Source organism: Brevibacterium rongguiense (genome assembly GCF_009857845.1).
In the GTDB taxonomy this organism is placed as follows: Bacteria; Actinomycetota; Actinomycetes; order Actinomycetales; family Brevibacteriaceae; genus Brevibacterium; species Brevibacterium rongguiense.
Genome location: NZ_WWEQ01000015.1, coordinates 1 through 54870, shown reverse-complemented (window position 1 = coordinate 54870; position 54870 = coordinate 1). Strand labels below are relative to the sequence as shown.

55 protein-coding genes, 1 pseudogene and 1 riboswitch are annotated in these 54870 nt (G+C 73.8%); of the genes and pseudogenes, 29 read left to right on the top strand and 27 right to left on the bottom strand.

Annotated features, from left to right (window positions below):
* Positions 1 to 263: 263 nt before the first annotated feature.
* A complete protein-coding gene (locus GSY69_RS05350; protein WP_160952843.1) occupies positions 264 to 1805 on the top strand; it encodes a carboxylesterase/lipase family protein in 1542 nt (513 codons plus the stop codon).
* A gap of 6 nt (positions 1806 to 1811) precedes the next feature.
* On the opposite strand, the gene GSY69_RS05345 is transcribed toward GSY69_RS05350, so the two are convergent.
* Positions 1812 to 2768 carry a zinc-binding dehydrogenase gene (locus GSY69_RS05345; protein WP_202410828.1) on the bottom strand — a complete coding sequence of 319 codons (957 nt, stop codon included), beginning with the start codon at positions 2766 to 2768 and terminating at the stop codon, positions 1812 to 1814.
* 40 nt (positions 2769 to 2808) lie between these two features.
* Here GSY69_RS05345 and GSY69_RS05340 point away from each other — a divergent pair, with 40 nt between their 5' ends.
* On the top strand, positions 2809 to 3588 hold the full coding sequence (locus GSY69_RS05340) for a DedA family protein (RefSeq protein ID WP_160952842.1): 780 nt from the start codon (positions 2809 to 2811) through the stop codon (positions 3586 to 3588).
* Between the two features lie 175 nt (positions 3589 to 3763).
* Positions 3764 to 5053: an MFS transporter gene (locus tag GSY69_RS05335; protein ID WP_202410827.1), complete on the top strand. Its 1290-nt coding sequence runs from the start codon at positions 3764 to 3766 to the stop codon at positions 5051 to 5053.
* Here the strand turns inward: GSY69_RS05335 and GSY69_RS05330 are convergent.
* The gene (locus GSY69_RS05330) at positions 5050 to 6411 is read right to left on the bottom strand and encodes an MFS transporter (RefSeq protein ID WP_160952841.1); all 1362 of its coding nucleotides are present in this window, start codon (positions 6409 to 6411) and stop codon (positions 5050 to 5052) included. The genes GSY69_RS05335 and GSY69_RS05330 overlap by 4 nt on opposite strands.
* 203 nt (positions 6412 to 6614) lie before the next feature.
* On the opposite strand from GSY69_RS05330, the gene GSY69_RS05325 reads away from it, so the two are divergent.
* Complete coding sequence (locus GSY69_RS05325) at positions 6615 to 7676, top strand: cation diffusion facilitator family transporter (RefSeq protein WP_160952840.1); 1062 nt, start codon at positions 6615 to 6617, stop codon at positions 7674 to 7676.
* A 107-nt stretch (positions 7677 to 7783) separates the two neighbouring features.
* Here GSY69_RS05325 and GSY69_RS05320 read toward each other — a convergent pair whose 3' ends face one another.
* A complete protein-coding gene (locus GSY69_RS05320; protein ID WP_160952839.1) occupies positions 7784 to 10018 on the bottom strand; it encodes a RecQ family ATP-dependent DNA helicase in 2235 nt (744 codons plus the stop codon).
* 268 nt (positions 10019 to 10286) lie between these two features.
* Here GSY69_RS05320 and GSY69_RS05315 point away from each other — a divergent pair, with 268 nt between their 5' ends.
* Together GSY69_RS05315 and GSY69_RS05310 are read left to right on the top strand one after the other, a co-directional pair.
* Positions 10287 to 11855 carry an HNH endonuclease signature motif containing protein gene (locus GSY69_RS05315; RefSeq protein ID WP_160952838.1) on the top strand — a complete coding sequence of 523 codons (1569 nt, stop codon included), beginning with the start codon at positions 10287 to 10289 and terminating at the stop codon, positions 11853 to 11855.
* Positions 11856 to 11945: 90 nt separating this feature from the next.
* On the top strand, positions 11946 to 13358 hold the full coding sequence (locus GSY69_RS05310; RefSeq protein WP_160952837.1) for a P1 family peptidase: 1413 nt from the start codon (positions 11946 to 11948) through the stop codon (positions 13356 to 13358).
* Between the two features lie 15 nt (positions 13359 to 13373).
* Here the strand turns inward: GSY69_RS05310 and GSY69_RS05305 are convergent, their stop codons facing one another.
* A complete protein-coding gene (locus GSY69_RS05305) occupies positions 13374 to 13982 on the bottom strand; it encodes a phosphatase PAP2 family protein (RefSeq protein WP_160952836.1) in 609 nt (202 codons plus the stop codon).
* A gap of 141 nt (positions 13983 to 14123) precedes the next feature.
* On the opposite strand from GSY69_RS05305, the gene GSY69_RS05300 reads away from it, so the two are divergent.
* Complete coding sequence (locus tag GSY69_RS05300) at positions 14124 to 15623, top strand: MFS transporter (protein WP_268525161.1); 1500 nt, start codon at positions 14124 to 14126, stop codon at positions 15621 to 15623.
* Between the two features lie 87 nt (positions 15624 to 15710).
* Here the strand turns inward: GSY69_RS05300 and GSY69_RS05295 are convergent, their stop codons facing one another.
* The gene (locus tag GSY69_RS05295; RefSeq protein ID WP_160952834.1) at positions 15711 to 16772 is read right to left on the bottom strand and encodes an ArgP/LysG family DNA-binding transcriptional regulator; all 1062 of its coding nucleotides are present in this window, start codon (positions 16770 to 16772) and stop codon (positions 15711 to 15713) included.
* A 132-nt stretch (positions 16773 to 16904) separates the two neighbouring features.
* Between GSY69_RS05295 and GSY69_RS05290 the strand changes: the two genes are divergently transcribed.
* Together GSY69_RS05290 and GSY69_RS05285 are read left to right on the top strand one after the other, a co-directional pair.
* Positions 16905 to 17504, top strand: coding sequence for a LysE/ArgO family amino acid transporter (locus GSY69_RS05290; protein ID WP_160952833.1), 600 nt, complete (start codon positions 16905 to 16907; stop codon positions 17502 to 17504).
* The gene (locus GSY69_RS05285) at positions 17501 to 17848 is read left to right on the top strand and encodes a DUF2218 domain-containing protein (RefSeq protein WP_160952832.1); all 348 of its coding nucleotides are present in this window, start codon (positions 17501 to 17503) and stop codon (positions 17846 to 17848) included. Before GSY69_RS05290 ends, GSY69_RS05285 begins: the two co-directional genes overlap by 4 nt.
* A gap of 20 nt (positions 17849 to 17868) precedes the next feature.
* On the opposite strand, the gene GSY69_RS05280 is transcribed toward GSY69_RS05285, so the two are convergent.
* The 5 genes and pseudogenes from GSY69_RS05280 to map all read right to left on the bottom strand — a co-directional run bounded on the left by GSY69_RS05280 (position 17869) and on the right by map (position 23634).
* Positions 17869 to 20058 (bottom strand): YhgE/Pip domain-containing protein, encoded by a 2190-nt coding sequence (locus GSY69_RS05280; RefSeq protein ID WP_160952831.1) that lies wholly within the window; start codon positions 20056 to 20058, stop codon positions 17869 to 17871.
* Positions 20059 to 20068: 10 nt separating this feature from the next.
* Positions 20069 to 20899: an ABC transporter ATP-binding protein gene (locus GSY69_RS05275; RefSeq protein ID WP_160952830.1), complete on the bottom strand. Its 831-nt coding sequence runs from the start codon at positions 20897 to 20899 to the stop codon at positions 20069 to 20071.
* 51 nt (positions 20900 to 20950) lie between these two features.
* Positions 20951 to 22140 (bottom strand): annotated as a pseudogene (locus GSY69_RS05270) (MFS transporter).
* A gap of 168 nt (positions 22141 to 22308) precedes the next feature.
* Entirely contained in the window at positions 22309 to 22767 is a 459-nt protein-coding gene (locus tag GSY69_RS05265; protein ID WP_160952829.1) for a MarR family winged helix-turn-helix transcriptional regulator, read from the bottom strand.
* Between the two features lie 66 nt (positions 22768 to 22833).
* Positions 22834 to 23634, bottom strand: a complete 801-nt coding sequence (map, locus tag GSY69_RS05260; protein ID WP_160952828.1) for a type I methionyl aminopeptidase — start codon at positions 23632 to 23634, stop codon at positions 22834 to 22836.
* 101 nt (positions 23635 to 23735) lie between these two features.
* Between map and GSY69_RS05255 the strand changes: the two genes are divergently transcribed.
* Complete coding sequence (locus GSY69_RS05255) at positions 23736 to 24176, top strand: hypothetical protein (protein ID WP_160952827.1); 441 nt, start codon at positions 23736 to 23738, stop codon at positions 24174 to 24176.
* 28 nt (positions 24177 to 24204) lie between these two features.
* Positions 24205 to 25188, top strand: coding sequence for an aldo/keto reductase (locus GSY69_RS05250; protein WP_160952826.1), 984 nt, complete (start codon positions 24205 to 24207; stop codon positions 25186 to 25188).
* A 70-nt stretch (positions 25189 to 25258) separates the two neighbouring features.
* On the opposite strand, the gene GSY69_RS05245 is transcribed toward GSY69_RS05250, so the two are convergent.
* Positions 25259 to 25474, bottom strand: a complete 216-nt coding sequence (locus GSY69_RS05245; protein WP_160952825.1) for a hypothetical protein — start codon at positions 25472 to 25474, stop codon at positions 25259 to 25261.
* A gap of 78 nt (positions 25475 to 25552) precedes the next feature.
* Positions 25553 to 25695: riboswitch (FMN riboswitch) on the top strand.
* A gap of 103 nt (positions 25696 to 25798) precedes the next feature.
* Between GSY69_RS05245 and ribD the strand changes: the two genes are divergently transcribed.
* The 4 genes from ribD to ribH are packed head-to-tail and all read left to right on the top strand — an operon-like array spanning position 25799 to position 29451.
* Positions 25799 to 26941 (top strand): bifunctional diaminohydroxyphosphoribosylaminopyrimidine deaminase/5-amino-6-(5-phosphoribosylamino)uracil reductase RibD, encoded by a 1143-nt coding sequence (ribD, locus tag GSY69_RS05240; protein WP_160952824.1) that lies wholly within the window; start codon positions 25799 to 25801, stop codon positions 26939 to 26941.
* Between the two features lies 1 nt (position 26942).
* Positions 26943 to 27593 (top strand): riboflavin synthase, encoded by a 651-nt coding sequence (locus GSY69_RS05235; RefSeq protein WP_160952823.1) that lies wholly within the window; start codon positions 26943 to 26945, stop codon positions 27591 to 27593.
* Positions 27590 to 28960, top strand: coding sequence for a 3,4-dihydroxy-2-butanone-4-phosphate synthase (gene ribB / locus GSY69_RS05230; RefSeq protein WP_160952822.1), 1371 nt, complete (start codon positions 27590 to 27592; stop codon positions 28958 to 28960). The genes GSY69_RS05235 and ribB overlap by 4 nt, the downstream gene beginning before the upstream one ends.
* Positions 28960 to 29451, top strand: coding sequence for a 6,7-dimethyl-8-ribityllumazine synthase (ribH, locus tag GSY69_RS05225; protein ID WP_160952821.1), 492 nt, complete (start codon positions 28960 to 28962; stop codon positions 29449 to 29451). Before ribB ends, ribH begins: the two co-directional genes overlap by 1 nt.
* A gap of 229 nt (positions 29452 to 29680) precedes the next feature.
* On the opposite strand, the gene GSY69_RS14920 is transcribed toward ribH, so the two are convergent.
* On the bottom strand, positions 29681 to 29806 hold the full coding sequence (locus GSY69_RS14920; RefSeq protein ID WP_268892164.1) for a hypothetical protein: 126 nt from the start codon (positions 29804 to 29806) through the stop codon (positions 29681 to 29683).
* A 225-nt stretch (positions 29807 to 30031) separates the two neighbouring features.
* Complete coding sequence (locus GSY69_RS05220; RefSeq protein ID WP_160952820.1) at positions 30032 to 30283, bottom strand: hypothetical protein; 252 nt, start codon at positions 30281 to 30283, stop codon at positions 30032 to 30034.
* A 141-nt stretch (positions 30284 to 30424) separates the two neighbouring features.
* On the opposite strand from GSY69_RS05220, the gene GSY69_RS05215 reads away from it, so the two are divergent.
* The 6 genes from GSY69_RS05215 to GSY69_RS05190 are packed head-to-tail and all read left to right on the top strand — an operon-like array spanning position 30425 to position 35379.
* Positions 30425 to 31309, top strand: a complete 885-nt coding sequence (locus GSY69_RS05215) for a phytoene/squalene synthase family protein (protein WP_160952819.1) — start codon at positions 30425 to 30427, stop codon at positions 31307 to 31309.
* The gene (gene crtI, locus GSY69_RS05210) at positions 31306 to 32838 is read left to right on the top strand and encodes a phytoene desaturase family protein (RefSeq protein WP_160952818.1); all 1533 of its coding nucleotides are present in this window, start codon (positions 31306 to 31308) and stop codon (positions 32836 to 32838) included. The genes GSY69_RS05215 and crtI overlap by 4 nt, the downstream gene beginning before the upstream one ends.
* Positions 32835 to 33176 carry a lycopene cyclase domain-containing protein gene (locus GSY69_RS05205; protein ID WP_160952817.1) on the top strand — a complete coding sequence of 114 codons (342 nt, stop codon included), beginning with the start codon at positions 32835 to 32837 and terminating at the stop codon, positions 33174 to 33176. Before crtI ends, GSY69_RS05205 begins: the two co-directional genes overlap by 4 nt.
* Positions 33173 to 33481, top strand: coding sequence for a lycopene cyclase domain-containing protein (locus GSY69_RS05200; protein WP_160952816.1), 309 nt, complete (start codon positions 33173 to 33175; stop codon positions 33479 to 33481). The genes GSY69_RS05205 and GSY69_RS05200 overlap by 4 nt, the downstream gene beginning before the upstream one ends.
* A complete protein-coding gene (locus GSY69_RS05195; RefSeq protein WP_326956690.1) occupies positions 33475 to 34329 on the top strand; it encodes a prenyltransferase in 855 nt (284 codons plus the stop codon). The genes GSY69_RS05200 and GSY69_RS05195 overlap by 7 nt, the downstream gene beginning before the upstream one ends.
* Before the next feature lie 36 nt (positions 34330 to 34365).
* Positions 34366 to 35379, top strand: coding sequence for an asparaginase domain-containing protein (locus GSY69_RS05190; protein ID WP_328698773.1), 1014 nt, complete (start codon positions 34366 to 34368; stop codon positions 35377 to 35379).
* Here GSY69_RS05190 and GSY69_RS05185 read toward each other — a convergent pair.
* Positions 35376 to 36122: a DUF402 domain-containing protein gene (locus tag GSY69_RS05185; protein ID WP_328698772.1), complete on the bottom strand. Its 747-nt coding sequence runs from the start codon at positions 36120 to 36122 to the stop codon at positions 35376 to 35378. The two genes, GSY69_RS05190 and GSY69_RS05185, sit on opposite strands and share 4 nt — an antisense overlap.
* Positions 36119 to 36667: an isopentenyl-diphosphate Delta-isomerase gene (idi, locus tag GSY69_RS05180; protein WP_160952815.1), complete on the bottom strand. Its 549-nt coding sequence runs from the start codon at positions 36665 to 36667 to the stop codon at positions 36119 to 36121. Before idi ends, GSY69_RS05185 begins: the two co-directional genes overlap by 4 nt.
* Positions 36668 to 36752: 85 nt before the next feature.
* Between idi and GSY69_RS05175 the strand changes: the two genes are divergently transcribed.
* Positions 36753 to 37592 (top strand): PhzF family phenazine biosynthesis protein, encoded by an 840-nt coding sequence (locus GSY69_RS05175; RefSeq protein WP_160952814.1) that lies wholly within the window; start codon positions 36753 to 36755, stop codon positions 37590 to 37592.
* Positions 37589 to 38242 (top strand): pyroglutamyl-peptidase I family protein, encoded by a 654-nt coding sequence (locus GSY69_RS05170; protein ID WP_328698771.1) that lies wholly within the window; start codon positions 37589 to 37591, stop codon positions 38240 to 38242. Before GSY69_RS05175 ends, GSY69_RS05170 begins: the two co-directional genes overlap by 4 nt.
* Positions 38243 to 38272: 30 nt before the next feature.
* On the opposite strand, the gene GSY69_RS05165 is transcribed toward GSY69_RS05170, so the two are convergent.
* From GSY69_RS05165 to GSY69_RS05145, 6 genes are read right to left on the bottom strand one after another with little or no spacing between them, the layout of a single operon-like run.
* Positions 38273 to 38920, bottom strand: a complete 648-nt coding sequence (locus tag GSY69_RS05165; protein WP_160952813.1) for a hypothetical protein — start codon at positions 38918 to 38920, stop codon at positions 38273 to 38275.
* A gap of 1 nt (position 38921) precedes the next feature.
* A complete protein-coding gene (locus GSY69_RS05160) occupies positions 38922 to 39602 on the bottom strand; it encodes a hypothetical protein (protein ID WP_160952812.1) in 681 nt (226 codons plus the stop codon).
* Between the two features lie 52 nt (positions 39603 to 39654).
* On the bottom strand, positions 39655 to 39783 hold the full coding sequence (locus GSY69_RS14915) for a hypothetical protein (protein WP_268892163.1): 129 nt from the start codon (positions 39781 to 39783) through the stop codon (positions 39655 to 39657).
* Between the two features lie 18 nt (positions 39784 to 39801).
* Positions 39802 to 40656 carry a DUF4097 family beta strand repeat-containing protein gene (locus GSY69_RS05155; protein WP_160952811.1) on the bottom strand — a complete coding sequence of 285 codons (855 nt, stop codon included), beginning with the start codon at positions 40654 to 40656 and terminating at the stop codon, positions 39802 to 39804.
* A gap of 29 nt (positions 40657 to 40685) precedes the next feature.
* A complete protein-coding gene (locus tag GSY69_RS05150; protein WP_160952810.1) occupies positions 40686 to 41330 on the bottom strand; it encodes a response regulator transcription factor in 645 nt (214 codons plus the stop codon).
* Entirely contained in the window at positions 41318 to 42652 is a 1335-nt protein-coding gene (locus GSY69_RS05145; protein ID WP_160952809.1) for a sensor histidine kinase, read from the bottom strand. The genes GSY69_RS05150 and GSY69_RS05145 overlap by 13 nt, the downstream gene beginning before the upstream one ends.
* Positions 42653 to 42801: 149 nt before the next feature.
* Between GSY69_RS05145 and GSY69_RS05140 the strand changes: the two genes are divergently transcribed.
* Positions 42802 to 44130 carry a beta-eliminating lyase-related protein gene (locus GSY69_RS05140; protein ID WP_160952808.1) on the top strand — a complete coding sequence of 443 codons (1329 nt, stop codon included), beginning with the start codon at positions 42802 to 42804 and terminating at the stop codon, positions 44128 to 44130.
* Here GSY69_RS05140 and GSY69_RS05135 read toward each other — a convergent pair.
* Together GSY69_RS05135 and GSY69_RS05130 are read right to left on the bottom strand one after the other, a co-directional pair.
* Positions 44120 to 45058 (bottom strand): CPBP family intramembrane glutamic endopeptidase, encoded by a 939-nt coding sequence (locus GSY69_RS05135; RefSeq protein WP_160952807.1) that lies wholly within the window; start codon positions 45056 to 45058, stop codon positions 44120 to 44122. The two genes, GSY69_RS05140 and GSY69_RS05135, sit on opposite strands and share 11 nt — an antisense overlap.
* A 68-nt stretch (positions 45059 to 45126) precedes the next feature.
* Positions 45127 to 45549: a hypothetical protein gene (locus GSY69_RS05130; protein WP_160952806.1), complete on the bottom strand. Its 423-nt coding sequence runs from the start codon at positions 45547 to 45549 to the stop codon at positions 45127 to 45129.
* Between GSY69_RS05130 and GSY69_RS05125 the strand changes: the two genes are divergently transcribed.
* From GSY69_RS05125 to GSY69_RS05115, 3 genes are all read left to right on the top strand, one after another.
* Complete coding sequence (locus GSY69_RS05125) at positions 45530 to 46387, top strand: sensor histidine kinase (protein WP_160952805.1); 858 nt, start codon at positions 45530 to 45532, stop codon at positions 46385 to 46387. The genes GSY69_RS05130 and GSY69_RS05125 overlap by 20 nt on opposite strands.
* A complete protein-coding gene (locus tag GSY69_RS05120) occupies positions 46384 to 47025 on the top strand; it encodes a response regulator (protein ID WP_160952804.1) in 642 nt (213 codons plus the stop codon). The genes GSY69_RS05125 and GSY69_RS05120 overlap by 4 nt, the downstream gene beginning before the upstream one ends.
* A 61-nt stretch (positions 47026 to 47086) precedes the next feature.
* Complete coding sequence (locus tag GSY69_RS05115) at positions 47087 to 47719, top strand: hypothetical protein (protein ID WP_202410826.1); 633 nt, start codon at positions 47087 to 47089, stop codon at positions 47717 to 47719.
* A gap of 36 nt (positions 47720 to 47755) precedes the next feature.
* On the opposite strand, the gene GSY69_RS05110 is transcribed toward GSY69_RS05115, so the two are convergent.
* Positions 47756 to 48520 (bottom strand): SDR family NAD(P)-dependent oxidoreductase, encoded by a 765-nt coding sequence (locus tag GSY69_RS05110; RefSeq protein ID WP_160952803.1) that lies wholly within the window; start codon positions 48518 to 48520, stop codon positions 47756 to 47758.
* 158 nt (positions 48521 to 48678) lie between these two features.
* On the opposite strand from GSY69_RS05110, the gene GSY69_RS05105 reads away from it, so the two are divergent.
* Positions 48679 to 49737 carry an alcohol dehydrogenase gene (locus GSY69_RS05105; RefSeq protein WP_160952802.1) on the top strand — a complete coding sequence of 353 codons (1059 nt, stop codon included), beginning with the start codon at positions 48679 to 48681 and terminating at the stop codon, positions 49735 to 49737.
* Positions 49738 to 49791: 54 nt separating this feature from the next.
* Here the strand turns inward: GSY69_RS05105 and GSY69_RS05100 are convergent, their stop codons facing one another.
* From GSY69_RS05100 to GSY69_RS05090, 3 genes are all read right to left on the bottom strand, one after another.
* Positions 49792 to 51438, bottom strand: coding sequence for a thiamine pyrophosphate-binding protein (locus GSY69_RS05100; RefSeq protein ID WP_160952801.1), 1647 nt, complete (start codon positions 51436 to 51438; stop codon positions 49792 to 49794).
* Positions 51439 to 51572: 134 nt separating this feature from the next.
* Positions 51573 to 52322 carry a histidine phosphatase family protein gene (locus tag GSY69_RS05095; RefSeq protein WP_160952800.1) on the bottom strand — a complete coding sequence of 250 codons (750 nt, stop codon included), beginning with the start codon at positions 52320 to 52322 and terminating at the stop codon, positions 51573 to 51575.
* Between the two features lie 4 nt (positions 52323 to 52326).
* Positions 52327 to 53349, bottom strand: a complete 1023-nt coding sequence (locus tag GSY69_RS05090) for a phosphotransferase family protein (protein WP_160952799.1) — start codon at positions 53347 to 53349, stop codon at positions 52327 to 52329.
* A gap of 137 nt (positions 53350 to 53486) precedes the next feature.
* Here GSY69_RS05090 and GSY69_RS05085 point away from each other — a divergent pair, with 137 nt between their 5' ends.
* Entirely contained in the window at positions 53487 to 54737 is a 1251-nt protein-coding gene (locus tag GSY69_RS05085; protein ID WP_160952798.1) for a CaiB/BaiF CoA transferase family protein, read from the top strand.
* The last annotated feature ends 133 nt before the right edge of the window (positions 54738 to 54870 follow it).

The following is a 54870-nucleotide window of genomic DNA, read 5'->3' as shown; positions in this document are numbered from 1 at the left end:
ACACCCGCCGACGCCACTCCTGGTGCGGCCACCAGTCCCCGTCCACCTACGAGGCCCACCGGGCCGCTACGCTGCCAACCGCAGCATAATCAACCAACACCGTGTCCACGATCCGGGGCGAAGGCCCGAAACCAGTTCCGCCCGTCACGAGCACGGGGCGCTGCTGATCGACCATGCCCCAAAAGTCACACGGCGACGCGCTGCGGTTACCCGGCGGATCGCTCTGGTCGCACGGCGACGCGCTCGTTGAATAGACTCGGCCCATGACGAGCGCACCGGAAGTCAGCACCGCCCTCGGCCGCGTCCGCGGCACCACGACAGACGGCATCGACCGGTTCCTGGGCCTGCCGTACGCGGCACCGCCCGTGGGACCCAACAGGTTCCGCGCCCCGCAGCCTCCCGCCGCGCACACCGGTGTCTTCGCCGCCGATCGGTTCGGCCCGCCACCGCCCCAGTTCGCCCCGGATGGGCAGGCGCCGCTGGCGGACCACCGCGACGGCGACGACTGGCTCACGCTCAACGTGTGGGCCCCCGCCGGAAGCCCAGTTGAGCAACCGGACGGGGCCGGTGAGGGCCTGCCCGTCATCGTCTGGATCCACGGGGGCGCCTACATCCAGGGCTCCTCCGCGGAGCCCACCTACGACGGCACCCCCTTCGCGCGGCTCGGCTGCGTCTTCGTCACCCTCAACTACCGCCTGGGGGTCGAGGGCTTCCTCCACTTCCCCGCCAGCCCGGAGACCATCGACTTCCCCTCCAACCGCGGCCTGCTCGACCAGGTCGCCGCCCTGTCGTGGGTGCGGGAGAACATCGCGGCATTCGGCGGGGATCCGGACCGGGTCACGCTCATGGGCGAGTCCGCGGGCGCCGGCTCCGTGCAGGCCCTGCTCGCCATGCCCGCCGCGCGCGGGCTGTTCCGCCGGGCGATCCTGCAGAGCCCCCCAGCGATGTTCATCGACTCCGCCCTGGCCGCCCGGGCCACGGAGCTCTTCGCCGACGCGGCGGGCCTGGAGCCCACGCCCGAGGCGTTCGCCCGCATCGAGCCCGCCCGCTTCGAGGCCCTGACGGCTCGCTACATCAGCGCGCAGCGCGAGCACCGCTCCGAGCTGGGCCGGGCCTCGGCCTTCGAGCCGCTCCTGTGCCCGGTGGTGGACGGGCTGACGCTGCCCGCGGACCCCTGGGAATCCCTGGCCCACGGGGCGAGCCGCGATGCCGAGGTCATCATCGGCCACAACAGCGATGAATTCCGCCTCTTCATGGCCTACCGGCCCCGCGAGGTCGACGCCGGCCTCGCGCAGGCGCGGCTGGCCGCGCTCGGCCCCGCCGGCGCGCTCGAGGCCTACGCGGCGCTGTTCGAGGGACGCGAACCGGAGGACCTCTACGAGGCGGTGCAGTCGGACTGGGTGTTCACGGTCCCGGCCATGCAGCTGGCCCAGGCGCACGCCGAGGCGGGCGGGGCCACGTACGCCTACCTCCTCGCCCTCGCCCCGGAGGGCGGCATCGGTTCGGCCCACGCCGCCGATGTGCCGCTCATCTTCGACCAGTTCGATTCGGACATGGGCCGCCTCATCTACCCGCGGCCCAGCGCCGCGGAGCGCCGCGTGGGCGAGCAGCTGCGCGAGGCGTGGGTGCGCTTCGCGGCCACCGGCGATCCCGGCTGGCCGGCCTGGGACGCATCGCACGCCGTGCGCATCTTCGACGCCGAGCCCCACGATGGCCCGTATCCGCTGCTCGCGCGCTGGCAGGCCTACGCCGAGGACCGCGCGCACGCCCTGGGCCTCCAGCCCGCCGCGCGCCCGGAGCCGTAGAGCGGCTCACATGTAGACGACGACCTTGCCCGCGGCGTGGCCGCCCTCGACTGCGGCGACGGCCCGGTCGGCCTGGGAGAAGTGGAAGCGGCGGCCGATGCTGACCTCGAGCGCGCCGGAGGCGAGCAGCGCCGCGAGCTTGGCGTAGACCTCGGCGGAGCGCCGGCGGCGGATCCCGCTGCCGCCCAGCTGTGCGGCCCGCTCGGGATCGGCGGCGCTGATGAGGCGCATGTCGCGCAGCGCCTGCGCGAACGGGATCGCATCGCCCGCCCCCGCGGGGCGCGTATCGGAGCCGAGCGCCGCGCCGGCGGTGAGCGCCTCCCCGCCCACGAGGTCGAGCACGGCGTCCGGGATTCCCGCGGCGGCCAGCGCCCGCTGCGGCCAGCCGGGCCCGGAGCGGACGAACACGGCGCCGGCGGCCTCGACGACGTCGCGCTTGGACTCGGAGGCCACGCCCACCGTGTGCGCGCCGGCGGAGTGCGCCAGCTGCAGGGCGGCCGTGCCCACGCCGCCGCCGGCGCCGAGCACGAGGAGGGTCTGGCCGCGCTGGAGGTGGAGGTCGGCAAGCGCGTCGTAGGCCGTGCCCACCGCGACCGGCACGCAGGCGGCGGCGGCCGAGCTCACGCCCTCGGGCACCTCGGCGACGGACTCCGCGGCCAGCAGCGCGCGCGGGGCGAACGTGCCGAAGCCCGCGGCGGCGGCGCCGAAGACGCGCGTGCCGGGCGGGAACGCGCCGTCCGGGGCAGCGACGACCCGGCCGGCGGCCTCGCGGCCCATCGCCATGGGGAACGCGACCGGGAATGCGCCCTGGCGCTGACCGGAGCGGACCTTGATGTCACCGGGGTTCACGGCGGTCGCCTCTACCTCGATGAGCACGTGCCCGGGCTGCGGGGCGGGCTCGTCCACCTCGATGAAGCGCGCGGCGCTCGGGCCGCCGTAGGATTCGAAGCCGAAGATCACCATGGGGCAATGCTATGCCCGCCCGCGCTCTAGGGTGGAGCCCATGAGCGAAGAGAAGGCAGTCCCCGACGACGCGGCTGCGCCGGAGGACGGCGCCGCCCCGGATGGCGATGTCGCCGAGCGCCTCGCGCCGCACGGGCCCCGGCAGGTGCGCACCATGCGCGACCTGCTGCCGTGGGAGGGCACCCCGCGGCCCAGCGACCGGGTGCTGCTCGCCTTCCTCTTCATCATTCCGCTCTTCTACCTGGTCATGTGGCCGCTGCGGCCCATGCTCATCGCCAAGATGCCCGTGCTGCTGTCGTTCCTCATCGGGGCCAAGACCGTGGTGGCCGGCGCGGGGGCCTTCGCGGCCGTCGAGTCCCACCCGCTGTGGATCGTCGTCGCCGCGGGCTGGGCGGGCATGATGAAGTTCGACTGGCTGTGGTGGTTCGCGGGGCGCCGCTGGGGCGAGCGCATCGTGTCGATCTTCGCGAACACGGAGCGCACGTACCGCCGCGCCGAGCAGATCCGCCGCCTGCCGCGCTGGCTGCTCATCGCGCTCGTCGTGCTGGGCCGGTTCCCCGGTGTGCCCGGCAGCATCGTGTGGCTCATCTCCGGCTGGTCCGGCATGCGCTTCTGGACGTTCTTCCTGTGCAACGCCGCCGGAGCACTGGTGCTGAGCTGGGGCTGCGCGTGGATCGGCTTCGAGATCGGCCAGCCCGCTGTCGACCTGCTCAAGCTCGTCGACAAGTACGCCCTGTGGGTCTCACTGGCCATCATCGTGGGCATCGCGGTGTGGAGCGGCTGGAAGGAGGCCCGGCGCCAGAGCGCGCAGGGCCGGTAGGCGCTCTCACTGGGCCGCCCGAGGCGCCCTACGTGCCCGAGGCGCGCGGGGTGCGCGCGAGGTGCGCTCGAGGCGTCCTGCGTGCCCGTCCGGTTCGCGCCTCGGGCGCGGTGCGCGGCCACGGCACCCATCGCATAGGCTCTCCCACGCCCGATGCCCGCCCCGAGGAGGCTCCTTGGCCCTGCGCGACCTGTTCGCCGACACTCGCCCGCTGCGCGTGCCGGCCTATCGGCGCCTCTTCATCGCCAACATCGTCACGGTCATCGGCGCCCAGCTGACGATCGTCGCGGTGCCCGCGCAGATCTACTCCATCACCGGCAGCTCCGCCTACGTGGGCCTCACCGGCATCTTCGGCCTGGTGCCGCTCGTGGTGTTCGGCCTCTACGGCGGCTCGCTGTCCGATGCGATGGACCGCCGGCGCCTGCTCATGGTCACGGGGCTGGGCCTCGCGGCGGCGAGCGGACTGCTGTGGCTGCTCGCGTTCATCCGCACCGACAGCGTGTGGCTCGTGCTCGTGGCACTGGCTCTCCAGCAGGCGTTCTTCGCGGTCAACCAGCCGGCCCGCTCGGCGATCCTGCCCTCGCTGGTGCCCAGTTCCCAGCTGGCCGCCGCGAACACGCTGAACATGACCCTCATGACGTTCGGGGCGATCGTTGGCCCGCTCGTGGGCGGCATGCTCATCCCCGTGCTGGGCTATCCGCTGCTCTACGCGTTCGATGCCGTGGCCCTGGGCGTGGCGCTTTGGGCGATCGCGCGCCTGCCCGCCCTGCCCCCGCGCACCGGCGTGGGCGGACAGGTGCGCCGGGCGGGCTTCGCGAGCGTGATGGAGGGCTTCGCGTACCTGCGCACCTCGCCGGTGCTGCTCATGAGCTTCGTCGTCGACATCATCGCGATGGTCTTCGGGATGCCGCGGGCCATGTTCCCGCAGATCGCGCACGAGTCCTTCGGCGGCCCGCCCAGCGGCGGGGCGGTCTTCGCGCTGCTGTCGGCCGGCCTGAGCATCGGCGCGACCGCGGCCGGCGTCTTCTCCGGCTGGGTCTCGCGCGTCTCCCGGCAGGGCCGCGCCGTCGTCATCTGCATCGTGGTCTGGGGCGCGGCGATGGCACTGTTCGGGGCGTTCCTGCCGCTGGCGCACTCCCTGTGGTGGGCGGCCCTGGTGGGCGCGCTGGCGTGCCTCATGGTGGGCGGCGGGGCCGATACGATCTCCGCGGCGTTCCGCACGACGATGCTCCAGCAGGCGGCCGACGACGACAAGCGCGGGCGCCTGCAGGGCGTCTTCACCGTGGTGGTGGCCGGCGGCCCGCGCATCGCGGACGTGGTACACGGCTACGCGACGTCCCTCGTGGGGACCGCCTGGACCTCGATCGGCGGCGGGGTGCTGTGCATCGTGGGCGTGCTCGCCGCCGCGGCGCTCGCTCCGTCGTTCATGCGCTACCGCGCGCCGCGCGACACCGTGGACGGCTAGGAGGGCTGGTTCCGCCGCCGCAGGGCGAGCGCGGCCAGGCCCGCTCCGAGCGCCAGCACGGCGCCCGAGGCGAGGAACGCCTCGCGCATCCCCGCCGCCGTCGCGACCCAGGCCCCGAAGAGCGGACCGAGCACCTGGCCGGCGTGCTGGGCGGCGACCATGAGCCCCAGCACGCGGCCCACCCGGGCGGCCGGCACCAGCGCGCGCAGCGCCGAGGTGGCGGCCGGGGCCAGCCCGCCCACGGCGAGCCCCAGCGCGAAGCGCAGGGCGACGAGCGCTGGGGCCGAGTGGGCAAGGTACTGCGCGCTCGCGCACAGCGCGGCGGCCGCGAGCGAGAGGGCGAGGACCCGCCGCGGCCCGATGGCATCGGCCGCGCGCCCGAGCACGGGCCCCGCGATCATCGTGCCGGCCGCGGTGGCCGACAGCGCGATCCCGCCCCACAGCGCCGCAGGCTGCCCGCCCGGCAGCTGGGCGCTCAGCAGGGTGATGAAGGGCTCGACGGACATGCTCGCGAACGTGATGAGCGAGGCGATCGCGAGCAGCAGCACGATGGCCGCCGAGGCGCGCGCCGGCGCCCGCTCTCCCTGTGCACCGGGCGGGCCGGGCGCCGCGGGCGGGTCGGAGGGTCCGGCGGGGGCGCTGGGCGCAGCGGGGGTGGCTGGCCCATCGGGAGCGACGGGTCGGCGCTGGGGCCGGTCCGCAGGCAGGCCGAGCACGACGGCGAGGAACGCGGTGAAGATGAGGGCGCCCGTCCACCCGAAGACCACCCGGGGGCCCACGAGGGGCGGGAGCAGCCCGCCGAGCACGGGGCCGGCGAGGTTGCCGGCCATGACGCCGGAGGTCAGCACGCCCACCGCGAAGGCGCGGCGGGCGACCGGCGTGAGGTCCGCGACGAGGATCATGGCACCGGAGGCGAAGCCACCCAGCAGACCGGTGAGCAGGCGCAGGGCCAGGAGCTGCCCCACGTCCTGGGCGAGGCCCGTGAGGCCGATCGCGATACTCATGCCCAGCCCCGCGCGCACGAGCATGGACTTGCGCCCCCACCGATCGCCGAGCATCCCCCACAGCGGGGCGACGAGCGCCGCCACGAGGTAGGTCGCGCCGAAGCAGATCGCGGACCAGTGGACGATCGCATCCGGGTCCTGCACGCCCAGCTGCCGGATGTAGACGGGCAGGAAGGGCACGAGCATCGTCATGCCGACAATCGTCGTGAACGAACCGAACGTGCAGATGGCCAGGCTGCGGGCCCACGGACGGACACCGGGTGCGGGGGTGGGCACCGGTTCGGCGGGGCCTGCGCTGGTGTTCGCACCGGTACTGGTGCTGTGCGTGTCATCCCTGCCGTCGGCCGCGCCCATGCCGCCATTGTCACCCCAGCGTCCGGATTCCGAATCGGCGCGTCTTGGCATGCAGGACGTCTGGTCACTCGAGACCGGCTGCCGGCCCGTGACCGCGCCATCGGCTGCGGCAGGCATACTTGAGCGGGCGGGGCTGCGCCGGTCGCTCACGCCGACGGGTACCCGGCCCGCCGCATCCCGCTCGACGTCCGGAAGGCACCGCCATGAGCTCAGCCGCGCAGCACCCCCAGCCCCGCGAGGGCCACCCGCCGGCCTCCAGTGATGCCGGCGGCAGCCATGCCCGCGGTGCCGAGCAGGAGTCCGGCAGCGGGGTCACGGTCGTCCTCGCGTTTGCGGCCAATTTCCTCGTCGCCGTGGCCAAGTCCATCGTCGCCGCGCTCACGGGGTCCGCCTCGATGCTCGCCGAGGCCGCGCACTCGTGGGCGGACACCGGCAATGAGATCTTCCTCCTCATCGGCGAGAAGCGCTCCCGGAAGCCCGCGGACCGCTCCCACCCGCTGGGCTACGGGCGCTCGGGGTTCGTATGGGCGATGTTCGCGGCGATCGGCCTGTTCGCGGTGGGCGCCGGCGTATCGATCTGGCACGGCATCCAGTCGCTGACCGTAGAGAGCGAGGGCGAGGACTACCTGTGGGGCTACGTGGTGCTCGCCATCTCATTCGCGCTCGAGGGGACCTCGTTCCTGCAGGCGCTGCGGCAGACGCGGCGCGGCGCGCGTCGGCGGCGCCTGGATCCGCTGCGCTACGTGGCGAAGACGTCCGATCCCATGCTGCGCGCGGTCTTCGCGGAGGACTCCGCGGCCCTCCTGGGCCTCCTCATCGCCGGCGCGGGCCTGTTCCTGCACCAGATCACGGGCAATGCGATCTGGGACGCGCTGGGCTCGATCCTCGTGGGGGTGCTGCTGGGCATCGTCGCGATCGTCCTCATCTCCCGCAACGCCTCGCTGCTCACGGGTGAGGGCGGCACGCCGCTCGTGCGCAACGAGCTGCTCAAGATCATCCTCGACAGCCCGGAGATCGCCAGCGTCAGCTTCTTCCACACGGAGTGGGTGGGCGCCAACCAGATCCTCGTGCTCGCGTCGGTCGACGTCGCCGGTGACGCCCGCGAGTCCGAGCTGCGCCGGCTCATGCAGGACGTGGAGGACCGGCTGGAGCGCCAGCAGGTCGTGGCGCGTGCCCTCCTCACACTCACGCGACCGGGGGACACCACGCAGCTCGGTCTCGAGCCGCTGCCCGACTGGTACGAAGACCCCGCCGCGCAGGACTGAGCCGGCTGGCCTACGGGCAAGACCGGCCCGGCTGGCCTGCGGGCAAGACCGGTCCGGCTGGCCTGCGGGCAGCGCCGAGCGGGGTGGGCCGTTCCCGGCCCTGCTGCTCAGGCGCGCAGCGCCAGGGCGAAGGGCAGCACCTCCTTGGCTCCGGCAAGGCGCAGCTCGCGCCCGGCGATGGTCATGGTCCACCGCGAGACCACCTCGGTGTCGACGAGCAGCACGACCTGCCCCGCGACCGCCTGGGCGACCGGCTCCGGGACGAAGAACGCGTCGTGGAGCCCGCGCAGCCGATACGCGCTGTTCGAATCCGGCGTTCCCGGGTCGTGGAGGAGCTGGAGGTCACCGGCATCGATGAGCTTTCCCGCCGCAGCGAGCTCGGCGGCCAGGGAGCGCACCGTGTGCGGGCGCACGGCACTCGGAACCCCCACCACCGCGGTGGGGCGCTCGGCCCACTCCCATTCGGAGAGCACGCGCAGGCACCAGGAGCCGATGTTCGCCGGCACCGGGGCGTCCTCGGCACCGGCGGCGAGGAACCCGCGCAGCGCCTGGCCGGGGCCCAGGTCCGTCAGGCGCGCGATCACCCGGCCCGGTCCCACCCGCTCGGCCTCGGGGATCTTCCCCTTGAGCTGGACACCGATCTTGGGCAGGCCCGTGGGCCACGCCGCGCGCGGATCGAGTTCGAGACCCACCCCGGAGAGCACCGATTCGGCGCGCGAGCGGCCCTCCTCGGAGACCTCGGACGACCACCAGGGGCCCGCGCACACGTCGCAGCGCCCGCAGTCGGAAGCCGCGGGGTCATCGAGCTGTTCGGCGAGGAAGCGCATGCGGCACATCCGACCCGCCTCGTAGTCGAGCATGGCCTGCGCCTCGCGGCGGCGCGCCTGCGCCACCGCCGCGTACCGCTCCTCGTCGTAGGTCCACCCGGCGCCCGTCGACACGAAGCCGCCGGCCACGCGATCGACCGCCCCGTCCACCTGCAGCGTTTTGAGCAGCAGCTCGAGGCGCGAGCGCTTGGCGCCCACCAGCGGTTCGAGCGCGGGAACCGAGAGCGCCGGGCTGCCCCCGCCCGAATCGGAATCCGCGCGCGCCGCGTCGAGGGCCGCGAGAACGGCCCGAGCCGCCTCCGGGTCCGGCATCGAAGCCGTGGCGAAGTACTCCCAGATATCCGGATCCTCCGGGCCGGGCAGCAGCAGCACGTCCGCCGAATCGGTGGCGCGGCCAGCGCGACCCACCTGCTGGTAGTACGCCACGGCCGACGATGGCGCGCCCAGGTGGATGACGAAGCCCAGATCCGGCTTGTCGAACCCCATGCCGAGCGCGGAGGTGGCGACGAGCGCCTTGAGGTCATTGCCCTTGAGCCGCGCCTCGAGTGCCTCGCGCTCCTCCGTGTCCGTGCCCCCCGTGTAGGGCGCGACCTCCCAGCCGGCCTGGCGCAGCGCGCGCGCCACGTCCTGGGCGGCGGAGACCGTGAGCGTGTAGATGATCCCCGAGCCCGCGAAGTCGCCCAGGTGCTCGGCCAGCCAGGCGATCCGCCGGCCCGGCGGCGCGGTATCGGCCACGCCGAGCCGCAGCGAGTCGCGGGCAAGCGGGCCGCGGATGACGAGGGTGTCGGCTCCCAGCTGCGCGGCCACATCGTCGACGACGCGCTCGTTGGCCGTGGCAGTGGTCGCGAGCACCGGGAGATCCGCCGGGAGCTCCGCCAGCAGCGCCCCGATCCTCCTGTAGTCGGGGCGGAAGTCGTGTCCCCAGTCGGAGATGCAGTGGGCCTCGTCCACCACGATCATGCCGACGCCCCCGAGCAGCCGGCCCAGGACGCGCTCCCGGAACTTGGGGTTCGTCAGCCGCTCCGGCGAGATGAGCAGGACGTCGACCTCGTTCCGGTCGAGCGCGGCGAGCACATCGTCCCATTCCGTGGCGTTCGACGAGTTGATCGTCACCGCCCTCACCCCCGCCCGGGCGGCTGCCGCAACCTGGTCCCGCATGAGCGCGAGGAGCGGCGAGATGATGAGGGTGGGCCCGCCTGCCCCGGCACGCTGCCCGAAGCCCTGCCGGATCAGCCGCGAGGCGACGAAGTAGACGGCGGACTTCCCCCAGCCCGTGCGCTGGACCACGAGCGCCCGGCGGCGGCCGGACACGAGGGCCTCGATCGCCTCGAACTGCCCATCGCGGAACTGCGCATCCGCGCGCCCCGTCAGCTGTACGAGCACCTGACCGGCAGCTTCCCGCAGCCCACCGGGCCCACCGCCGGCCGGTGCGGTGTCCAGCACATGCTCGCCCACTTCGACCGCACCGGGCCCGTCTTCGGCAGGGCCCGCTCCATGATTGCCGGCGTCGCTCATGCCCCCGACTGTAGCGATGCCCGCTGACGCGGCCCCGGCCGCACCCGGACCGCTTGTCTCATGTTCGTCCACAGCTGCCCCCTTTCTCCACCGGAGAACGTCGCAGAATTCCTGCAACAGCCTCTTCCATTCGAATATATATCGGACTACAATCGAACACAAGCATCGTACGAGCGGTTTGATTGCCGCTCGCAGAGCGCTCCAGGGACACCTCCCATGGCGTCACCGGAGCGGCCGGACAACCGCAGCGTCGCGAAGGGAGCACCCGGTGACCGCTCAGCACGCACCCCAGACACCCCCGGCGCTCACAGCCGCGGAGGCCGTCCTCGACGCGGCCCACCTCGCGCGGGCGCAGGCCGTGTGCGCCCAGCTGACCCGCGCCTATCTCCTCGAGCGCACACCCCTGGGCACCGGACGGGGCACGGATGCGCGCGCCTCGTCCGACCAGCTGCCCGCGGAGTTCGCAGACCTCCTCGCGGCACTGCCGGAGGCGGCGTGGGCGGCGCTGGCCGCGGGGGCGGACATCAGCCTGCACCGGGCGCACACGCTCGGCACTCGCTCATTTGCCGTGTTGACGGTGCTGCCGGACCTGTTGGCGCTGGCTGCCGCGGCGCAGCTGCGCTACGGCCGTCTCGAATACGCCGCCGGCAAGGGCATGCAGTTGGGGGAACCGCTGCGCAGCCGCTTCGACGGGCTCGTCTGCGCGGTCCCCGCGGCCTGGGAGTGGAAGCGCTGGAAGAAGGCGGTCGACGACATCTTCGCCACCCTCCTGCCCACCCCGGACCGGGAGAGCGAGGCGCACCGCGGGCGCCGGGTGGCCTATTGGAACAACGGTGACGGCACGGCGTGCATGCAGTTCACCGGCCCCACGGTGGTCGTAGCCGCGGCATACCGCCGCTACACGGCCTGGGGCCGGGCGATTCTCGCCTCGCAGACCGGAGTCCTGGCCGAGCACACACCCGAGCTGGGAGCAGCCGACCGGATCGCCGCCGAGGCGACACTCGACCAGATGCGCTTCGACCTCGGCATCCTCTCCGTGCCGCGGCTGACCCTTCCGGTGCAGCGGGCCGATGGGACCACCGCCGCCATTGCCGTCACCATGCCCACGAGCGAGGCCTGGCTGCGCAGCCAGGCGGCCGTCCAGGTGACGCTGCCCCTCCTCACGCTCGTCGGCGCCTCGGATCTCCCGGGCCACCTCGATGACCTCACACCGGTCTCCGCCGAGGATGCCCGGCGGATCGCGGTGCACGCCCCGTCGATGCGCCGCATCCTCACCGATCCGGTCACGGGGACGGCCGTCGAGGCGATGGCCAGAAGCTATCCCGTCCCCGCGGCCCTCAGAGCAGCGATCCGAGCGCGCTGGGTCTGGTGCACCGTGCCCGGATGCTCGCGCAGGGCGGAGAGCTCGGATATCGACCACATCTCCCCATTCCAACGAGCGCACCCCGAGCGGGGCGGCCTCACGCAGCTGTGGAACCTCCATCCGCTCTGCCGTCGCCACCACAACCTCAAGACCAGCGGAGTCTTCACCGTCGCCCGAGATGACCAGGCGGGCCTCGCGACAGCACCCGCCGGCGAGGCCGTCGCGACCCTGGGCATACCGGGGGTGGGCGGCGGCGTCCGATGGACGTTCCCCGCGGCGGTCGCCGGGCCAGTGGCACCACCGGGCTCGCACATCGAGGTGGAGCACGCGTGCCAGATTGCGCGGCTCGCGCCTCCCCCACTCGCAGCACCCCCGGCGGATCCCTCAGACCCCGCGGGCGGTGCAGACCTCCCCAGCCCGGCAGATCCCGCAACCGGTGCAGACCCCGTTGCCGACGATCCACCGCCGTTCTGAACCGGCTGCGCACATGTCCAACCCGGCTGCACATGTCCAACCCGGCTGCGGGAATGCCCGGACCGGTTGGGCGCATGCCACGATGGGGCCATGCAGGCACACGAGGCGGGAATCGCGATCGGAACGCGCACCGCCGGTACCCACAACGCCATCACCGACGTCGCGGGAGTGCGCGTGGGGCACTGGACCCGCATCGAGGGAAAGGGGCCGCTCGACCGAGGAGCCGGGCCGGTGCGAACGGGTGTCACGGTGATCGATCCCAGCCCCCACGATGTGTGGACGGCCCCGCTGTGCGCGGGCTTCCACCGGCTCAACGGCAAGGGGGACATGACGGGCATCCAGTGGCTCATCGAATCGGGCACGCTCAGCTCGCCCATCGCACTGAGCAACACGAATGCCCTGGGCACTCTGCGCACCGGCCTCATCCGCCACCGAGCCGACCAGGCCGCGCGCAGCGACGGCAACCCCACGTTCTCCGGCCAGCCGGTCTGTGGGGAGACCAACGACGCGTTCCTCAACGACATCGCCGGCTTCCACGTCACCGAGGAAGCGGTCGCACAGGCCCTCGAGGCCGCAGCGGGCGGCCCCGTGGAGCAGGGCAGCGTCGGTGGGGGCACCGGCATGATCTGCCACGACCTCAAGGGCGGCATCGGCACCGCCTCGCGCCTCGTGCCGGCCCCCGCCCCTAACACGGCCGCTGACACGGGTACTGAGGCTGCCACGCGCACTGACACCGACATGGGCACCGCCGCGAATATGGGCACAGCCACGGGCACTGGCCAGGCGGGTGACTACACAGTGGGCGTGCTGGTCCAGGCGAACCACGGCACGCGCAGCCGGCTGACGGTCAACGGCGCACCGGTGGGCGCGCTGCTGTCCGCACCGCTGCCGCAGCCCGGTCCCACGGATTGGCGCAGCGCAGCCGGACGAAACCGCGCAGCCGGCAGCGCAGCCGGTGGAAGCAGCGCAGCCGCCAGCGGGCCAGGCAACACCGCCTGCGGCACACACGGTCGCGAGCCCGGCAGCGGGTCAGTCAGCGAGTCCGGCAGCGCCTCGGCCTCGCCTTCCCCGCTGGCCCCGGGCGAGGGGTCGATCATCGTCATCGTCGCCACGGATGCGCCGCTGCTGCCGCATCAGCTCAGCCGGATCGCGCAGCGGGCCGGGATGGGCATCGCCCGCACGGGCGGAGCCGGGGAGTACTCGAGCGGCGACATGATCGTTGCGTTCTCCACGACGGCCGGGCTCGCGGAGTCGACGCGGTATCCGGCGCAGGCACCGGACTTCGACCGGCTGCGCACGCTCACCGATCGCAGCATCAACGAGCTCTACTGGGCCACGATCGAGGCCACCGAGGAGGCCATCGTCAACGCCATGCTCTCGGCCCCCACGATGGTCGGCCGCGACGGCAACACGGTCACGGGTCTCGACGCGGCCGAACTGAAGGCGCTGCTCGACAGATTCGGCCTCGCATCGCCCCCGGCCGCCGGATCATCCCGGGCGTGAACCGCCTGCGGGCGGTCAGCCCTCGGATGCCCCACCCCCGTGTGACCTGGCCTCGGGCGGCCCTCCCTCATGTGACCTGCCCACGTGCGGCCCGCTCTCGGACGACCTGCGCGTGGCCGCACCACCCGCTGCCACAAGACCCGGAGCGCGCCCGGGATCGATGAGGGCGGAGAGGACGAGCGCCGTGCCGGCCCCCACGCAGAACCCGGCGGCGGTGTCGGTGAACCAGTGGACGCCCAGGTACAGGCGGGTGGCCGCCACGAGGACGGACAGGCCCAGGGCGGCCGCCCACACGAGGGCCATCGACACGGGGCGTCGGAGCATCCCGCACACCACCACCGCCGCCGCGCACGCGAGCGCGGCGGTCCCGGTCGCGTGGCCCGAGGGGAAGCTGTAGTCCGCCTCGAACACGAGCCGGTCGATGGCGGGCGGGCGCTGGCGCTCGAAGACGAACTTCAGCAGGTAGGTGATCCCCGCCGCCAGGGCGACGGACCCGAAGACGTAGACCGGCACCCGCCAGCTGCGGCGCGCCCACCACAGGACCAGCCCGGTGGCGAGCGCGAGCAGGATGGTGCCCGCGGGAGAGAACGCCTCGGTGACGGCCACCGCCCATGCCGTGATCACGGGGCGGGGGCGGAATGGCTCATCGCCCCATTCAACCCTGTCCGGATGGGAGACCGCCCAGCACCGGGGCGCGCGGTGCCCGTGTGACACCGCATGACCTTCCGGCGCGCCGCCCACCCACCACCGGAGCAGAATGCGCTGGTGAACGCACAGCACCGAGCCACGGGCTCCTCCCCCTCCGCGTCCCCCTCCCCCACCTCACAGCACGGCCAGCCAGAACAGCACGGCCAGCCAGCGCCGCTCATCATCCGCACCGCCGGTGACGTCAACCGCGTCCTGGGCCTCTACGGCTCCCAGGGCACGAAGACGAAGGCGATCATCCTGCTGGCGCTGGGCGGGATCTTCATGGACGCCTACGACTTCTCCTCGATCGCATTCGGCATCACCGCCATCAAGGCGGAGTTCGGGCTCAACGGCTTCATGACGGGCTTCGTCAACGCCGCGATCATGATCGGCGCGGTGGCGGGGGCGGTGTTCGGCGGCTACCTCGTGGACCGCTTCGGCCGCTACAAGCTGTTCATGGCCGACATGGTCTTCTTCGTCGTCGCGGCCGTGGGCTGCGCGCTGGCCTGGGACGCGTGGTCGCTCATCGGCTTCCGCTTCATCATGGGCATCGGCGTGGGCCTCGACCTGCCCGTCGCGATGGCGTTCCTCGCCGAGTTCTCCAAGCTCGCCGGGCGCGGCAACCGCTCGCAGCGCGTGAACGCGTGGTCGCCGGCCTGGTACATCGCCACGGGCACCGGCTACCTCATCGTCCTCATCGTCTTCCTGCTCCTGCCCATGGAGCAGCACGCGATCCTGTGGCGCATCGTCGTGGGCTTCGGCGCGGTGCCGGCGCTCATCGTGCTCCTCGTGCGCCGCCGCTACATGGCGGAATCGCCGCAGTGGCTGGCCGACAACGGCGACGTCTCCTCCGCCGTGGACATCATGCGCAGCCACCACGCGCTCGACGTCGTCTACGAGGCGCCCGAGGCGCAGCAGGGCCGGGCGGGCCGCGCGCGCTGGGCGAACTTCGCGGAGCTCTTCAGCCCCCGCTACCGCAAGCGCACGATCCTGGCGCTGTGCGTCTCCGTGTTCTCCACCTTCGGCTACAACGCGGTGGCCTACGGAACCCCGCTCATCATCACGACGCTCTTCCATCAGGGCCCGCTCGTCACGATCATGGCCTCGCTCATCATCAACCTGTGCTTCGGCGCGCTCGGCGGGCTGCTGGGCATGAGCATCGTCAACCGCTTCGGCACGCGCGCGGTGACGGGCACGGGCTTCGCCATCCAGGCGGCCGCGCTCATCGTGCTCGCAGCCGTGGGCATCCCGGCCGGCGGCCTCGTCGTCGTCTCGATCGCCATGCTCGCCGCGTTCATCTTCGCTCAGGCCGGCGGCCCGGGCGCGAACCTCATGAACTATGCGACGCTGTCCTACCCCAGCCGGCTGCGCGGGATCGGGGTGGGCTTCAACCAGGCGGTGCTGCGCACGTTCTCCATCGTCTCGCTCATCGCGTTCCCCATGCTCGCGGCTTCGCTGTCCACCGGCGTCTTCTGGATCGTCGCGTGCGCCCCGCTGGCCGGTGCGATCGCGGTGGCGCTCATCCGCTGGGATCCCACGGGCGTGGACGTGGATGCGGAGGACCGCGCCGCGGCCTGAGCCGGGCGGCCCGCCGGCCTGCTCGCCGCTGCCCCGCTGGCCTCGCTGGCACCCGCACCATCCCGCCGCCGAGGCGCGGGCCGGCACTCAGTTCCGGCGCAGGCCCGCGCGGGCCAGGTCCGCGATCGCCGCGCACACGCGGTCCAGCCGCTCGGAGGCGAGCTTCCAGCGGTGCAGGTACAGCGGCACATCGGCGGTGGTGCCGCGTCCGGCGAGCGCGATGAGCGGTGCGGGCGGCTGCGGCAGCGCACCACCCGCCGCCGCGTCGGCCAGCTGCGCCTCGGGCACCATGCCCCAGCCGAGTCCGGCGCGCACGGCCAGCGCGAATGCCTCGGAGGTGGGCACCTGGTGGTGGGCGGGCGCCTCGGTGACACCGCGGGCGGCCAGGAGATCGGTCTGGAGATCGTCGTCGGCACCGTAGTCCACCCAGGGCAGCGCGGCGAGCTGCGCCGCGCTCACGGAGGCGCGCCGCAGGCCCCCACCGGGCCCGCTCCCCTCCTGGACCGCGCCGTCCGACGACGCCGCATCCCCCGCCGGCACCGCGATGCCGCGCTCGGCGAGCAGCGCCTCGCTGGCCACCGCGCGATAGCGCATCCGGCCCAGCGCCACCGCAGCGCAGCCCGCCGGCGGGCGCGGCTGCGAGCTGAGCGCGGCCATGACGGTCCCATTCGTCAGCAGCGCAGCGGAGCTGCCCTGGTCGACGACTTCCAGGCTGAGCAGCGCATCCGGCCACTGCGCGGCGCGCGCGAAGAGCGGGCGCAGCCACGTGGCCAGGGAATCCGCGTTGACGGCCAGGCGCAGTGCGACGGGCACGACGGCGCCTCCCGCAGCTCCGTCGGCCTCTCCGTCGCCGTCTCCACCAGAGCCCGAGCCGGTGGCGAGGGGGCCGCCGAGACCCGCCTCGGCGAGGCAGGCGAGCGCATCGGCCTGCACGAGCAGCACCTGGCGGGCGGTGCGCAGCACGATCTGCCCGGCCTCCGTGGGCGCCACTGGCGAGGTGCGCCGCAGCAGCACCGCCCCCACGTGCGCCTCGAGTGCCCGGATGCGCTGGCTCACGGCCGAGGGCGTGATGTGCAGGCGCCGTGCGGCGGCGTCGAGCGCACCGGCGTCGACCGCCGCGGCGAAGGCGCGCAACTGCTCGACATTCATCCCGTCCTGCCCTCCGACCCGCGCGCTCTCATGAAGCAATTCTGCATGAGGATGAGAATCTGTCACGTTTCTTCACCCACTCACGGCCCGTTTTCGGCCCCGCCGCGGGCCGCGCGGACCTACCGTTGAGCCATGCTCACTCACGCCTTCTCCGGCCTCCTCGCCGGCTGGTCCATCATCATCGCCGTCGGTCCGCAGAACGCCTTCATCCTGCGCCAGGGCCTGGCGCGCAAGCACGTCGGCCTGGTCGTCGCCATCTGCACGCTGGCCGACATCGGCCTCATCGCGGCCGGGAACCTGGGCGTAGGGGCCCTCGTCACGGCCGCCCCGTGGGCGCTCGAGGTGCTGCGCTGGGCCGGGGCGCTCTACCTGCTCTACTTCGCCTTCCAGTCCTTCCGCAGCGCCGCCACGGCCAGCGGGCTGCGCGCAGGCGGCGGCTCCGATTCGGTGCGCACGGTGGTGCTCACCACGCTCACGATCACGTTCCTCAACCCGGCGGTCTACCTCGACACGGTGGCCATGCTCGGCACGCTTGCCAACCAGTCGGCCGGGCACGCGTGGGCGTTCTCCCTGGGGGCGATGCTCGGGTCGGTCACGTGGTTCGCCGCCCTGGGGTACGGCGCCCGCGCGCTGGCCCCGCTGGTGTCGTCGCCGCGCGCGTGGCGCTGGATCGACATCGGAATCGGGATCGTCGTGACCCTGCTGGCGCTGCGGCTTATCCTGGGCGCATGAGCGCACACACCTCCACCGCATCCGTGCCCACCGACCGCGCCGGCCGCTACGCCAAGCAGCTGAGCGACCACATGGGCCGCAAGGCCGACGCCCAGTGGGACGCCGAGGCGGGCACCGGCACGATCGTCTTCGCCGACGGCGCCGCCACCGCGCGCCTGACCTCGGCCCCCACCGCGCTGGACTTCGCGCTCGAGGCCGTGGACGCCGAGGCGCTGGCGCGCTTCGAGCACGTGCTCGGCATCCACCTCATCCGGTTCGGCCGGCGCGACGAGCTCGTCTGCTCGTGGGTGCGCACGGACGGCACCCCGGGCACCTCGCAGAGCGTCGCCGACCTCGAGGACTGAGCGAGACCTCGAGGACGGAGCTACAGCTCGAGGCTCGGGTGGAGGTCCTTGATCCTCACCACCCGCTTGGCCGAGCACGCGATCGTGCTCACGAGCAGGCCGCACAGGCCGAAGAGGATGAGGACGAGCGCCGCGCGGACCGCGTGGATGGGCTCGCCGCCGGCGATGAGCGCCCGCAGCCCGCTCACCGCCCACGTCATGGGCAGGTAGGGCGAGATCGCCTGGAAGAACGCGGGCGCCGTCTGCACCGGATACGTGCCGCCGGCCGCGCCCAGCTGGACCATGAGCAGGACGAGGGCCAGCAGGCGGCCCACAGCGCCGAACAGCACGACGCACATCTGGTGGATCGTGTGGAATGACGCCGCGACGATGATCGAGAACAGCAGCGTCCACAGCCACGACGACACCGTGAAGTCGAGGATGAACGCGAGTGTCGCCCACAGGATGAGGACCTGGCCGACGGCGAAGATGAGCGCCGGGACGTATCCGCTCCACGCCACCCGCCAGGAGCTGGCGGTGGAGGCGAGCGCCCGGAACGGGATGGCCTTGATGACCATGTACGTGATCATGCCGCCGATCCACAGCGCCAGCGAGATGAAGAACGGCGCCAGCCCCTCGCCGTAGTAGTTCACGGCGTTCTGGGGCTCGTTCTCCCCGGTCACGGGCAGGGCCACGACGTCGGAGCGGGTCTCACGGTCCGACTTCGAATACGTGGGGATCTGCTCCGCCCCGTCGTGGAGGCCGTCGGCGAGCTGCCCGGAGCCGTCGTCGATCTTCTTCGCGCCGTCGGCCAGCTGGTGTGAGCTGTCGGCGAGGGTATTCGCACCCGAGTCGAGCTTGACCGCCCCGGCGTTGAGCTTGACCGCGCCGTCCGCCAGCTGCTTGGCTCCGCTGGCGGCCTGGCCGGTCGAGTCGTGGAGGGTGTTCGCGCCCTTGTCGAGCTTCACGAGCCCCGTGTGCAGCGTGCCGGCCCCGGTGGCTACCTGCTGCGCGCCGTCGTTGAGCTTGCCGATCTGGCGGTCTGCCTGATCCACCTGCTTGATGAGACGGTCGGCCGATGACTGGGCGTCCTTGCGCAGCTGCTTGCCGTCTTCGAACGCGTCGACGGCGCGCTGGTGGGCGGCGTCGAGGTCGTCGCCCACCGCGTCCGCGCGCTTGACGAGGCGCTGGATATCCGGGTCGTCCGGGTACTTCTGCGCGAGCTTGTCCACATCGTCGCCGATGTCGTCGCGCACGGTGTTGCGCGCATCGTCGAAGTCCTTCGCGGCGCGGTCGATCCTCGGCGCCGTCGCGTCGACGAGGTCGTCGGCGCGCTTGTGGAAGTCCTTCGCCTTGCGCGTCGCGTCATCGGCCTTGTCCTGGAGCTGCGCGGTGCCGTCGGCCACCTGCGAGGCGCCGGACGCCAGCGTCTTCGACCCCGAGCGGGCCTGGCCGGTCGCATCGGCGAGGTCCCCGGCCCCCGCGTCGAGCTTGACGAGCCCGGAGTGCAGCTGGCGGGAGCCGGTGACGGCCTGCCCCGTGCCGTCCACGAGCTCTCCGGTGCCGTCGGCCAGCTGGTCCGCGCCGTCGGCGAGCTTGACGGAGCCCGTGTGCAGCTGGGCCGCCCCGTCGTGCAGCTCGCCAGCGGAGTCGGCGGCCTTGCTGATGTTGTCGAAGATGTTGTTGAAGCCGATGTAGACCTGGTTGACGTACTTGCCCGTCGTCGTCTTGTTGAGGTTCTCGCGGATGACATTGAGGATCTGCGAGGCGGCCTTGCCCACGATGTAGTTGTTCGCATCGTTGGTCTGCATGTTCAGCTGGGCCTGCTCCGGGTCGTCGCCGCCGGTGGAGACCAGGTGCGCGGAGAAGTCCGAGGGCACCGTGAGGATCGCCGCGTACTTCCCGGAGTCCAGGCCCTGCTGGGCCTCCGAGGCGCTCGTGGACTTCCAGGTGAAGCCCGCGCCGTCCTCGCCGGTCATGTTCTCCACGAGCTCATCGCCCGCGTTCACGTGCCCCTCGCTCTTGCCCCCGGTCGCCGAGGGCTGCTCGGCGCCCCGGTCGAGGTTGACGATCGCCGCGTCGAGCTTGTCGAGGTTCCCGGTGGGATCCCAGTTCGAGGCCAGGTACGTGCCGCCGTAGATCGTGGGGATGATGAGCACCACGATGATCGCGAGTCGCGTGAGCGTGCTCCGCTTGAAGCGGGAGAGCTCGAGGAACGGAAGGGAGAACATCTGCACTGCCTTAGGAGCGAGGGCGGAGCCCGAGGTGGACGATTTCGGACGCGGGATCGGCGACGTGGGCGTGGTCGAGGGCGACGCGGTCGGCGAGGACCTCGTCGAGCTCCTCGTGCGTCTCGCACGTGACGATGAGGGTGGGCTGGCCCACCTGTGGGCTCTCGAAGATATTGCGGACCACGAGGAGCGCGAGCCATGCGCACTCGCGGTCCTCGCGGCGGCGCAGCAGGTCGATGTTGTCGAGCGCCAGGACGGGCGACCTCGCCAGCGAGGCGAGGGCGGCGGCGAGCAGGAACTGCTCGAGGTCGGTCAGCTCATCGGCGTACGCGCCGGTGGGGAACGGGCTGGGGTCCGACCCCGCGACGGCGGAATAGGCGCCCTGCACCTCGTGGTAGATCCGCGCGAGCCGCTCAAGCACCTCGTTCACCCGCTTCTTCGACACCCACGGCTTGTACCAGGGCTGGAGCATGATGAGGCGCTCGGCGACGAGCTGGCGCACCCGCAGGTTGTTGTCGAAGTCCGTCAGCCCGCTCACGTGGCCGATCGAGACGAGCCCGCGAACCGTGCGCGCGCTGCGGCGCAGGTCCACCCCGTAGATCTGCGCGGACCCGGCATCGACGCGCATGCGCCCCGCGAGGGCGAGCAGCAGCGAGGTCTTGCCCGACCCCTCGGGACCGGTGATGACGAGCAGGCCGCCCGTGGGCACGTGGGCGCCCACGTCCTCGAACACGGGCCTGCTGCCCTTCATGCCGAGGCCGGAGGCCGCGATCGCGGGCACGTCCGGATCCCAGTCCGCGGCGATCCGCGGTGCGGAGAAGAGTGAGAACAGAGAACCCAAGCAGACCTCCCAGCTCAGAATGGCCAATCGTATCAGCGCCGGCGGCGCCGCTCAGGCGTCTCCGCCGGTCACGGCGTACGCCTCGGTCAGCTCCGCCTCGGCCGCCGCCTCCCGCTCCGCGCGGGCGTCCACGCGGGCCACGAAGCGCCGGCAGCACACGAGCACGACCGCCGCGATGAGCACCGTGGCAGCGCCCAGCAGGTAGGGCATCCCCGCGCCGGCGAGCGCCACCTGGCCGGCCACGAGCGGCGAGAGCGCGCCGCCGAAGAAGCGCACCCCGGAGTAGGTGGCCGAGGCCACGGGGCGGGGCAGCTCGGAGGCCTCCATGACGGTCTCCGTCATCGCGGTGTTGACGATGCCCAGCGGCAGGCCGGCGAGCACGACGCACACGATGAGCGCGGGCATCGAGTGCACCGCGAAGATCATCGCAGCGAGGATCGCCGCGGTGGCCGTGAGCGCTCCGGCGAGCACCTTGAGGTGTCCGAAGCGGCGGGTCAGCCACGGCGAGCCGAGCACCGAGGTGAGCGCCAGGCACATGCCCCAGCCGAAGAAGATGAGGCCCAGCTGGTGCGCGCCGAAGCCCTCGATGCCCGCCTCCTGAGCGGCCGCCTCGAGCGGGAAGGGGGTGTAGGCCAGCAGGGTGAAGAAGCCGAAGTTGTACAGCAGCGCGGCAATCGACAGGGCGAGGATGCCGGGGTGGCCGAGCGCGCGCAGCGTGGCAGACAGGCGCACCCGCTCCGGGCGCGCACCCGCCTCGCCGCGCAGCAGCACCACGATCGCGGCGAAGCCGATCGCCATGAGCGCGGCGGTGCCGAAGAACGGGCCGCGCCAGCTGATGCCGCCCAGCAGGCCGCCCAGCAGCGGGCCGGTCGCGATGCCCACGCCCAGCGCCGCCTCGTAGAGGATGATCGCGCGCTCCGAGCCGCCGGAGGCGGCGCCCACGATCGTCGAGAGGGCGGTGGAGATGAAGAGCGCGTTGCCCAGACCCCAGCCGGCCCGGTAGCCGATCACCTGGCCCACGGAGCCGGAGGCGCCGGCAAGCGCGGCGAAGACGACGATGAGCGCCAGGCCGATGAGCAGCGTGGCCTTCGACCCGATCCGCGAGGAGACGAAGGACGAGAAGAACATCGTGATCGCGGTGATGAAGAGGTAGCTGGTGAACAGCAGCATCGACTGGGCCGGGCTGGCGTGCAGCGAGGCGCTGATCGCCGGAGGATCGGGTCGACGAGGCCGATGCCCATGAACGCGATGACGCAGGCGAATGCGACGGCCCAGACGGCGCGCGGCTGGTGCAGGAGTGACGGGGAGGAGGACGTGGTCAACACCTTCTTCTGAGGGGACGGGCTGCTGTGGGGACTGGTTACTGAGGGGGCGTGCTGCTGCGGGATACGCACCGGGGACGCGGGGCGTCAGCCGGGAGTCAGGGCTGCGGGCAAGTCCGGCATGCCGGGCTGGCCGTCGATGAACGCGCTGAGGATCTCGACGGTGCGGGCGATGGCGCGATGGTCGGCCGCCGTGAGGTCGGCCATCATCGGCTTGAGGTAGTCTGCGGCGATGGCCCGCTCGGCGCTCAGGCGCGCGCGGCCCGCGCCGGCCAGCGTCAGGCGGCTGACGCGCGCATCGTCCGCGTCGTGCCGGCGCTCGACGAGGCCGGCCTCTTCGAGGCGGGAGGCGAGCTTCGTGGCCGCGGGCTGCGAGCTGCCGTAGGCCTTCGCGAGACCGCCGATCGTCACCGATTCGTACTGCTCGATGACGGACAGCGCCCGCCAGACACTCGCTGACTCGCCGGTGCGCGTCTCGCGGCCCAGGCGCCGGATGAGGCGCCCGCCCACCGTCACGAGGTCGGAGCTGAGGTCGTCGAGATTCATATCGACCAGTTATATACCTGGGTTATGTTTTAGCGCAAGCGCGTGCCCCCGCGGCGGGCGCACGTCTCATTCGGCCAGTGTGAGGATGCGCGGACCGTCCTCCGTCACCGCGATCGTGTGCTCCGTGTGCGCGGCCTTCTTGCCGTCGGCCATCCGCAGGGTCCAGCCGTCGCCGTCGACGGCCAGCTCGTCCGTGCCCATTCCCCACCACGGCTCGATGGCGATGGTGAGGCCCGGCTGGATCTTCAGCCCCTTGCCCGCGCGGCCCTGGTTGGGCACGTGGGGCTCGCCGTGCATCGTGCGGCCCAGGCCGTGGCCGCCGAAGTCCGTGTTGATCCGGTAGCCGCGGGACCTGCCCACCGCCCCGATGGCCGCGGAGACGTCTCCCAGCCGGCCGCCCGGAACGGCGGCGGCGATCCCGGCGTCCAGCGCGTCCCGCGTCGAGGCGATGAGGGCGGCGCTCGCATCCGCGTCCGGCACACCTGCGCCCGCCGGGCTGCCGGCGTCCGCCCCGACGACGACGGAGACCGCGGCATCGGCGACCCAGCCGTCGATCGACACGGCGAAGTCCAGGCTGAGCAGGTCGCCGAGGGCCAGCACGTGGGGACGGGGCTTGCCGTGCAGCGCCGCATCGTTGACGGACAGGCAGATGACATTGCGGAACGGCCCGCTGCCGAACGCCGGCGCATAGTCCCAGTAGCAGGACTCGGCCCCGCGCGCCTTCACCATCCGCCGCGCCTCGTGCTCCAGGTCCATGACGTCGACCCCCGGCTCGGCGCGCTCGGCGAGGGTGCGCAGGGTGTGGGCGACGAAGCGGCCGGTCACGGCCATCTTCTCGATCTCGGCGGGGGTCTTCAGCTCGATCATGGCTCCATCCTCGCACCCGGGGCCGCCGGTTCGGGTTTTCCCGACCCGCCCGGCGGGCTGACCACCGTGTGCGCGGGCCCCGCGGGCGCAAGACTGGCAGCATGTTCCGGATCGCCGCCGCCCTGTCCATCGCCACCGCGCTCATTGCGGCCTGCAGCGCGCAGGCGGGTCTGGGTCCCGGTGCGCCCGCCGTGTTCGCCCTCGCGGGGGCCGTGGGCGCACTCGTCATCGTGGCCGTCGCGCGCGGGGCCTCGGCTCCGCCCACCCCCACCGCGCTGTGCGCGGACGGCGCCTGCACGCTCGCAGTGCTCGCCGCCCTTGCGGCGCCGCGGCTCACGGCGCTGGTGACGGCGGGGCCCGCCACGTGGGAGGAGCTGGCGCCCAGCGCGCCCACTACGGTCACTGCGGCGCTGACCGCCATCACCCTCGTGGCCCTGGGCTTCGTCACCGAGCTCAACCGGGGGCTGCGCGCTCACACGGCGCGGCCCGCTGGCCCGGCACGGTCCGCTGGCCCGGCACGGTCCGCCCGCCAGGGGGAATAAGCGCGCGGCGTGCGGTGTCGGACAGGACATGACGACTGAGCACACGGCGCGCATCCCGCGCACGGACATCGAAGTCTTCCGCCTCAACCTGGGCGGCAACGTCTTCGGCTGGACGGCCGACCGCGAGGAGTCCTTCGCGGTCCTCGATGCGTTCGCAGACCGCGGGGGCGACTTCGTCGACACCGCCGATGTCTACTCCGCCTGGGGCGAGGGGCACACGGGCGGCGAATCCGAGGACATCATCGGCCAGTGGTTCGAGCGCACGGGCCGCCGCGACGAGACCGTCATCGCCACGAAGGTGGGCTCGTGGGACCAGCGCCCCGGCCTGAGCCCGGCCAACGTCGCGGCGGCGCTCGACGACTCCCTGCGCCGGCTGCGCACCGACCGCGTCGACCTCTACTATGCCCATCGGGACGACGAAGAGACGAGCGCGGAGGACCTGGCCGCGGGGTTCGACGCCGTGGTCCGCTCGGGCAAGGCCCGCGCGATCGGCATGTCGAACCTGAGCCCCGAGCGCCAGCGCGCGTGGCTCGAGGCCGCGCGCGCCAATGGGCTCGCGGCGCCCGTGGCGATCCAGCCGCAGCACAGCCTCGTCCACCGCGCCGCCGTGGAGGGCACGCCGGGCCATCCCGAAGACGGCTACGGCGCGCTGGCTCGTGAGTACGACCTCGCGGTCTTCCCCTACTTCGCGCTGGCCGCGGGCTTCCTCACCGGGAAGTACCGCTCCGCCGCCGACGTGGGCTCCGGGGCGCGATCCGCCGCGGTGGGCGGCTATGCCACGCCCGCCGGCTTCGCCGTCGTCGACGAACTCCTGGCGGTCGCCGCCGAGGTGGGCGCACCGCCCGCCTCGGTCGCTATCGCATGGCTGCTGGCCAAGGGGGCGACGGCGCCCATCGCCTCCGCTCGCACCGTCGAGCAGCTCGATCCGCTCTTCGCCGCCGTGGACCTCGCGCTGGATGCGGAGCAGGTGGCGCGGCTCGACCGCGCCTCCGCGCCGTACCTGCGCGAATGAGATGCCGCGCACCTGAGATGCCGCGCAATCCGAGGTGCTGCGTGCCTCAGGGGCTGAGTGCCTGAGCGGCTCAGCGTCGGCCGGCGCGCACCTCGCGGACAAGGGCCATGGCGGCAAGCGCCGAGCCGAAGACCGGGATGAACACCGCCGCCGCGAGGGTGAGCGCGCCGCGGCTGGAACCAGGCACCGCGCTGCGGCGCACGCGCCGGAGCACAGCCAGCGCACAGCCGATCCCGGCGAGCCAGACACAGAGCACAGCGACCTCGAGCGCCGTCACCTCGAACATGATCGGCAGGGTACCGAACACCGCTGTGAGACGACGTTTGCCCTTGTGCCTGTCGATGTGGCCGGTGTAACGTGCGCCTCAGTGTTCCGGGGACGGTGAGATTCCGTACCGGCGGTGATAGCCCGCGACCCGGTCAGCGCAGCAGAACCCTGCTGAGCCGGCCGGCTGACTCGGTGAGATTCCGAGGCCGACAGTGAAAGTCTGGATGGGAGGAACAGGCGCCGTCGGCGTCCGCACCCACACGCGGGTGGGCGGGCCCGTCCCGGCGCCCAGCAGCCGCACGGCGGCGCACTTCCATCTCCCGGCAGGATCGGGAGGTGGGAAATGGCGCTCGACCGGGCGGCTTCGTGCTGTGCGGCACCGCTTGCCGCGGCCGCCGCGCACTTCAGCCGAGCCGAGCGCGCCGCCATGGACCGTGCGCTCGGGGCCGCCGCCCGCGGGGTGCGCGGTGCGAACCCGCTGGTGGGAGCCGCCGTCCTCGCCCCCGACGGCCGGGTGGCCGTGGGCCGCCACGCGGGGGCCGGCACCGCCCACGCGGAGGTCGTCGCGCTCGCAGCGGCCCGCGCCCGCGGCTTCGACCTCTCCGCGGCCACCCTCCTCGTCACCCTCGAGCCCTGCGCCCACACCGGCCGCACCGGCCCCTGTGCGCAGGCGATCCTGGACGCCGGCATCCGCCGCGTCGTCTGCGCCGCTCCGGATCCCACCGCGCTGGCCGGCGGGGGCGCTCAGCGGCTGCGCGCGGCCGGCGCCGAGGTGCGCACCGGCCTGCGGGCCCAGGAGGCCCGCGCGCTCAACGCACGCTGGTTCGCCGCCCGCGCGGCCGGCCGCCCCTTCGTCACCGCGAAGATCGCCCAGTCCCTCGATGGCCGCGTCGCGGCGGCGGACGGTACGAGCCGGTGGATCACGGGCCCCGAATCCCGCGCCGCCGGCCACGCCATCCGGGCGCGGGCAGATGCGATCGCGGTGGGCACCGGAACCGCCCTGGCCGACAACCCGCGGCTGAGCGCGCGCACCCCGGACGGCGCGCCCGCCGCGCACCAGCCGGTGCCCGTGCTCATCGGCCACCGCGCCCCGGCCCCCGACTCCCACCTGGCCGACAGCGCACGGCTCCTGCGCTATCCGAGCCGCGACCTGGCCGCCGTGCTCGCAGACCTGGATTCCCGCGGAATCGGCCACCTCCTCGTCGAGGGCGGGCCGCGGCTCATCAGCGCATTCCTGCGCGCGGGCCTCGTCGACGAGCTGGCCGTCTTCACCGCCCCGGTCCTGCTGGGCGCGGGCACACCTGCCCTCGCGGACCTCGGCATCGCCACCCTGAGCGGGGCCCAGCGGTGGACCCCCGACCCCACCGGCGAGCGCCTCGGCGCCCCCGAGCGACTGGGTGCGGACACGCTCGTACGGCTGCAGCCGAGCCCGCCGGACCCTCCACGGCACAACCACAGCACAGCACCCCACCACGGAGAGGACTGACATGTTCACCGGAATCATCGAGGAGCTGGGCCGGGTGAGCGCCATCGAGCCCATCCCCGGCGCGGATGCCGCCCGCCTGCGGATCGCGGCGGGCGCGGTGCTTGACGGGCTGCCCGCCGGCGGCTCGCTGGCCGTCAACGGGGTCTGCCTCACCGCCGTGCCGGATACCGGCGACGGATTCGCAGCCGACGTCATGGGCGAGACGCTCGCGCGCACGTCGCTCGGCGCCCTGTCCCCCGGCGACCCCGTCAACCTGGAGCGGTGCATGCCCGCCGGCGGCCGATTCGACGGCCACGTCGTCCAGGGCCACGTCGACGCCACGGGCACGATCGCGGCCGTTGAGGACCTGGGCGGCTGGACGCGCGTGCGCATCGCCACGCCGGCCGAGCTGGCGCCGCTCATCGCGGAGAAGGGCTCGATCGCCGTGGACGGCACGAGCCTGACGATCACCGCGGTCAGCGAGCCGGGGGCCGAGCGCGCCTGGTTCGAAGTGGGCCTCATCCCCGCCACCCTGGAGCGCACCGTCCTGGGCCTCGCCGCCCCCGGCCGGAGGGTCAACCTCGAGGCCGACGTGTTCGCCAAGTACGCCGCGCGGCTCGCCGCGTTCGCCCCCGCTCCCGCACCCGCCCAGCAGATCGGAGCCCCAGCATGACCCGCAGCCTCGCCGCCATCGACGCGGCCATCGCCCAGCTCGCAGCCGGCAGACCCGTCATCGTCGTCGACGATGAGGACCGGGAGAACGAGGGCGATCTCATCATGCCCGCCGAGCACGCCGATGCCGCGTGGATGGGGTTCATGGTCCGCCACACCTCCGGTGTGGTGTGCGCCCCCATGACGCCCGAGCGCGCCGCCCAGCTGCGCCTGCCGGCCATGGTCCAGCGCAACGAGGACCCCAAGGGCACCGCCTACACGGTCAGCTGCGATGCCGCCGTCGGCACCACGACGGGCATCAGCGCCGCCGACCGCGCCCGCACGGCCGCCGTGCTCGCCGATCCCGCAGCCGGGCCCGGTGCGCTCTCGCGCCCCGGCCACGTGTTCCCGCTCATCGCCCGCCCCGGTGGGGTGCGCGAGCGCGCCGGGCACACCGAGGCCGGCGTCGAGCTCGCCCGCCTGGCCGGCTGCGCGCCCGTGGCCGTCATCGCCGAGCTCGTCCACGACGACGGGTCGATGATGCGCCTGCCCGCGCTCCTGGCCTTCGGGGCCGCCCACGGGCTGCTCACGGTCTCCATCGCCGACCTCGCCGCGTGGCTCGACACCGGCGGCGCCCAGGTGCGCCAGGCTGCGGAGGCGGGTCGCGCGGCGGCCCTGGTCGACGCTCCCGTGCCCGAGGTGCGCGTGCCCGAGGTGCGCGTGGGCGAGGCCGTGCGCCTGCCCACCGCGCACGGCGAGTTCCGCGCGCGGGCCTGCTCGGAACCCGCGACCGGCACCGAGCACCTGGTGCTCGAGGCACCGGGCGCCTCGGGCGCCGCTGGAGCACAGGGCGCCTCGGGGACCGCGCCCCTCGTGCGGGTGCACTCGGAGTGCCTGACCGGCGACGTGCTCGGCTCGCGGCGGTGCGACTGCGGTGAGCAGCTCGATGCCGCACTCGCCCGCCTGGGACGCGAGGGCGGCTGCCTCGTCTACCTGCGCGGGCACGAGGGGCGCGGGATCGGCCTGGCCAACAAGCTGCGCGCCTACCGCCTGCAGGAGGAGGGCCTCGACACCGTCGACGCGAACACCGCCCTGGGGCTGCCCGCCGATGCCCGCGACTACGCGGCGGCCGCGGGCATCCTCCGCCTGCTCGGGATCGCGCGCGTCCGGCTCCTGACGAACAACCCGGCGAAGGCCCGGGCGCTGGACGCACACGGGATCGAGGTGCTCGCGCGCGTGCCGATCGCCGTGCCGGCGCGGACGGAGAACGCCGTCTACCTCGACGCCAAGCGCACGCGGATGCACCACGACCTGCCGGCGGACGGCCCGCAGGCGCAGACCCCCACGAGCGCAGGGCAGCAGTCCGGCGCAGAGCGAAAGGTGTCCTGATGGCACAGCACGGAGCCCCCGACGTCGGCCTCGACCCGGCCGCCCACTCCCGCGTGAGCGTGGGCATCGTCGCCGCCCGCTGGCACACGGAGGTCATGGACGGCCTCGTCGCCGGGGCGCTGCGCGCCTGCGCGGAGGCGGGCATCGAGCCCACGCTCGTGCGCGTGCCCGGCAGCTTCGAGCTGCCCGTGGCCGCGCAGGCCCTCGCGGCGCACCACGACGCGGTCGTGGCGCTGGGCGTGGTGGTGCGGGGCGGCACGCCCCACTTCGACTACGTGTGCCGGGCGGCCGCCGACGGGCTGGGCCGGGTGGCCCTCGATACGCGGACTCCGGTCGGATTCGGCGTGCTGACCTGTGATGACGACGAGCAGGCACTGGCCCGCGCGGGCCTGCCCGGCTCCACTGAGGACAAGGGGTACGAGGCGGCGACGGCGGCGGTGTCGACGGCCGCGGCGCTCCTGGGGCTCGCGGGCCCTGAGGGCAGAGGGTGAGGCCGGTTCACCATTCGGTACCACTCCCCAAAGATACGAGCCCCGCAGCTCGTCACCGGGTGAACCGGCCTCACTGGGTATGACCCTACGGAGCCCAGCTTTGCCGCGGCTGTGGGCGCGGTGGCACGACGGTGCCAATCGGGTGTGCGAACGCTGTGCGGGGCCGCGCGACCGGGGCGCACGCGGCCCCGCCGCGCAGTTCGGCCGCGCAGTTCGGCCGCCGCGCAGTTCAGCCGCGCCGGCGGTTGCCGCCCGCGCAGACGAGCACGATGCCCACGATCGCGATGAGCGCACCCAGGCCGATGCCGAAGACCCCCGTGCCCAGTCCGCCGACGAGGCCCATGACGCCCTTCACCTCGAGCGGCTCGGCGAGCAGATGCTGCTTGCCGTCCGTGCACGCGGCGGTGACCGTGCCATTCGCCGTCGCACGGTACGAACCGCGCGCCTCGAAGCTCTGGCCGTGGCGCGTGGTGGTGTAGGTGCCGGTCTCCCCGCGCTCGAAGCCCGCCCCTTCCGAGTGCGTGAGCGTGCACGCCCGCGCCGCCTCGGCCGCCCGGCCGGCCGCCGCGGGGTCGTACGTTCAGCGGGTGCTGCCGGGGGCGGTGGGCGCCCCGCCGGTGGATCCCGACGGGGCGGGCGGGACCTCGGTGTAGAGGCTCAGCCGGTCCCCGGCCCTGACCTCGACGGCCGTCTGCCCGGTGAATGCGCTGCCGGAGGCCAGCGTGCCGCGCACGATCGAACCGCCGCGCAGGGCGAGCATCAGCCCCAGGCCGCCCAGTGCCACGGCGAGGACGAGCCCGCCCGCCAGCAGCCACATCCCGGTGATGCGCATGCGGCTCCAGCGCCGCGCCCGCGTCGCCCCCATCGTCCCGCTCTCCCGTCCGTCTCCGTCCGCCGGCTCCGTCTGCCGTCGCAGTCCAGGCTAGGGCCCCGGCCGCCCGGGCGGCGGTGAGCGGCGTGCCATGATGGGAACATGACGACAGCGCAGCGGGCCGAGGCGGACTACGCCCGCGTCTGCTTCGCCGCGTCGCGCCAGGTCATCGGCCGCTATTCCACCTCGTTCTCCCTGGCCGTGCGCCTGCTGCCCCCGCGCACCGCGGCCCAGATCGCCGCCCTCTACGCCATGGTCCGGATCGCCGACGAGGTGGTGGACGGGGCCTGGCCCGGGGTCTCGGCGGAGGACAAGCGCGCCGCCCTGGACGCCTACGAGGCGCGCATCGCCGAGGCAGTGCGCACCGGCCACTCGACGGACATGGTCGTCCACGCGTTCGCGCTCACGGCCCGCGGCGCCGGCATCGGCGCGCAGGAGTGGCACCCGTTCTTCGAGTCGATGCGCCAGGACGCCGCCCCCGCCGCCCACGATGAGGCCAGCCTGGCCGCCTACATCCACGGCTCCGCCGAGGTGGTGGGCCTCATGTGCGTGCGGATCTTCACCGCGGACCTCGCGCCCTCCCCACAGGAGAGCGCACAGCTGGACGCGGGCGCGTGCGCGCTGGGCGCGGCCTTCCAGCGGATCAACTTCCTGCGCGACCTGGGCCACGACGGCGGCGAGCTGGGCCGCAGCTATCTGCCGCGAAGCGCCCGCGCCTTCGACGAGGCCGCGAAGGGAGCGGAGATCGCGCAGATCCGCATGCTCCTGGCCCGCGCCGCCCTGGCCTTCCCGCTGCTGCCCGCGCGCGTGCGGCCCGCCGTGCGCTGCGCCCACGCCCTGTTCGCCGAGCTCACCGACGAGCTCGAGCGCACGCCGGCGGACCGTCTGGCCCGCACGCGCGTGCGGGTGTCGAATCCCCGCAAGGTCGCCGTCGCCGCGCGCGCCCTGCGCGGCAGCCGGGGCGAGCGCGGCGCGGAGCGCGCATGAGGGTCATCGTGATCGGCGGCGGCATCGCGGGCCTGGCCTCCGCGGCCCTGCTCGCCGCCGACGGCCACGACGTCACCGTCCTCGAACGGCGCGCCGCGGTGGGCGGGCGCGCCGGTTTCGCCCGCGCGGCCGGCTTCGGCTTCGACACGGGCCCCAGCTGGTACCTCATGCCGGAGGTCTTCGACCGCTTCTTCGCCCGCTTCGGCACCTCGGCCGCCGCCGAGTACGGGCTCGAGGACATCGAGCCCGGCTACCGCGTCTTCGGCGCCGCGGGCACGGGCTCCTCCGGCCCCCTCGACATCTCACCGGCCACGGTGCGCGAGGTCTTCGAGGGCCTCGAGGCCGGGGCGGGGCAGCGCCTGGATGCCTATCTGCGCGAGGCCGACGGGATCTACGACCTCGCGCTCGACCACTTCCTCTACACGAACTTCGCCCGGCCCGGCGCGTTCGCCCGCCGCTCCGTCCTGGCCCGCCTGCCGCAGCTGCCGGGCCTCTTCGGCACGTCGCTGCAGCACAGGGTCGACGCCCGGTTCTCCCACCCGCTGCTGCGCCAGATCCTGGGCTTCCCCGCCGTGTTCCTCGGCACCTCCCCTCAGCGCGCGCCCGCCCTGTTCGCGCTCATGAGCCGCCTCGACCTCATCGACGGCCCGGCCTACCCGCGCGGGGGCATGCGCGCCGTCATCGCCGCCGTGGAGCGGGTGGCGCGGGCGGCGGGCGCGCGCATCGTCACCGGCGCCGAAGCGGTGGCCCTGCCCGCGGGCCGCGGCACAGGCGCGCGCCGGATCGAGCGCGTCGTCGCGCGGGTGTCCGACGGCGCGGGGGGCCGCGAGCGCCTCGCGGAGTTCCCCGCGGACCTCGTGGTGGGCGCCTGCGACCTCCACCACCTGGAGACGCAGGTGATCGACCCGCGCCTGCGGGCCGTCCCGCAGCGGACCTGGGAGCGGCGCGACCCGGGCATCGGGGCGCTCGTCATCATGCTCGGCGTGCGGGGCAGGGTGCCGCAGCTGGCCCATCACACGATGGTGTTCTCCGCGGACTGGGAGGACAACTTCGACCAGATCTTCGGACCGCGGGCGCGGCTGCCGTGGCCCGCCTCGGCGTACGTCTGCGCCCCCTCCCGAACCGACCCCGAGGTCGCCCCCGCCGGCTGCGAGAACCTCTTCGTCCTCGTGCCCGCACCCGCGAACCCCAGCCTGCGCGCCGGCCAGTCCGGCGTGGAGGCGTACGCGGACCGCATCGTCGACGCGCTCGGCCAGCGGATCGGCGCGGCGGACCTGCGGGAGCGGACCCTCACCCGCACCGTCATGGCCCCCGGGGACTTCGAAGGCGCCTACCACGCCTGGTCCGGCTCCGCGCTGGGACCGGCCAACACCCTGTTCCAGAGCGCCTTCTTCCGCGGCGGGGTCCAGCACCCGAAGGCCGCCAACCTGCTGCGCGCCGGCGCGTTCGCAGCCCCCGGCGTGGGCCTGCCCATGTGCCTCATCAGCGCCGACAACCTCGCCGCCCACGTCCGCGGGGATCGGCGATGAGCCTCGCGTACCTGGGCTGCCTGCTGGCCTCGCTGGCCGGCATGGCGATCCTCGACTGGCGCTTCCGCCTCTTCTGGTTCGCCTGCCCCCGCCGCGCGGCCGCGGTCCACGGCGCCGGGGTGGCCGTGTTCATCGCGTGGGACCTCGTCTGCATCGCCGCGGGCGCCTTCTCCCGCGGGCCCAGCCCCTACCTGAGCGGGATCATGCTGGCCCCGGAGTTCACGCTCGAGGAGGTCTTCTTCCTCGTCTTCCTGTGCTGGCTGGCGATGAACGCCTACGCGGGGGCCAAGCGCGCGGGCGCCCGGCTCCACGGTGCCGGGGGCGGGCCGCGGACATGACGTACGGGCTCATCAACCTCGCGTTTCTGCTGCCGGCCGCCGCGCTGGTGACCGCCGCGCTGCGGGCGGGCGCGCTGCGCTGGCGGGCGGCGGCCGCGGCCGCGGCGCTGCTCGTGGCGCTCACCATCGTCTTCGACAACCTCATGATCGCCGTCGGCCTCATGGTCTACGCGGATGCGCATGCCAGCGGGCTGCGCATCGGCCTCATGCCCCTGGAGGACCTCGCCTACACGGTGCTCGCCGCCGCGGCCCTGCCCGCGCTGTGGGAGCTGCTGGGCCGCCGGGAGCGGAGGCGGCGGTGCTGAGCGAGCTGCTGCGCGCCTCGCGCCCGGTGTCCTGGATCAACACCGCCTTCCCCTTCGGAGCCGCCTACCTGCTGGCCGGGGGCGGGCCCGACGCCGCGTTCTGGGTGGGCTGCCTGTTCTTCCTCGTCCCCTACAACCTGGCGATGTACGGGATCAACGACGTCTTCGACTACGAGTCGGACATGCGCAATCCGCGCAAGGGCGGCATCGAGGGACACATCCTGGCACCCGCCCACCACACCGCGATCCTGTGGGCCGCGCTGCTGAGCTGCCTGCCGTTCGTGCTGTTCTTCCTGGTGGTGGGCTCGTGGACGAGCACCGGCGTCCTGGCGCTCAGCCTCTTCGCCGTCGCGGCCTACAGCGTCAAGGGCCTGCGCTTCAAGGAGATCCCCGTGCTGGACTCCCTCACGAGCTCCACGCACTTCTCCTCCCCCGCCTGGTTCGCGCTCGCCCTGCTGGGCGCCTGGCCCAGCCGCGCGGGCTGGCTGGTGCTCGCGGCGTTCTTCGCCTGGGGCGTGGCAAGCCAGGCGTTCGGCGCGGTCCAGGACATCGTGCCGGACCGCCAGGCCGGCATCGCCTCGATCGCCACGGTGCTCGGCGCCCGCCCCACCGTACTCGCGGCGGTGGCGCTCTACGCCGCGGCCGGGGCCCTCGTGGCCTGCGCCGGCTGGCCGACCTGCCTGGGCGGCCTCCTCGCACTGCCCTACATCGCCAACACAGCGCGGTTCGCGCGCCTGACGGACGCGCAGTCCGGCCGGGCGCACCCCGGCTGGTCCGCGTTCATCTGGCTCAACTACGCCGCCGGCTTCTGCGCCACGCTGCTCATCATCTGGTCGCTCATGCGCTGAGCGCCGGGCCCGTCCCTGCGAACCCAAGGAGTTCCCGTGCCGCACATCCACATCGCCGCCCTGGGCGGCACCATCGCCTCGACCGGCCACGGCGCCGCGGCCGGGGTCCGCCCGCAGGTGGGCGCCGAGGAGATCGCGGCCGCAGCGGCGCTGCCCACCCTGGCGCAGGCCCCGCGGGTCACGTTCGAGCAGATCGCCCAGGTCAGCTCGGGTGAGATCCGCCTCGAGGACCTCGAGGAGACCGTCCGCGCGGCCCGGCGGGCAGCGGCGCAGGGCGCGCGGGCCGTGGTTCTCACCCAGGGCACAGACACGATCGAGGAGACCGCGTTCGCCCTCGCGCTGCTCAACGACTCCGGAATCCCCATCGTCGTCACCGGCGCCATGCGCGGGCCCGAGCAGCCCGGCGCCGACGGCCCCGCCAATGTGCGCGCCGCCGTCATCGCCGGCCTCGACGAGCGCCTCGCCGACAGCCCCGCCCTCGTCGTGTTCAACGACGAGGTCCACGACCCGCTCTGGGTGCGCAAGGCGCACACGAGCTCCCCGGCGGCGTTCACCTCCGGCCCGGCCGCCGGCCCCGTGGGCTGGCTGAGCGAGGACGCGCTCGTGCTCGCCCACCTGCCCGCGCCGGCGGCCCGCCGCTTCGCAGTCTCCGAGCGGCCCGCAGCCGAGGCGCCCGCCGGGACCACCGGCCTGCCCCGGGTGCTGCTCGTCGAGGCGGGGGTGGGCGAGGACTTCGCGATCGCCCCGGCGCTCCCCGACGCCGGCTACGCGGGCGCGGTCATCGCCGGCGTGGGCGGCGGGCACGTGCGCGCCGAGGCCGCCGAGCGCCTGGGGCAGCTCGCGGCCACGATGCCCGTGGTGCTCGCCTCGCGCACCGGCAGCGGCCGCGTGCTCGAGCGCACGTACGGGTATCCCGGCGGTGACATCGACCTCATCGCCAGGGGCCTCATCCCGGCCGGGCGGCTGGATGCGCGCAAGGCCCGCATCGTCCTCATCCTCGCGCTCGGCGCCGGCGCCGATCCCGCCGAGGCGCTGGGGGCCTTCGGCTAGTCGTCCGCGCCCAGCCACGGGCGCAGGAGCGCGGCGGCCTCCCGCTGCTCGGCGGGGGTCATCGCCCACTCCGGGGGCGGCGCCCAGTGCGTCCACTCCTCGTCGAAGGCCCAGTGGCCCGCCGCGTACTGGGCGAGCGCGAGGTCTGCGTGCGCGCAGATGGTGCGCACGGCCTCGGGGTCGTACATGCCGCCGGCCAGCGCCCCGGCCAGCTCGTCCTCGTCCTTGAGGCGGGGCTCCTCGCCGGGGTGGATGACGATGTCGAGGATGTGATCGGCCGTGTAGAGGTCCGCGCCCGCGCGGACGTGGAGCTGTTCGAGGTTGATGTACCAGGCCGCGTGCTCCCCGCCCGGGGCGCGGAAGACCCATACGGAGAACGGCAGCCCCGCCGGCACGATCCGCAGCACGCCCCGCCCGTGCCACCGGCCGGGAAGCTGGACGCGGGCGGGCTCACGGCCCGGCGGCAGGAAGCGATCGGCGTCCGGGACATCGTGCGGGTTGACCTTCTCAAAGCCCGCGATCCGCGACTCCGCGGTGGGCGTCTCGCCCGCCAGCCACAGCACGGCGCCGCGCTCGTCATCGCGCACGACGCGGGTGGGCTGGACGACCTCCGTGCCGTGCGCGGCGAAGTCGTGGCGCCGGAAGTGCCAGCGCACCCGCTCACCGGGCGCCCAGTGCGGCCCCGCGCCCACGGGCCGGGTCCCCGCGGGGACCCGCAGGGCGAACGGGTCGTGGATGCTCACTCGCCGGCCGCCAGCTGGGCCCACTCGAGCACGAGCCACGGGCTGAACGCGAACGGCGCGGCCTCGAGTGCCCGGGTGAGCGCCGCGGGCTCCAGCCACGCGAAGTCCATGACCTCCTCGGCGCGGGCGCGCACGTCGCCGTCGAGGCGGGCGGTGAAGACGGGGCAGACCTCGTTCTCCACCGTGCCCGAGGCGTCGATGGCGCGGTAGCGGAAGTCCGGGAGCACCTCGGTGATCTCCGTGACGAGGCAGCCCAGCTCGTCCGCGCAGCGCCTCACGATCGCGGCGGCGAAGTCCTCCCCGGGGCCGGGGTGGCCGCACACGGAGTTCGTCCACACCCCCGGCCACGTCCTCTTCGCCAGCGCCCGGCGGGTGAGCAGCACGCGGCCCGCGCCGTCGTGAATGAAGCAGGAGAACGCCAGGTGCAGCGGCGTGTCCGCGCCGTGCACCGTGGCCTTGGGCGCGGTGCCCACCGGGGCACCCGCATCGTCCAACAGGACCACGAGCTCAGTGGCATCCTCAGGGGCATCCGGCGTCTCATCCATGTCCCCGAGCCTAGCGCCGGGCACGGACGCGGCACCGCCCGCGGACCCGCGACACTGCGCTGGAGGCAGACACTACGCTGGGGGCATGAGCGCTCACCCCTTCTCCCAGGTCGACGTCTTCGCCTCCGGGCCCATCAGCGGCAATCCCGTGGCCGTCGTGCACGCCGCCCAGGACGTGCCGGATGACCGGATGGCGTCCTTCGCCCGCTGGACGAACCTGTCGGAGACGACGTTCCTGCTGCCGCCCGCGCACCCGGAGGCCGACTACCGCCTGCGGATCTTCACCCCCGGCGCGGAGATCCCGTTCGCCGGGCACCCCACGCTGGGCTCGGCGCACGCGTGGCTGGCCGCCGGCGGCGAGCCGCGCGAGCCCGGGCGCCTGCGCCAGGAGTGCGGCCTGGGCCTCATCGACCTGCGGATCGGCGCGGACGCCACGATCGCCTTCGCGGCCCCGGAGTTCGTGCGCACGGGCGAACCGGAGCTCATCGACCTCCACGGGGCGCTCGCCGCGCTGGGCATCGGTGAGGAGCGCCTCTTCGCCGCGAACTGGATCGACAACGGCCCGGGCTGGCTGGGCCTCCACCTCGACTCCGCCCAGACGGTGCTGGGCCTCGAGCCGGACTTCGCGGCCCTGGGCGACCTCAAGGTGGGCGTGCTGGGCGCGCACCCCGCCGGCGGTCCGGCCGACGTGGAGGTGCGCGCCTTCTGCCCCGCCTACGGGGTGCCCGAGGACCCGGTCACCGGCAGCCTGAATGCGGGCTTCGCGCGCTGGCTCATCCCCGCGGGCGACCTGCCGGAGGACTACACGGCCGCCCAGGGCACCGCGCTCGCCCGCGCGGGCCGGGTGAGCGTGACGAGTGCGGACGGCGAGATCTGGGTGGGCGGGGCCACCGCCTCGACGATCACGGGCACCGTCGAGCTGTGAGCGCCGTGCGCGTCCTCGTCACGGGCTTCGAGCCGTTCGGCGGGGAGGCGGACAACCCCACCGTGGCCGCGCTCGCGGCTCTGGCTGCCGCGGCGCCGGCCCACCCCGGCATCGCGGTCACGACGCGCGTGCTGCCGGTCGACTTCGCGCGCGCATCCGAGGCGCTCGAGGCCGCCGTGCGCGCCGCGGACCCGGCCGCCGTGATCGCCCTGGGGCTCGCGGCCGGGCGGCGCGAGGTCACGCCCGAGCGGGCCGCGATCAACATCGCCGATGCGCGGATCGCCGATAACGCGGGCGCCCAGCCCATCGACGAGCCCCTGGAGCCGGGCGGGCCGGCGGGCGCCTTCGCCACGCTGCCCATCAAGGCCATCACCGCCGACCTGCGCGCCGCGCACATCCCGGCGGCGGTGTCCCAGACGGCCGGGACCTACGTGTGCAACGCCGTGTTCTACCGGCTCATGCGGGTGTGCCAGGACCTCGGGGCGCGCGGCGGGCGCGCTCCCGCCGCCGGCTTCGTCCACGTCCCGCACACCCGCGACATGGACCAGGAGCGCATCGCCGCGGCGGTGCTGCGCTGCGTGCTCACGACGGCCGCCCACGTGCGCTCCGGGCGGCCCGATCTGCGTGCGGCCGGCGGCGCGGAGGCGTAGCAGCGGCGGCAGAGGAGCGCTGGCGGGCGCTCAGCCCAGCCGCACGGTGCTCGTGAGCGCGGTGAGGCTGGGCGCCGGGGGCGTCGAGCCGAACCCGAATGCGGGGTCCGACGCCACCGGGCGCAGCGCTCCGAGGTCCGCACCCTCCCACGCGGCCCGGCTGGCGGCGAGCGCGTGGAGGTCCGAGGCGGCGTACCACTCCGTGCGCCCCGCGCCGGCTGTGCCGTAGGTCCGCACCCCGGGCACCACCCGGCGGGCCAGCGGATCGACCGCCCGGCAGAAGGCGGCGGTGCGGGCCAGCGGGGGCGGCACGGCGCGCAGCAGCGCCCCGAGCGCGGTGCGCCGGCCCACCTCGAAGTCCCACGCGAGCACCGGCGCCCCGCCCTCGGGGCCGCCCGCGCGCACCCGCCAGCCGGACCCCGCGCCCGTGCCGGTCCGGTGCACCGCCACGGGCACGATCCGCACCTCGTCGAACGCATAGGTGGCGGCGACGAACTCAGCCACCCGCTCAGCGGGGGCCAGCAGCACGCGGCGGCCATCGGGCAGGGCGGCCATGACATCGGCGAACGGCCCCCAGGGCGTGCGGGTCCAGCAGCCGAGGACCAGCCGGGTCCCGCCGGCGGTGCCCGCCCCCGCGATGTGGCCCGTGAAGCGCAGCCGGGTGCGATCGGCTGCCACGTCAGAGCCTCGGCAGGAAGCGGCCGGTGACGGACAGCAGCACGGCATCGGCGGCCAGCAGCACGACGCAGGCGACGATGAGCCCCGTGATCGCGTACGCCACGGGGCGGCGGATGCGGGCCATCCAGCCGCGCAGCCACCGCCCGGCCGCCTCGGTCCTGCCGCACAGGGCGGCGATGAGCAGCACGAGGAGCGGGGACTGCGTGATCGCGAACCACAGGGTCATGCCCGCTGTCGTCTCCCACAGGGGATGGCCGGCGGAGAGCACGATCGCCGCGGAGTACCCGGGGTCGACGAACGCGGCGACCGCGAAGCCCGCGCTGGCCGCGGCCACCGCCCAGCTGGAGGCGGTGCGCGGCGGCCGGTCGGACTCGGGGGCCACCCCGCGGACCATGCGCACGATCGCCCAGGCGAGCAGCGCCGCGGCGACTACCGCCTCGGCGGCCACCCAGGCCCAGACGGGCACCTCGGAGGCCCACCGGTGCACGCGCGCGGCGAGCGCGGTGAAGAGCAGGCCGCCCAGCACGGCGACGGCGACGGTGACCGCCCAGTTGACGAGCGTGAAGACGACGGTGTGGAGCAGCCGGGAGCCCCCGGCGATGAAGGCGAGCATGATGACGGCGCCCAGCGGGTCGAAGCCGAACACGCCCAGCGCCGCCATCTCGGAGAGGTAGGCCGTCACCGGCCGCGCACCCGCATCGCGGGACGCGCGCCGTGGATCGCCGCTGCTTCGCTCACTGTCCGTACTCTACGGACGTCTCGCCGGAGCGGTTGTCGATGTCGATGGGGATGCCGGCGGCGCCCGCGCTGCTGGCGCGGGGGATGTCGATGTCGACGTTGCCGGAGCCGTTGGACGAGTTCACCGTGTAGCCAGGCCGGTCCTAGCCCTTCGCGTCCTTGCCGGGCCGGGGCACGATGAGCTTCGTCGAGCCGGAGTCCGTGGTCGCGGAGATGCCCTGCTGGGGCGGGGCGCCGGAGGACAGGTCGAGGTTGGCCGTGCCGACCGAGACCTGGGTGGAGGCGCGCCGCTTGACCCACAGGCTCTCCGAGTGGATCGCCCCGGATTTCGCGCGCAGATCCGCGGTCCCGTACTCGCCCTTGACGTTGAGGATCCCGGAGCTCGCGCTCAGCTCGAGCGCATCGGCCTTCGTGTGGACGGTGATGACGCCGCTGCCCGCGGTGCCCGCGATGCGCTTCCACGCACCGCCGTCGACCTCGACCGCACCGGACTTCGCATCGAGGCTCAGCGGCAGGGAGGCGGCCATGGCGGCGGGCACGGTGATCTCCAGCTGGGCGCTGCTGCTGCCGATCACGCCGCGCTCGCCCTCGACGCCCACCGTGGCGCCCCGCTTGTCGCTGCGGATGTCGATGCCCGGCGCGCTCCCGCTGCCCGTGTACGTCAGCCGGGCCACCGGCGCCCGGGCGCCGTCGTCGGCGCGCACACTCACGTTGGCGCCCAAGCCGGTGACCGTGAGGGCGGAGAAGTCCGCGGGCAGGTCTGCCGTCTTCGTCTCCTGGTGGGTCCGCAGTCCGGCGGCGAACCCGAAGGCGACGGCCGTGAGCGCGGTGAGCACGGCCAGCGCCGCGACGATCGCGATGGCGGCGCGCACGCCCGTGCGCGCCCCCGGGGAGAGGTTGAGGGGGCGGGCAGGGGCGGGCCGCGGTCCGCCCGACTGCGCGGGGGGCTGGGCGGGGGGCTGCGGGGGTCGCTGGTCGTGGAGCGCGGGGGTCGGCATGGCGGTCCTTCCTGCCTCAGGGGCGGGCCTCAGTTGCCCAGGAACTTCAGCACGGCGAGCACGCGGCGGTTCTCATCCGAATCCGCGATGAGCCCGAACTTGGCGAACACGGAGCTGATGTGCTTCTCCACCGAGCCCGGGGACAGGTAGAGCTGGCCGGCGATCGCGGAGTTCGACTTGCCCTCGGCCATGAGCTGGAGCACCTCGCGCTCACGCGCCGAGAGCATGGCCAGGCCCTCCTGCTTGCGCGAGCGCACGAGGATCTGGCCCACGACCTCGGGGTCGAGCACCGTGCCGCCCCCCGCTACCTCGCTGACGGCGGTGAGGAAGTCCTCGACATCGGCCACGCGGTCCTTGAGCAGGTAGCCGAAGCTGCCGGTGTTCTCCGCGATGAGCTCGCTGGCGTAGCGCTCCTCGACGTACTGGGAGAGCACGAGGACGGCCGAGCCCGGGTTCTGCTTGCGCATGAGCACGGCGGCGCGGATGCCCTCGTCGGTGAACGTGGGCGGCATCCGCACGTCCACGATCGCGAGGTCCGGCGAGTGCTCCGCGACGGCCGCGAGCAGCGCGGAGGCGTCCGCGACCGCGGCGGCCACCTCGTGGCCCGCATCGGTGAGCAGGCGGACCATGCCCTCCCGCAGGAGGACGGAGTCTTCGGCGATCACGATGCGCATGGCACCTCCGCAACGATGGTGGTGGGACCGCCCTCGGGGCTGGTCAGGGTCAGGGTGCCGCGGGCGGCCGCCACGCGGCCGGCGAGCCCGGCCAGGCCGGAGGCCGAGGCGCTGCCGCCGATGCGCGCGCCGCCGCGCCCGTCGTCGGCGATGGAGACGGTGAGCAGCCCGGCGTGCTCGGAGATGGCGACGCGGATGCGGGCGGCGCCGGAGTGCTTGTTCGCATTCGTCAGCGCCTCGGCGACGACGAAGTAGGCCACGGATTCGGCCTCCGCCCCCACCGGCCCGGACACGGCGACGTCCACCTCGACGGGGATGACGGAGCGGGCGGCGAGCGCGGAGACGGCGGGGTCGAGGCCGCGGTCGGTGAGGACGGCCGGGTGGATGCCGCGGGCCAGCTGGCGCAGCTCCGTGATCGCCTGCTTGGAGTCCGCGTGGGCCTCCGCGACGAGCACGGCGGCGCCGTCGGGGCCGGAGGCGAGCTTGGCCTTGGCCATGCCGAGCTTCATGGACAGCGCCACGAGCATGGGCTGGACGCCGTCGTGGAGGTCGCGCTCGATGCGCAGGCGCTCGGTGGTCGCGGAGTCGATCGCCCCGGTGCGCGCCCGGTCGAGGGTGTGCACCTCCTTCTCCAGCTCCGCAGTGCGAGCCGGGCGCAGCAGCCAGCGGTCGATGAGCCGGTCGAGCCACGCGGAGAACCACACGACGGGCCACGCGGTGAGGAAGAGCGCCGCCCCGCCGGTGCCCGCGGCCAGGCGCGCCCAGGCACTCGCATCGGTTCCCAGGGAGCCGCGCAGTCCCGGGTTGAGCGCGCCGCACAGCAGGTAGGCGCCGGTGCCGACGGCCAGCAGGAAGAGGATGCCGACGGCACCGCCGTAGAGCTGCTTGAGCAGGTGGTGTGCGGTGCCGCGCCAGAACGGCGCGGACGCCAGGACGAACCACTGGTCCTCGAGGAAGCCGGGGAAGCCGTCCCGGGCGCTGCGGCGCGGGCGGGGCACGGGCAGTCCGAGCCCGTACACGGCCTCGGCGCGCACCCGCTCACCCGCGTTGATCGCGCGCTGGAGGAAGAACCACGCGGCGAGGGCGATGAGCCCGGCGCCCAGTGCGAACAGGCCGCCGATCCCGGTGGCGAACAGCGCCACCGGCACCCACAGCCACACGACGCACAGCACGGCGGAGGCCGTGACGTTGGCAAAGCCCATGGGCCCCGGGCCGCGGCGCCGGGTGCGCGGCGGCTGCGCTGGCCGCGGCGGCAGGGGCTGCTGCGGTCGCTGCGACGCCGCGGGGGGCGGTGACTCGCGCGGCAGTTCTCTTGTCTCCATGTCCCCCACGCTATTGGGCCCGCAAGCCGCTGCCCACGCGGCTGGCCCGCCGCCCGGGTTCCGGTTTTCCCCACCCGCGCGGCCGCGCGGGACGCGGGGAGTCCGTCCGCCCTATTGTCTCAGCCCCGGCGCGGGGCCAGGATGGTCGCATGCGACTGAGCCCCCGCCCCTGGATCCCAGCCCACGCCCAGGCGCGCATCGAGGCGATCGGGGAGGAGCGCCTCGGGGGCGGGCCCGCGCAGCTCGCGGACGCGATCGACTCGCTGGCCTCCGCCGCCCAGCGCTACTACGCGGGCTCGGCCATCAACCTCAACCCGGCCTCGAACCTCATGAACCCGCGGGCGCAGGCGCTGCTCGGCATGGACCTCGCCCCGCGCACCTCGCTGGGCTATCCCGGGGCCAAGATCGAGACGGGGCTGTTCGACATCGAGCAGCTGGAGGTCGCCACGGCCGAGCTCGCCGCGCGGGTGTTCGATGCGGACTTCGCCGAGGTGCGGGTCATGTCCGGTGCGGCCGCGAACCTCACCGCGTTCATGGCCGCCTGCCGGCCCGGGGACACGATCATCGCGTCGCCGGACACGATCGGCGGCCACGTCACGCACCACGCCGACGGCGCCGCGGGTCTCTACGGGGTGCAGACGGTCGAGGCGCCGGTGGATGCCGGCCGCTACAGCGTCGACGTCGCGGCGCTGGCCGAGCTCGCGCGGGCCGTGCGCCCCTCGCTCATCACGCTGGGCGGCTCGCTCAACCTCTTCGAGCACCCGGTGGCCCAGGTCCGCGAGATCGCCGACGAGGTGGGCGCGGTCCTCCTCTTCGACGCCGCGCACGTGTCGGGGATGATCGCGGGGCGGCAGTGGGCGAATCCGCTGGCCGAGGGCGCCCACCTCATGACGATGAGCACGTACAAGTCGCTGGGCGGGCCCGTCCACGGCCTCGTGCTCAGCAACGACCCGGGGCTCGCCGAGCGGGTCGAGCAGATCGCCTTCCCCGGGCTGACCGCGAACTTCGATGTGGCGGAGGTCGCAGCCCTCGGCATCACCCTGGCCGACTGGCTGGCGGTCGGCGAGGACTACGCGGCGCTCATGCGCGCCTGCGCGGGGGCACTGGCCGAGGAGCTCGCCGCGGCCGGCCTCGAGGTCTTCGCCGGCGCGCAGGGCTTCACCGACTCCCACCAGTTCGCGCTGCTCGCCGCCCCCTACGGCGGCGGTTCGCGGGCTGCGGCCGCCCTCGAGGAGGCGAACCTGCTCGCCTACGGCATCGGGCTGCCGGCGCCCGCAGTGGACGGCGATGCGAACGGCGTGCGCCTGGGCACCCCGGAGATCGTGCGGATGGGCATGGTCGAGGCGGACATGGAGCGCCTGGCGGGCCTCATCGCCCGCGCCCTGGACCCGGCCGCCGACGCCGCGGCCCGCCAGGCGGTGGGCCGCGAGGCCGCCGCGTGGCGCTCCGAGTTCAGCGGGGTGCGCTTCACGGTGTGAGCGGCGCGGGCGCGGCCTCGCGGGGCGGGGCCGCGGCCCGCGCCGGTGCGCAGCGCTTGCTGTGCGCACGGCAGATGAGCCCCGCGGCCAACAGCGGAGTGCTCAGGGAGCCCACGAGCGCCCAGGGGCTCGCGTCCTGCGCATTGAGGTCCCCGACCCCCAGGGCCCCGAGGGCGAACACGGTCACGTTGTTGACCGCGTGCACTGCGATGGGCCCCTCGAGGCCTCCGGTGTGCCAGGCGACGACCCCCACGATGAGGGCGAAGGCCTCCACGTCGACGCTGCCCACCCAGCCGTATTCGTGCCCGGCGACGAAGAGCGGAATGGGCAGGAGGATCGCCCAGGCCGGGCCGCGCAGCCACTGGCCCACCGCCTGGGGCAGGAGCCCGCGGAACAGCACCTCCTCGCCCGCCGCCTGGAGCGGGACGAGGAGGATCACCACGGTGAGCACCGCGAGCGCGCTGCCGCTCAGGTGCGGGTGGAACTGGCGGGTGGCGGGATCGAGCAGCATGAGCGGCGCGGTCACGGCGGTGGCGATGACGGCCAGCGCGGTGCACGTGCCCAGCCAGCCCCAGCGCAGCCGCCCGGCCGTGGAGAAGAGGGTGCCCATCGGCCGGTGCCAGCCCCAGCGCACGGCCGCGCAGCCGGCGGGCACGAACACGGCCAGCAACAGGCCCAGCGCCGCGATCTGGCGCGGGTCGCGCAGGTCGGTGGGCGCGTCCAGCCGGAAAACGCCCCAGATGTCGTCGGCCATGAGGATCGGCAGCGACAGTGCCGCCGCGGACAGACCGAAGACGAGCAGGCCCAGCAGGGGGCGCCACCAGCGGGCGTTGGGCGCGGCGGCGCCCAGGCGGTGGAAGGCGGGGCGGGCCGAATTCGGCGAGGAGGTCGGTGTCGGATTCGGTGTCGAGGTCTGTGTCGAAGTCATGGCCCCCACCCTCCCGCCCCGCGGTGGGCGCCGGTATCGTCCGGCGGAACGGTTCGCAGCACCGGGAGTCATCCTTTCGGACGACACCCGGGCGCGGCGGCCTCGCCTACGATCGTGGGGTGAGTTCGCGCCGACACCTCCTCGCCGTCTGGGCCGTGTGCGCCGCGGCCGGCGCGCTCATGGTGCTCGTCGCCGCCTACATCTACGTGGGCCCCGAGCCCGAGGCGCTCATCGGCCGGGATGCCGAGCGTGCCCTCGCCCTCCTCGCCGTCGACGTGGCCCTGGGCGCGGCCGCCCTCGCCCTGCTGCCCGTAGCGCTGCGTCGGCCGGACGGCGCGCCCGCCTCCGCTCTCGCGACGGCCCTCATCGTCACCGCCGTCTCCGGCTTCTCCGCCACCTCGCTGCCGGCCGCGGCCGCCGCGCTGTTCGTCCTGGGCGGGCGCCGCGCTGGCGGTCGCCGCGGTCTCCACGGTGCTGGGGCTCGCGGTCACTTCCCCCAGCGGGTTCACGGGTGCCGACTGGCTCGCCGCGGTGCTCGGCGGGGTGGGCGCGCCGGCGCTCGTCCTGGCGCTGGGCACCGCGCGCGGCCGGCGGCGCGAGGCACGCGCGCTCATCGCGGCGCGGGCGCGGCTCAGCCAGGCGTACGCGGAGTCGCTGGCCCAGCAGGCGCGGCTGGGCGAGCGCGCGCGCATCGCCCGCGACATGCACGACTCGCTGTCCCACCGGCTCAGCGTCATCGCAATGCACGCGGGTGCGCTCGAGCTGCGCGAGGACCTGCCGCTGCAACAGGTGCGCGCCCAGGCCCACACGATCGCCACCGCGGCGCGCGCCGCGGACCGGGACCTGCGCTCGGTGCTCGTCCTCCTGCGCGAGGAGGAGGGGCGCGCGCCGCGCCTCGACCTGGCCGAGCTCGTCGCCGATGCTCGGGCAGCGGGCACGCCCGCCGCCGTTGAGTGGCGGGAGCCGCTGGGCGCCGATTCCCTCGGCGCAATGCCCGCCCTCATTGCCCAGATGCTCTACCGCGCCGTGCAGGAGGCGCTGACGAACGCCCGCAAGCACGCCCCGGGCCAGCCGATCACGGTGGTCATCGGCCACGTCCGAGGGCGCCTCGAGCTGCGCGCGGAGAATCCGGTGCCGCTGGTCCCGGGCCAGCCGTGGCGCCCCGGCACCGGGCAGGGGCTCATCGGGCTGCGCGAGAGGGTCGGGCTCCTGGCCGGCACCGTCGCGGTCGAGGAGCCCACGGCCGAGCGCCCGCGGTTCACCGTGCGCGTGAGCGCCCCGCTCGACCTGGCAGGCGGGGCCGCGGGGACTGCCGGGGCCGCCCCGTGATCCGCGTGCTGCTGGCCGATGACGAGCCGCTCGTACGCGCCGGGCTGCACCTCATCCTCGAATCGGCGCCGGACCTTGCGGTCGTGGCCGAATGCCGGGACGGCCGCGAGGCGCTCGAGCGCGCCTATGCCCTGCGCCCCGACGTCGTGCTCATGGACGTGCGGATGCCGGTGCTCGACGCCATCGAAGCCACGCGCCGGCTCCTCGCGCGCAGCCTGGCCCCGCCGGGCGTGCTCGTGCTCACCGCCTTCGACGCCGACGAGTTCGTCGTCGACGCGCTGGCCGCCGGCGCCGCGGGCTTCCTGCTCAAGACCACGGAGCCGCGCGAGCTCCTGGCCGCCGTGCGCACGGTGGCGGGCGGCACCTCGGCGATCGACCCGGGAGCCCTGCGCCGGCTGGCCGACGCGCAGCGGCGCACCGCGGCACCGCGCCCGGGCGCCTCGGTGCTCGACGCGCTGAGCGAGCGGGAGCGCGAGGTGGCCCGCCTCATCGCCGACGGGCAGACGAACGCGCAGATCGCCGCCGCGCTGCACCTGGCGCTGCCGACGGTGAAGACGCACGTGGCTCGCATCCTGCACAAGACCGGAGCGGACAACCGGGTGCGCCTGGCAATCGAGGTGCTGCGCGCCCAGTCCTGACCGCGCGCGGCCCGCACCGCGCGCTCGGCTGTGTCTCAAGGTGCCTCGCTACAGTGACCGCATGAAGTCCCGCCGACCGCTCAAGCCCTCGCCCGTGCGCTCGCGCACCCGCACGACCGTGCTGTTCTGGCTGGCCGCGGTGGCCGGCGTCGTCATGTTCGCCGCCCAGCAGATCCTCATGGCCACCGGGGTCATCGAGTCCACGGTGCCCGGCGGGGACGGCCTGGGCGGCGTGCGCTTCGGGGTCGACCTGAGCCTGGGCGTGCTCGCGCTGGCGCTCCTGCCCTCGGCCATCCGGCACGACCCCATGGAGGTCGAGGAGTCCTACGTCGGGCCGCCGTCGGCGCTCGTGGCGTGCCTCGTCATCCTGTGCGTGTGGCTCGTGTCCGTGCTCGCCGCGCCGGCGGGCGCGGTCGTGCTCATCTCGCTGTCCGCGCGGCTGTCGGCCAACTGGACGGTGCCGGCGGTCTTCGCCTCGCTCCTGTCGATCATCGTCCACGAGCTCACCTACTACCCGGCGCGCGCCAGCATCGACCCGCCGGTGGTCGCCGGGGCACTGCTGCTCACGCTCCTGCTCATCCTCATGGGCAGCGCGCGCGGGCTCGTCCTGCGCCGCCAGGCCCACGAGGCCGAGGTGCGGGCACAGCCGCAACCGGTCCGCACCTCGGGCGCGGACCGGCCAGACCAGCCCTGACGGGCCGACCCCCGACTGCTCAGCCGCGGGCGCGGCTCACTTCGGGGCCATGCGGATGGCGCCGTCGAGGCGGATCGTCTCGCCGTTGAGCATGGGGTTGGCCACGATCGCCTCGACCAGCTGCGCGTACTCCTCCGGTTTGCCCATGCGCGAGGGGTGCGGGATGGACTTGCCGAGCGACTCCTGCGCGGCCTCGGGCAGGCCCGCCATCATGGGCGTCCAGAAGATGCCCGGCGCGATCGTGACGACGCGGATGAGGGAGCTGGCGAGCTCGCGGGCCATGGGCAGCGTGACCGCCGCGACGCCGCCCTTCGAGGCGGAGTAGGCGATCTGGCCGATCTGGCCGTCGAACGCGGCCACGGAGGCGGTGTTGACGATGACGCCGCGCTCCTCGCCCTGGGGTGCGGTCTTCTCCGCCATCGCGGCGGCGGCCAGGCGGCAGACATTCACGGTGCCCACGAGGTTGATCGTCACGACCTTGACGAAGTCCTCGAGCGGCAGCGGGCCGCGCTTGGAGACGAGCTTGCCCGGCGTGCCCACGCCCGCGCAGTTGACGACCACGCGCAGCTCGCCCAGCCCGGTGGCGGTGTCGATGGCCTGCTGCACCTGCGCCTCGTCGGCCACATTGGCCTGCGCGAAGTGCGCGCGCTCGCCCATCTCCGCTGCGGCGGCCTGGCCGGCTTCGGCGTTGAGGTCGACGATGACGACCTGCGCGCCCTGTGCCAGCAGGGCCTCGGCGGTGGCCCGGCCCAGGCCGGAGGCGCCCCCGGTGACGAGTGCGACGGCGTTGTTCAGTTCCATGTCTCTCCTTGGGATGGGGTGCTGCTGCGATCGGCGGGCCCCTCGGCACCGCTGTGGGCTCACTATCTCACGCGGCGCGGAGGAAAACGTGACGCGGATCTCGACGCGGGCCCCGCGCGGTGGTGGAATGAGCTCACACCATCGATCAGGAGGCGCTTATGCACGTCTACGCAGCACCCGAGGCCGGGGCCCGCATCGAGGCCATGGACATCGACGCGCCGGAGCTCTCCGGCAGCGAGGTCCTCATCGACGTCACCCACTCCGGCGTCTGCCACTCCGACGTCCACTGCCGCGAGGGCTTCTTCGACCTGGGCTCGGCGGGAAAGCTGCCGCTGAGCGCCTCCGGGGTGACCTACCCCGCCGTGTTCGGGCACGAGATCGTCGGCACCGTCGCCGCCGCCGGGCCGGACGCGAAGGTCCGCCCCGGGGACGAGAAGTTCATCGTCTTCCCGTGGATCGGCTGCGGGAAGTGCCAGGCGTGCCGGGAGGACCGGGAGAACTACTGCCCGCAGGGGCGCAACCTGTCCGTCCAGCTCAACGGCGGATATGCGGAGCAGGTGTGGGTGCCCGATGAGCGCTATCTCATCCCGCTGGGCGATCTGGACCCCGCGTGGGGCGCGACGCTCGCGTGCTCCGGCGTCACCTCGTACTCCGCCGTGAACAAGGTGCTGCCGCGCGGTGCGGACGACACGATCGCGGTGATCGGCGCCGGCGGCGTGGGGCTCATGGCCGTGGCGCTGCTGCACGCGCTGGGGCATCGGAGGATCGCGGCCGTGGACGTCAACGACGATAACCTCGCCGCGGCCCGCGAGCTCGGCGCCACGGTGACGTTCAACTCGCGGGCCGACGACCCCGTGGCGGGGCTCGTCGAGGCCGCCGGCGGCAGGCTGTCCGCCGCGATCGACTTCGTCAACAACGGGGCCACCGCGTCCATGGCGATGCGCGCACTGGAGAAGGGCGGGACGCTGGTGAGCGTGGGCCTGTGCGGCGGCGAGCACACCTACCCCACCACCGTGCTGGCGCTCAACCTCATCTCCATCCTCGGCAACTTCGTGGGCAGCCTGCCGGAGCTCAAGGCCCTCGTGGAGCTCGCGAAGTCCCAGGACCTGCCCCGCCTGCCGATCTCGGAGCGGCCCATGAGCGCCGAGGCGGTCAACGAGGCCCTCGACGCCCTCGAGCAGGGCCGGGCGAAGGGCCGCACGGTGCTGACGAACTGAGCCCGGCACGGCGGGCGGCGGCACATGGGCGCCAGCGCCCGCCGGCACGGGGCCTCACTCCTCCGGCAGCGGGCTGACCGAGGGCTGGTTGACGACCTTGTCCGCGTCCGCGACGACCTCGATGACGAGGGGGAAGCGCTGCTGCGCGATCGCCTCGGCCGCGCGGTCCAGACCGCCGCGGTCCGTGACGCGCACGGCGTGGGCGCCCAGGCCGCGGGCCACCTCGGCGAACGAGGACCACGGGACGAACGAGGTGCTCGCCTGCGAGCCCACGAGCTGGAGCTTGATGTACTCCGCGCCGTAGCACTGGTCGTTCATGACGACGACGATGAGCGGCAGGCCGTGGCGCACCGCGGTGTTGACCTCGACGATGCCGTGCATGGCCCCGCCGTCGCCCACCCACGCGACCGTGGGCACGTCATCGCGCACGGCCGCCGCGCCCGCGCCGAACGCGATGCCCAGGCCGATCGAGCCGAAGTGGCCGGCGTAGTGCCAGCGGCCCGGCGTCGTCGTGATGTGGGGCCACACGGAGTAGGAGTAGCGGCCCACGTCGTGGACCTGCTGGGTGCCCGCGGGCAGGGCATCGGAGATCGCGAGCGCGGCCTCGCGCATGTCCATGAAGCCCCCGCCGCTCGTGGAGCGGAAGAGGTCCTTCGCCTCGCGCCCGGGCGCCGCGGCGATCGCGGCGAGGTAGCGCGGGGGCTTGGCCGGCCCCGTGTGGCCGGCCTCGTCCAGCCGGGCGAGCATGGCCTGGGCGACGGCGCGCGCATCGCCCACCACCCCGTGCGTGATGGGCCCGTACTTCGCGAGCGCGCCCGGATCCCGGTCGGACTGGATGACGCGCTTGCCGGCCAGCAGCTCGTAGTGGTCCGTCGTCCAGTTGTTCAGCGAGGCCCCGAAGCTCACGACGACATCGGCCTGGCCCATGTAGTCGACGGCCGCGGGCGTGGACAGCGTGCCGTGCACGCCCAGGTTCTCCGGCTCCCCCAGGAACAGCTCGCGGCCCAGCAGCGTCGTCATGACCGGCGCGCCCACGGCGCGGGCGAGCGCGAGGATGTCAGCGCGCGCCCCGGACTCCACGGCGCCGCGGCCCGCGATGACGAGGGGGCGCTTGGCGGACATGAGCAGTCCCAGCGCCTCGTCGACGGCGTCGGGATCCGGGGCGATGCGCTGGAGGTCCGTGGAGGGCCACGCGGTCTCCGTCCACTCGACGTCATGGCCGACGAGGGGGTAGGGGACGTCGACGACGATGGGCCGCGAGTCCAGCCGGGCCCGCACGAAGGCCTTGCGCAGGGTCTGCAGCGCGGTCGCCGCCGTCTTCACCCGCTCGTAGCCCGCCCCGGCCGAGCGCGCGAAGCCCTGGATGTCGACGTACTGGAAGTGCTCGTTGACGTCCGGGGTGTCCCCGGTGAGCAGCACCATGGGCGTCTTCGCCTGGACGGCCTCGATGAGGGCGGTGAGCGTGTTCGTCAGGGCCGGGCCGTGGGTGACCGTGACGATGCCCAGCTGCCCGCTCATGCGCGCCCAGCCGTCGGCCATGAGGACGGCTCCGCCCTCCACGGCGGCGGCGATGTAGCGCCCATGGTGGCGCTCGATGTAGGCGCCCAGGTAGGCGAGGTTCGCATCGCCCATGAGGCCGAAGACCGGCCGCCCGTCGCGTTCGTCCGCGAGGAATCGCGCAATCGCCTCGAACAGCCTCATGTCCACACTGCCTTTCGTCGTCTGCCGGGCGCGCCGGTGCGCCCGGAGCATCATAGCCGCCGGGGAGGCGGCAGCCGGTGCGGGCGGGCCCGCACCGAGCTCCGCGGGCCCGCACCCCCGGGGGGGGCGCCCGCTCAGTACGTGACGAGGCCGCCGGGCACCAGGTGGGCGTGCTCATTGCCGGTGACCATCATGGCGCGCCCGGCCTCCGTGTCGAGCGGCCCCTGCAGGTCGAAGCGCACCCGGGTGATCCCGGCGTGGACCGGGCGGAAGAGGAAGTCGATCGCGATGCCGTACTCCTGGGCGAGGAAGGCATTGATGATGCCGCCGTGGCAGGCGATCGCGATCGTGGGCCCGGGCTCGCCCTCCTCGACCGGCGGCTGGTCCCGGGCGAACGTGCGCACGATGTCCCAGATCGCCGCGTGGGCGCCCCGGCGGAAGGCGTCCGAGGACTCGCTGAGCGGGACCGCGTCCCACTTGCGCGTGCGCACGAGGTCCGCGGCCGCGGCCTGGGCGGCCGTCTGCCCCACCGTGTCCATGATGCTGGCGCCCGGAGGGACCCGCTCGAAGATCCCCACCTCGCGCAGGCGCTCATCGGCTTCCACGCCGAGGCCGTGGCGGGCGGCGATGGCCTCGCCCGTCTCGCTCGCGCGGCGCAGGTCCGAGGCGAAGACCGCCTGCAGCGGCTCGCCGGCCAGCGCCTCGGCGGCGGCCTGGGCCTGGGCGCGGCCCAGCTCGGACAGCGGCGGGTCGAACGCATCCGACTCGGGGGCATCGGCGCCGGGCCGCTCCTGCTGACCGTGCCGGATGAGGATGACGTCGGTGGCGCCCATGCCCCGGCTGAGCAGCGCGCGACCCAGGGCGCGGTTGAGGAAGTCGCTCACCGGCTCAGGCTCCCAGCAGCGCGCGGGCCTGGAGGGCGAGCTCCTCGACCCCGGCCCCGGCCGCCTCGACGTCGATGTCGAGGTCGCCCATCTGGCCCTTCACGAGGCGGGTGTAGACGCCCTCCCGGATGCAGGCGAGCTTCCACAGGGCGAAGGCCTGGTAGTAGTCGATGTCGTGGGCGGTGATGCCGGACGCCTCCTCGTACCGGGCGACGAGCTCGTCCACGCTGGGCAGGTCCGTGCCGGGCCGCGGCACCCAGATGCTGGTGAGGTCGAGCTTGGCGGTGAGCATGGCGATGAGGTAGCCCAGGTCGGAGAGCACCTCCCCCACGGCGGAGAGCTCCCAGTCCACCACCGCGCGGATGTCGCCGCCGTCGGCCCAGATGAGGTTGTTGGGCTTGTAGTCGCCGTGGCACAGGCCCGTGGGCGAGTGCGCGGCATCGGGCATCCGGGCCAGCAGCAGGTCGTGGACCTCCTCGATCGCGGGGATCTCGCGCATGCTGATCTGCCGGAACTGCCCCAGCCAGCGGCGCAGCTGGCGCTCGATGAGGCTGCCGGGCCGGCGCAGGTCGCCCAGGCCCACTGCGTCGACGTCGACGCGGTGGATCGCGGCCAGCGCGTCGACGAGGTTGAACCCGGCGCGGCGGCGCTCGGCCTCCGGGATGCGGGCCAGGTCGTCCGGGTCGTTGAGCGGGAAGCCCGCGCAGTAGTCCTGGAAGACGAACGGGACGTCGAGCACGGCGGGGTCGTTGACGATGTCGAGGACGGTGACGGTGGGCACGTCCGTGGGGCCGAGCGCCTGCATGATGCGGCCCTCGCGGGCGACGTCGTGGGCGCTGCCGCCGGCGTGGCCGAGCGGCGGGCGGCGCAGCACCCAGCGGCGCTGCCCGTCGACGGTGACGACGTAGGTGAGGTTCGACCGGCCCACGGACAGGACCTCCCAGCCCAGCTCCGGGGCGTCGAAGCGGTCGGAGATCCATCCCACGACACTGGGCTCGATGCCCGCCGGGAGCCGTTGATCCGTCACCGCTGACCTCCAGTTTGAACAATCGTTCGACGCTCATTAAAACTAGTGTTGGCCCCGTAGGGTGTCAAGGAAGACGAGCGCCGAAGCCCCCGCGCCCGCGCAGCCGCGGACGGGGGCGCGGCAGACAGGAGTACCCCATGAGCGCAGCGCACAGCGCGGCCGAGGCCATCACCGCGCCGGCCCGGCAGCACGCGAAGGCGAGCCCCACCGGCGCCGGCCCGCTCGACGACATCGTGGTCGCCGACTTCTCGCGGGTGCTGGCCGGGCCCTACGCGACGATGATGCTGGCGGACATGGGCGCGACGATCATCAAGGTCGAGGGCCCCACCGGGGACGACACGCGCAAGTGGGCCCCGCCGTCGTTCCAGGATCAAGCGAGCTACTACCAGGCGGTCAACCGCAACAAGAGCTCGATCGTGCTCGACTTCGCAGACGCGGACGACCTGGCGACGGCCAAGGAGATCGCGGCGCGCGCCGATGTCTTCATCCACAACTTCAAGCCCGGTTCCCTGGAGAAGTTCGGGCTGGGCTACGAGGACGTGCGGGCCCTGCGCCCCGACACCGTCTACGCCCACATCAGCGGTTTCGGCAGCCAGGGCGGCGGCAGCCTGCCCGGCTACGACGTGCTCATCCAGGGCTTCTCCGGCTTCATGGACATGTGCGGGGACCCCGAGGGCGCCCCCACCCGCTCGGGCGTCTCGCTCTTCGACATCTCGACCGGCATGATGACCGCCTACGGCATCCTCGCGGCCATCCGGCACCGCGACCGCACGGGGCAGGGCCAGCTCGTGGAGAACAACCTCATGGCCAATGCGATCTTCACGATGGCCAACCAGTACCAGGTGGTGGCGACCACGGATGAGCTGCCCAGCCGCCAGGGCAAGGAGCACGCCACGCTCTACCCCTACAACGCGTTCCCCACCGCGGACGGCGACCTCATCGTCGTCGCCGCCAACGACGGGCAGTTCGCCCGCCTGGCCGCGGTGCTCGATGCCCCCGAGTGGCTGGAGGACGAGCGCTTCGACTCCCCCGGCAAGCGCAACCTCAACCGGCGCGCGCTGGCCCCGCTCATCAACGTCAAGCTCGCGGCGGACACCCGCGCGAACTGGTTCGCCAAGCTGCGCGCGGCGGGGCTGCCGTGCGCGCCGGTGCAGAACGTGGCCGAGGGCCTCGCGTTCGCCGATGAGCTGGGCCTCGACCCCCTGTGGACGGCCGGCGAGGAGGGCACGATCCCCACCGTCCGCAACGCGCTGCGGATGTCGGCCACCCCGCCCACGTACCGCAAGGAGCCGCCCGCGCTGGGCGAGGACTCGCAGGCGGTGCGCGCGTGGCTCGCCGGCGAGGGGCAGCTGGGCGGCGCCGGCGGCGGCCCCAGCGCGCAGGGCTAGCTGTGGTGTCCAGGGACGTTGTTGCGTGAATCGCGGTCTACCCGCTGACAGGTGAAGGCCTCCCATTGCGAGAGTGGAGCTGTCGACAAACCGCTCACGCATCACAGGAGGCCTTCATGTCCCACGCTAACGC

What these genes read in the sequence shown, in the direction of transcription:
- GSY69_RS05330 (WP_160952841.1), bottom strand. Translation starts at nt 6,411, where the DNA reads ATGGGCGCGGCCGACGGCAGGGATGACACGCACAGCACCAGTACCGGT.
- GSY69_RS05175 (WP_160952814.1), top strand. Translation starts at nt 36,753, where the DNA reads ATGAGCGCTCACCCCTTCTCCCAGGTCGACGTCTTCGCCTCCGGGCCC.
- GSY69_RS05345 (WP_202410828.1), bottom strand. Translation starts at nt 2,768, where the DNA reads ATGGTGATCTTCGGCTTCGAATCCTACGGCGGCCCGAGCGCCGCGCGC.
- GSY69_RS05205 (WP_160952817.1), top strand. Translation starts at nt 32,835, where the DNA reads ATGAGCCTCGCGTACCTGGGCTGCCTGCTGGCCTCGCTGGCCGGCATG.
- GSY69_RS05155 (WP_160952811.1), bottom strand. Translation starts at nt 40,656, where the DNA reads ATGCCGACCCCCGCGCTCCACGACCAGCGACCCCCGCAGCCCCCCGCC.
- GSY69_RS05100 (WP_160952801.1), bottom strand. Translation starts at nt 51,438, where the DNA reads ATGAGGCTGTTCGAGGCGATTGCGCGATTCCTCGCGGACGAACGCGAC.
- GSY69_RS05310 (WP_160952837.1), top strand. Translation starts at nt 11,946, where the DNA reads ATGCAGGCACACGAGGCGGGAATCGCGATCGGAACGCGCACCGCCGGT.
- idi (WP_160952815.1), bottom strand. Translation starts at nt 36,667, where the DNA reads ATGGATGAGACGCCGGATGCCCCTGAGGATGCCACTGAGCTCGTGGTC.
- GSY69_RS05295 (WP_160952834.1), bottom strand. Translation starts at nt 16,772, where the DNA reads ATGAATGTCGAGCAGTTGCGCGCCTTCGCCGCGGCGGTCGACGCCGGT.
- GSY69_RS05150 (WP_160952810.1), bottom strand. Translation starts at nt 41,330, where the DNA reads ATGCGCATCGTGATCGCCGAAGACTCCGTCCTCCTGCGGGAGGGCATG.
- GSY69_RS05140 (WP_160952808.1), top strand. Translation starts at nt 42,802, where the DNA reads ATGCGACTGAGCCCCCGCCCCTGGATCCCAGCCCACGCCCAGGCGCGC.
- GSY69_RS05250 (WP_160952826.1), top strand. Translation starts at nt 24,205, where the DNA reads ATGACGACTGAGCACACGGCGCGCATCCCGCGCACGGACATCGAAGTC.
- GSY69_RS05115 (WP_202410826.1), top strand. Translation starts at nt 47,087, where the DNA reads ATGAAGTCCCGCCGACCGCTCAAGCCCTCGCCCGTGCGCTCGCGCACC.
- GSY69_RS05350 (WP_160952843.1), top strand. Translation starts at nt 264, where the DNA reads ATGACGAGCGCACCGGAAGTCAGCACCGCCCTCGGCCGCGTCCGCGGC.
- ribB (WP_160952822.1), top strand. Translation starts at nt 27,590, where the DNA reads ATGACCCGCAGCCTCGCCGCCATCGACGCGGCCATCGCCCAGCTCGCA.
- GSY69_RS05290 (WP_160952833.1), top strand. Translation starts at nt 16,905, where the DNA reads ATGCTCACTCACGCCTTCTCCGGCCTCCTCGCCGGCTGGTCCATCATC.
- ribH (WP_160952821.1), top strand. Translation starts at nt 28,960, where the DNA reads ATGGCACAGCACGGAGCCCCCGACGTCGGCCTCGACCCGGCCGCCCAC.
- GSY69_RS05325 (WP_160952840.1), top strand. Translation starts at nt 6,615, where the DNA reads ATGAGCTCAGCCGCGCAGCACCCCCAGCCCCGCGAGGGCCACCCGCCG.
- GSY69_RS05320 (WP_160952839.1), bottom strand. Translation starts at nt 10,018, where the DNA reads ATGAGCGACGCCGGCAATCATGGAGCGGGCCCTGCCGAAGACGGGCCC.
- GSY69_RS05220 (WP_160952820.1), bottom strand. Translation starts at nt 30,283, where the DNA reads ATGCGCATCACCGGGATGTGGCTGCTGGCGGGCGGGCTCGTCCTCGCC.
- GSY69_RS05255 (WP_160952827.1), top strand. Translation starts at nt 23,736, where the DNA reads ATGTTCCGGATCGCCGCCGCCCTGTCCATCGCCACCGCGCTCATTGCG.
- GSY69_RS05340 (WP_160952842.1), top strand. Translation starts at nt 2,809, where the DNA reads ATGAGCGAAGAGAAGGCAGTCCCCGACGACGCGGCTGCGCCGGAGGAC.
- GSY69_RS05265 (WP_160952829.1), bottom strand. Translation starts at nt 22,767, where the DNA reads ATGAATCTCGACGACCTCAGCTCCGACCTCGTGACGGTGGGCGGGCGC.
- map (WP_160952828.1), bottom strand. Translation starts at nt 23,634, where the DNA reads ATGATCGAGCTGAAGACCCCCGCCGAGATCGAGAAGATGGCCGTGACC.
- GSY69_RS05280 (WP_160952831.1), bottom strand. Translation starts at nt 20,058, where the DNA reads ATGTTCTCCCTTCCGTTCCTCGAGCTCTCCCGCTTCAAGCGGAGCACG.
- GSY69_RS05135 (WP_160952807.1), bottom strand. Translation starts at nt 45,058, where the DNA reads ATGACTTCGACACAGACCTCGACACCGAATCCGACACCGACCTCCTCG.
- GSY69_RS05285 (WP_160952832.1), top strand. Translation starts at nt 17,501, where the DNA reads ATGAGCGCACACACCTCCACCGCATCCGTGCCCACCGACCGCGCCGGC.
- crtI (WP_160952818.1), top strand. Translation starts at nt 31,306, where the DNA reads ATGAGGGTCATCGTGATCGGCGGCGGCATCGCGGGCCTGGCCTCCGCG.
- GSY69_RS05110 (WP_160952803.1), bottom strand. Translation starts at nt 48,520, where the DNA reads ATGGAACTGAACAACGCCGTCGCACTCGTCACCGGGGGCGCCTCCGGC.
- ribD (WP_160952824.1), top strand. Translation starts at nt 25,799, where the DNA reads ATGGCGCTCGACCGGGCGGCTTCGTGCTGTGCGGCACCGCTTGCCGCG.
- GSY69_RS05145 (WP_160952809.1), bottom strand. Translation starts at nt 42,652, where the DNA reads ATGGAGACAAGAGAACTGCCGCGCGAGTCACCGCCCCCCGCGGCGTCG.
- GSY69_RS05105 (WP_160952802.1), top strand. Translation starts at nt 48,679, where the DNA reads ATGCACGTCTACGCAGCACCCGAGGCCGGGGCCCGCATCGAGGCCATG.
- GSY69_RS05215 (WP_160952819.1), top strand. Translation starts at nt 30,425, where the DNA reads ATGACGACAGCGCAGCGGGCCGAGGCGGACTACGCCCGCGTCTGCTTC.
- GSY69_RS05245 (WP_160952825.1), bottom strand. Translation starts at nt 25,474, where the DNA reads ATGTTCGAGGTGACGGCGCTCGAGGTCGCTGTGCTCTGTGTCTGGCTC.
- GSY69_RS05200 (WP_160952816.1), top strand. Translation starts at nt 33,173, where the DNA reads ATGACGTACGGGCTCATCAACCTCGCGTTTCTGCTGCCGGCCGCCGCG.
- GSY69_RS05085 (WP_160952798.1), top strand. Translation starts at nt 53,487, where the DNA reads ATGAGCGCAGCGCACAGCGCGGCCGAGGCCATCACCGCGCCGGCCCGG.
- GSY69_RS05235 (WP_160952823.1), top strand. Translation starts at nt 26,943, where the DNA reads ATGTTCACCGGAATCATCGAGGAGCTGGGCCGGGTGAGCGCCATCGAG.